Here is a 55,207-nt window from a genome sequence, read left to right as displayed (position 1 = left end):
ACTGCGCCTTTTCCCCGAATCCATTGAGCCCTCCTGAAAATAAATCAGAAGGTGTAAACCTTATTCAGGACGGGACATAGGCAATAAAAAAGGCCGGTCCATGACCGGCCTTTTTTATTGCCCATTGAAATTGGCCCCAAGGGGCCAAATATCAGGCTTCGGAGGTAACCGCTTGTGGCTGTGATACAGCGACTGGCGGCGCGTCCGCAGTTTGGGTGATGGAGCTGATGTTGACAGCATGCAGGCCCTTGGGACCCTGAATGATGTCAAAGCTGACCGGCTGGCCTGCTTTAAGGGTTTTGTAACCGTCCATCTGGATAGCCGAGTAGTGGGCGAACAGGTCCTCATCTCGGCCGTCAGCCAGGATAAACCCATAGCCCTTGGCGTTGTTGAACCACTTGACCTTACCGCTAAGCATGCTGATGTCCCTCTGCAAATACACCCACCACTGGGGTATTATCCGTTACGACTCCGCGCTGGAATCATCCGCTTTGGTAAGCGCGCGGACCCTGATACCCTCGATTGGGTATTCTCTGTTTGTAACACTGATTTACTGATAGTCAAGGCGACGGCACGACCGTCTGCGAAGTCGGTCAAAAACTGTCTGTCGTCCCACTCCTACAATTACGAACCTTTCATCCCACATGCGTGTAAGTAGCCAGATTCGACTAACATTCAATCAGGACCATCCCGAGCCGCATGAGGATGACGCCTCGGGCGTGGCCCTGCAGGAAGCTAAGCCTGCGCTGCAGGCACCACCGATGTACAAGGTGGTCCTATTCAACGACGACTACACCCCCATGGATTTCGTTGTCGAAATTCTTGAAGTGTTCTTCAGTTTGAACAGGGAAGTGGCAACCAAAATCATGCTGACCGTTCATACAGAGGGACGGGCAGTGTGTGGCGTGTACACCCGTGATGTTGCGGAGACCAAGGCAATGCAGGTCAACCAATACGCGAGAGAAAGCCAACACCCGCTACTCTGTGAGATAGAGAAAGACGGTTAATTGCGACTGCTTGGTTATGAGGTGAAGCTATGTTGAATCGAGAGCTCGAAGTCACCCTCAATCTGGCCTTCAAGGAGGCCCGCACCAAGCGTCATGAATTCATGACGGTTGAGCACCTCTTGCTGGCCTTGCTGGACAACGAGGCAGCCGCCTCAGTCCTGCGTGCGTGCGGAGCGAACCTGGACAAGCTGCGCCATGACCTCCAGGAATTCATCGACTCCACCACGCCCCTAATCCCTCAACACGACGAAGAGCGCGAAACCCAACCAACCTTGGGCTTCCAGCGCGTTCTGCAGCGCGCGGTCTTCCACGTGCAAAGTTCGGGCAAGCGTGAGGTGACGGGCGCCAACGTGCTGGTGGCTATTTTCAGCGAACAGGAAAGTCAGGCCGTATTCCTGCTCAAGCAACAAACTGTCGCGCGAATCGATGTGGTCAACTTCATCGCGCACGGCATTTCCAAAGTTCCAGGCAACGCCGATCACACCGACAGCGATCAGGAAATGCAGGACGAAGAGGGCGGCGAAGCGTCTTCGTCGAGCAATCCGCTGGATGCCTATGCCAGTAACCTCAATGAAGCTGCACGTTTGGGCCGTATTGATCCGCTGGTAGGCCGTGAAAGCGAGGTGGAACGTGTGGCACAGATTCTGGCGCGGCGCCGCAAAAACAATCCACTGCTGGTGGGCGAAGCAGGCGTCGGTAAAACCGCCATCGCTGAGGGTCTGGCCAAGCGCATCGTCGACGGCCAAGTACCGGATCTGTTGTCCGATAGCGTGGTTTACTCGCTCGATCTCGGCGCCTTGCTCGCTGGCACCAAATATCGCGGCGATTTTGAGAAGCGCCTGAAGGCGTTGCTCAACGAGTTGCGCAAACGTCCCCACGCCATTCTGTTCATCGACGAAATCCACACCATTATTGGTGCGGGCGCGGCGTCTGGCGGTGTGATGGATGCATCGAATCTGCTCAAGCCCATGCTGTCCTCGGGCGAGATTCGCTGCATCGGTTCGACGACCTTCCAGGAATTCCGCGGAATCTTCGAGAAAGACCGCGCCTTGGCGCGTCGCTTCCAGAAAGTTGACGTTACCGAGCCGTCGGTTGAAGACACCATTGGCATTTTGCGTGGCCTCAAAGGACGCTTCGAGCAACATCACGGTCTTGAGTACAGCGATGAGTCGCTGCGTGCCGCTGCTGAGCTCGCCTCGCGCTATATCAATGACCGTCATATGCCCGACAAGGCCATCGATGTAATCGACGAGGCGGGCGCGTTCCAGCGCTTGCAGCCAGTCGAGAAGCGCGTGGCGCGAATCGAGGTGGAGCACGTCGAGGATATCGTCGCCAAAATCGCGCGCATTCCCCCGAAACATGTCTCCAGCTCCGACAAAGAGCTGTTGCGTAACCTTGAGCGCGATTTGAAGCTGACGGTGTTTGGTCAGGACGCGGCCATCGATTCGCTGGCAACGGCAATCAAGCTTTCCCGCGCGGGCCTCAAGTCGCCGGATAAACCGGTCGGTTCGTTCCTGTTCGCCGGTCCTACCGGTGTCGGTAAAACCGAGGCGGCGCGGCAGTTGGCCAAAGCCATGGGTATCGAACTGGTGCGTTTCGACATGTCGGAATACATGGAGCGCCACACGGTTTCCCGCTTGATTGGTGCGCCTCCAGGCTACGTCGGTTTCGATCAGGGAGGCCTGCTAACCGAAGCCATCACCAAAATGCCGCATTGCGTATTGCTGCTCGATGAAATCGAAAAGGCGCACCCGGAAGTCTTCAACTTGCTGCTGCAAGTGATGGACCACGGCACGCTGACCGATAACAACGGCCGCAAGGCGGACTTCCGCAACGTCATTTTGATCATGACCACCAACGCCGGTGCCGAAACGGCCTCGCGGGCCTCGATTGGGTTCACCCATCAGGACCACTCGACCGACGCCATGGAAGTGATCAAGAAGAGCTTCACGCCGGAGTTCAGAAACCGCCTGGATACCATTATCCAGTTCGGTCGCCTGAGCCACGAAGTGATCAAAAGCGTGGTCGACAAGTTCCTCACCGAGCTGCAAGCACAACTCGAGGACAAACACGTCACGCTGGAGGTCAGCGACGCGGCGCGCAATTGGCTGGCAACGGGTGGCTACGATTCGCAAATGGGCGCACGCCCAATGGCGCGTCTGATCCAAGACAAGATCAAACGTCCGCTGGCAGAAGAGATTCTGTTTGGCGAGCTGGCCGAACACGGCGGTGTGGTGCACATCGATGTGGTCGACGGCGAGATGACGTTCGACTTCGAAACGACAGCCGAAATGGCTTAGCTCGGTAAGGCTTGTCGGGGAAATGGTCTGCCATTTCCTCGGCTCGCTACATAAACCGCACCAACAAAAATGCCCAGCAGTTGCTGGGCATTTTTATTTAACTGGCTTAGCGCGCGCGGTAAGTAATGCGGCCCTTGCTCAGGTCGTACGGCGTCAACTCAACACGTACTTTGTCACCGGTAAGAATACGGATGTAGTTCTTGCGCATCTTTCCGGAGATATGCGCGGTTACGACGTGCCCATTTTCTAACTCCACGCGAAACATGGTGTTAGGTAGGGTGTCGACGACAGTGCCTTCCATTTCGAAGCTGTCTTCTTTCGACATGCAGTAAAGCCCTCGGTTACCAATGAATGGCCCGGTGCAACTGGCGCCAGGCAAAAGCGGCGTGCATTGTGCCCGAAAACAGGGCCCGTCGCCAAGGTATTCAGGTGAGGGTTATCCAGCGTTGATTGACGAACAGCTCAATGGGGCGGTATTGGGTCTTGTAATTCATCTTCCGGCAGCTCTTGATCCAGTAACCCAAATACACCGCATGCAGCCCGATACGGCGGGTTTCGGCGATCTGCCAAAGGATGGCGAAGCGCCCGAGGCTGCGGCGTTCTTCGGTGGGGTCGTAGAAGGTGTAAACCGCTGAAAGGCCGTTCGGCAACACGTCGGTGACCGCGATAGCGACCAGCCGGCCGTCCAGGCGGAACTCATAGAAGCGCGAGAAGGGCAGGTCGCGCACAAGGAAGGTCGTGAATTGGTCGCGGTTCGGCGGATACATGTCGCCGTCCGAATGGCGCTGTTCGATGTATCGGGCGTATAGCGCGTAATACTCTTCATTGAAGTTCGGCCGAACGGCGCGCACCTGCAGATTTTCATTGCGCTTGAGGATGCGCCGTTGCTGGCGGGTGGGCTGGAACAGGGCGGCGGGGATGCGCGCCGGAACGCAGGCGGTGCAGCCTTGGCAGTGCGGGCGATACAGGTGATCGCCGCTGCGGCGAAAGCCCATTTCCGAAAGCTCGGCATACACATCCACATCCATGGGCTGGCTGGGATCGAGGAACAGCGTGGTGGCTTGTTCTTCGGGCAGGTAGCTGCAGGGATGCGGTTGAGTGGCATAGAACTTAAGGCGCGCCAGCTCGGTCATGATCAACACTCTTGAGAGCCTGGGGTTAAGTGTATGCCAGGGTTTCGGACTCGACTAGGCGACCCAGTCGGCTGTGGTCGGCTGATCCAGATGACGCTTCAGAAAATTTGCAAATTCGGCCCGCGCAATGGGTCGCGCACCGAAGCTATGCAGGTGTTGGGTGGGCATCTGGCAGTCGATCAAAACAAAACCCCAGACCTTGAGGTGTTCGACCAGCGTGGCGAAGCCGACTTTCGAGGCGTTGTCCGCGTGGCTAAACATTGATTCGCCAAAAAACAGCTGCCCCATCGCCAGACCATATAGCCCGCCGACCAGTTTGCCGTCGTCCCATACCTCCACCGAATGGGCGAAGCCCTGCTGATGAAGCTTCAGGTAGGCCGCTTGCATGGCATCGGTAATCCAGGTGCCATCGGCATAGCTGCGCGGGCCGGCGCAGGCGCTGATGACGGCAGCAAAGTCTTGATCGAAGCTCACCTGATAGCGGCCCTGACGCATCACCTTGGCCAGGCTGCGGGACACATGTAGTTCGCCAGGAAACAAAACGGTACGCGGATCGGGTGACCACCAGAGAATCGGCTGCCCTTCAGCGAACCAGGGAAAGCAGCCGTGCCGGTAAGCAGCCACCAGGCGTTCGGCGCTCAAGTCGCCGCCAGCCGCGAGCAAACCTTCCGGGTCGCGTAGCGCTTTTTCCAGGGGTGGGAATTCGTAGCGGTTTCGTTGCAGCCAAGTGAGCATGGTCAGGCCCGGCCGGGGGAGAGGAGGGCGGACCCAAGGGCCCGCCGCTTAACGCTTACAAGTCCAGGTATTTCTCGGCATCCAGTGCGGCCATGCAGCCTGCGCCGGCCGACGTGATGGCTTGGCGGTATACGTGGTCTGCCACATCACCAGCGGCGAATACGCCTTCGATGTTCGTCGCGGTGACGTTCCCTTCGCTGCCGCCTTTGATCAGCAGGTAGCCGTCACGCATATCCAACTGGCCGGTGAACAGGTCGGTGTTCGGCTTGTGGCCAATGGCGATAAACACGCCAGCGAGCGCCAGCTCCGAGGTTTCGCCAGTGTGGCTGTCGCGCAGGCGCACGCCCGTCACGCCTTTGTTGTCGCCCAGCACTTCGTCCAAATTCTGGTTCCAGTGCAGGCGCATGTTGCCGTTGGCGGCTTTATCGAAGAGTTTGTCCTGCAGAATTTTTTCGGCGCGCAGCTTGTCGCGACGGTGGATCAAGTGCACTTCTTTGGCGATGTTGGACAGATACAGCGCTTCTTCGACTGCGGTGTTGCCGCCGCCGACAACCGCAACAACTTGGTTGCGGTAGAAGAATCCGTCGCAGGTCGCGCAAGCCGAAACGCCCTGGCCGGCGAACGCTTCTTCAGACGGCAGGCCCAAGTACTGAGCCGAGGCGCCGGTTGCAATAATCAGTGCATCGCAGGTGTAGGTGCCGCTGTCGCCTTTGAGCGTGAATGGCTTGCTCTGCAACTCGGCGGTATGGATGTGGTCGTAGACAATCTCGGTGTCGAAGCGCTCGGCGTGTTTCTGCATGCGCTCCATCAAGGCCGGACCTGTCAGGCCTTCGACGTCGCCGGGCCAGTTGTCCACTTCAACGGTGGTCGTCAGTTGGCCGCCGGGTTGAATACCAGTGATGACCAAAGGTTTGAGGTTGGCGCGCGCAGCGTACACGGCAGCGCTGTAACCGGCAGGGCCGGAGCCCAGGATGATCAGCCGCGAATGCTTGACTTCACTCATAAAAAGACCCCATAAGCCTTTGTCACAAAAGAGAATGCGTGCTCCAATTGGGCCGCACGAAAGATGCTGGCGGCTATGCTACACCGAAGCAGCAGAGCCCCGCAAAACGCGCCACCGGCAAGCCCGCGCGCGTGGCAAGAAACGGGTAAATCCGTACAATGGCCGAGTTTTCGCCGCCAATCGTTTAGTTGGACGCGCCACAAGCGCAGGAAAAGACGCGTTTTGAAGAATTCCACCACCACCGCTCAAGCACCCGTCTGGCGTCAGCAATTGCACTACCGACTCAAGGAAGGTGCGCTGATCGCCCTCGGTGCGCTCTGCCTCTATCTGTGGATGGCACTGCTCACTTACGACCAGAACGATCCGGGCTGGACCCACACCAGCAACGTAGTGCAAGTGCAGAACGCTGCCGGCCGCGCCGGCGCCTGGTTTGCCGACATCCTGTTCATGGCCCTCGGCTATTTCGCTTATCTGTTCCCTGGCTTGCTGGTGATCAAAACCGTGCAGGTATTCCGCAATCGCCACGAGCCGTGGCAGTGGAATGGCTGGTTGTTCTCCTGGCGCCTGATCGGCCTGGTGTTCCTCATTCTTTCTGGCGCGGCCCTGGCCTACATTCACTTCCATTCCGGTTCTTCCATGCCCGCGTCGGCTGGCGGCGCGCTGGGTGAAAGCCTTGGCCGCCTCGCTGTCGTCGCCCTGAACGTGCAGGGCAGCACCTTGCTGTTTATCGCCTTGTTCCTGTTCGGCCTGACCGTGTTCAGCGACCTGTCGTGGTTCAAGGTGATGGACGTCACCGGCAAAATCACCCTTGATCTGTTCGAGCTGATCAACAGCCTGATCACCAATTGGTGGAATTCGCGCGTCGAGCGCAAGCAACTGGTGGCCCAGCTTCGCGAGGTCGATGACCGCGTCAGCGAAGTGGCCGCGCCCGTGGTTCATGACCGCCGCGAGCAAGCCAAGGTCAAGGAACGCATCATTGAGCGCGATGAAGCCCTGAGCAAACACATGACCGAGCGCGAAACCCGTCCCGCGCCGGTCATTACGCCGCCGCCAGCGCCGAAAGTCGCCGAGCCGAGCAAGCGTGTGCAGAAGGAAAAGCAGGTTTCGCTGTTCGTCGACAGCGCCGTGGAAGGCACCTTGCCGCCCATTTCCATTCTCGACCCGGCCGAGAAGAAACAGAAAAAGTTCTCCCCGGAATCGCTGGAAGCCATGTCGCGACTGCTTGAAATCAAGCTCAAAGAGTTTGGTGTCGAAGTGGTTGTCGAGTCGGTGCATCCGGGTCCGGTGATTACCCGTTTCGAAATCCAGCCGGCTGCCGGTATCAAGGTCAGCCGTATTTCCGGCCTGGCCCGTGACCTGGCGCGTTCGCTGGCCGTGATGAGCGTGCGGGTGGTGGAAGTCATTCCCGGCAAAACCACCGTCGGCATCGAGATTCCCAACGAAGACCGCCAGATCGTGCGCTTCTCCGAAGTGCTGTCTTCGCCTGAGTACGACGACGCCAAGTCGCCCGTTACCCTGGCGCTGGGCCACGACATTGGCGGCCGTCCGGTGATTACCGACTTGGCGCGTATGCCGCACTTGCTGGTTGCCGGTACCACCGGTTCGGGTAAGTCGGTGGGCGTAAACGCCATGATCCTGTCGATTCTGTTCAAGTCCGGCCCGGAAGATGCCCGGCTGATCATGATCGACCCAAAAATGCTTGAGCTGTCGATCTACGAAGGCATTCCGCACCTGCTGTGCCCGGTGGTTACCGACATGAAGGAAGCGGCCAACGCCCTGCGTTGGAGCGTTGCCGAGATGGAACGCCGCTACAAGCTGATGTCCAAGCTGGGCGTGCGTAACCTTGCTGGCTTCAACCGCAAAGTGAAAGACGCCGAAGAGGCGGGCGAGCCAATTCCGGATCCGCTGTACAAGCGTGAAAACATCCACGACGAAGCGCCGCTGTTGAAAACCTTGCCGACCATCGTGGTGGTGGTCGACGAATTCGCCGACATGATGATGATCGTCGGCAAAAAGGTTGAAGAGCTGATCGCCCGTATTGCGCAGAAAGCCCGTGCGGCGGGTATTCACCTGATTCTCGCCACCCAGCGTCCGTCGGTAGACGTGATTACGGGTCTGATCAAGGCCAACATTCCAACGCGCATGGCGTTCCAGGTCTCGAGCAAAATCGACTCGCGGACCATCCTCGACCAGGGCGGCGCCGAACAACTGCTGGGCCACGGCGACATGCTTTACCTGCCGCCCGGCACCGGCCTGCCGATTCGCGTGCACGGCGCGTTCGTATCCGATGAAGAAGTTCACCGCGTGGTGGAAGCCTGGAAACTGCGTGGCGCCCCGGATTACATCGACGACATTCTCAACGGCGTGGAAGAGGCCGGCAGCGGCTTCGACGGCGGCAGTGGCGGCGGGGGTGAAGGCGGCGAGGGCAGTGAAGACGATCCGCTCTACGACGAAGCCGTTCGGTTTGTCACCGAAAGCCGCCGCGCCTCGATTTCTGCGGTGCAACGTAAGCTGAAAATCGGCTACAACCGCGCTGCCCGTATGGTCGAAGCCATGGAAATGGCCGGCGTGGTAACCGCCATGAACACCAATGGCTCGCGTGACGTAATTGCCCCGGCGCCGATTCGCGACTGACGCGCCCGTTTCCCTATTTGTGTGACCAATGACGAGGATTTACATGCGCCTGATCCGCTTGCTGTTGCTGGCTGCCCTGACTGTCGCCGCGATTCCCGCGTATGCCGACGACGAAGCCGCCGTGCAAAAGCTGACTCAACTGCTCAACCAGGCCCAAACCATTACTGCCCGGTTCTCCCAGCTGACCCTTGATGGCGGCGGCACCCAGTTGCAGGAAACCGCCGGCGAACTGGCCCTCAAGCGGCCTGGCCTGTTCCGCTGGCACACCGACGAGCCACAGGAACAACTGCTGGTCTCGAACGGTGAAAAAGTCTGGCTCTACGACCCGGACCTGCAACAAGTCACGATTCAAAAGCTCGACCAGCGCCTGACCCACACGCCCGCCTTGTTGCTGTCGGGCGATGTGTCTGAAATTCGCCAGAACTTCGACATCAGCTTCAAAGAAGCCGGCGACGTGGTGGATTTCACCCTCAAGCCCAAGGCCAAGGACACGTTGTTCGATAGCCTGCGCCTGTCGTTCCGCAAGGGCGTGATCAACGATATGCAGCTGATCGACAGCGTCGGCCAGCGCACCAATATTCTGTTCCTGAGCGTGAAAATGAACCCGGTCGTCGATGCCAAGCAGTTCACCTTTGAAGTGCCGGCCGGCGCCGATGTGATTCAGGAATAACTGCGCTTCACCCCTAACGAGACACTGCGCCCCGCCATGGATCTGTTCCGCAATACCCCCGTCGCTCAACCCCTGGCTGCCCGTTTGCGCGCAGCCAGCCTGGACGAGTACGTCGGTCAGGAGCATTTGCTGGCGCGCGGCAAGCCGCTGCGCGAAGCGTTGGAGCAGGGCGCGCTGCATTCGATGATTTTCTGGGGGCCGCCCGGGGTGGGGAAAACCACCTTGGCGCGGCTGTTGGCACAGGTCTCGGATGCGCATTTCGAGACCATTTCCGCCGTGCTTTCGGGCGTTAAGGAAATTCGCCAAGCCGTAGAGGTTGCCCAGCAGCACGCCGCGCAATATGGACGTCGCACCATTCTGTTCGTTGACGAAGTGCATCGCTTCAACAAGTCGCAGCAGGATGCGTTTCTGCCTTACGTGGAAGACGGCACGCTGATTTTCATCGGCGCCACCACGGAAAACCCTTCGTTCGAACTGAATAACGCATTGCTCTCTCGGGCGCGCGTTTACGTACTGAAAAGTCTCGATGAAGAAGCCCTGCGCAAACTGGTGCACCGCGCGCTGACCGACCCGAAAGGCCTTGGCGATCGCCACCTGACGTTGCCGGACGAGAGCTTCAAAATTCTGCTCGCCGCTGCCGACGGCGATGGTCGGCGCCTACTGAATTTCCTCGAAAACGCGGCAGACCTGGCCGAAGACGACGGCGAGTTGAGCGTCGATCTGCTGCAAAACCTGCTCGGCGACAGCCGGCGGCGTTTCGACAAAGGCGGCGAAGCGTTCTACGACCAGATTTCCGCGCTGCACAAATCGGTGCGCGGCTCCAGCCCGGACGGCGCCTTGTACTGGTTCGCCCGTATGCTCGATGGCGGCTGCGATCCGCTGTACATCGCCCGCCGCGTGGTGCGCATGGCCAGTGAAGACATCGGTAACGCCGACCCGCGTGCGCTGACCCTGTGCCTGAACGCCTGGGATGTTCAGGAACGCCTCGGCAGTCCCGAAGGTGAACTGGCCGTGGCGCAGGCCATCGTCTACCTGGCCTGCGCGCCGAAAAGTAACGCGGTGTACAACGCCTTCAAAATGGCCATGCGCGACGCGGCGGAGAAGGGCTCGCAAGAAGTGCCGCTGCACCTGCGCAACGCGCCGACCAAACTGATGAAAGAACTGGGTTACGGCGACGAATACCGCTACGCCCACGACGAGCCCGAGGCCTACGCCGCTGGCGAAGATTACTTCCCCGACGCGCTCGAGCCGCGCCGCTATTACCAGCCGGTGCCGCGTGGCCTCGAACTGAAAATTGGCGAAAAGCTTAAGCACCTGGCGGCGGAAGACCAAGCCAGTCCTCGGCGGCGGAGAAAATCATGATCCGTCTGATTCTGGCGGTGGCCGTAGGCGGCGCCGCAGGCACGCTGTTGCGTTTCGCCACGGGCAGTTGGATTGCGGCGAATTGGCCGCAACACTTCAGCCTCGGTACGTTTCTGGTCAACATCGTCGGCTGCCTGCTGATAGGCCTACTGTATGGTTTCTTTTTGCTCCGTCCGGAACTGCCGATAGAATTGCGCGCAGGTCTGATCGTCGGCTTCCTTGGGGGCCTGACGACGTTTTCTTCCTTTTCCCTCGACACACTGCGCCTGCTTGAAAACGGGCAACTGCCGCTGGCCCTGGGCTACGCGGCGCTCAGTGTGTTCGGCGGCTTGCTTGCCACCTGGGTGGGCTTGTCCCTGACCAAACTCTGATGATGAGAGACAACCATGCTTGATCCGAAACTGATCCGTAGCGAACTGCACGCCATCGCCGAGCGCCTCGCCACCCGTGGCTTCCAGCTGGATGTCTCGCGCATCGAAGCCCTCGAAGCGCAGCGCAAAACCGTGCAGAGCAGCACTGAGCAGTTGCAGGCCGAGCGCAACGCCCGTTCAAAATCCATCGGTCAAGCCAAAGCCCGTGGCGAAGACATCGCGCCGCTGATGGCCGACGTGGACCGTATGGCCGCCGAGCTGAGCGCCGGCAAGCTCGAGCTGGACAAGATTCAGGCTGACCTTGATGCCATCTTGCTGGGCATTCCCAACCTGCCGCACGAGTCGGTGCCGGTCGGTAAAGATGAAGACGACAACGTCGAAGTGCGCAGCTGGGGCACGCCGACCACATTCGATTTCGAGATCAATGACCACGTCGCCCTCGGCGAGCTGCATGGTTGGTTGGACTTCGAGCGTGCGGCGAAATTGTCCGGCGCGCGCTTTGCCTTGCTGCGTGGCCCCATCGCTCGCCTGCACCGCGCCCTGGCGCAGTTCATGATCAACCTGCACACCGGCGAGCACGGCTACGAAGAGGCGTATACGCCTTATCTGGTGCAAGCGCCTGCGTTGCAGGGCACTGGCCAGTTGCCGAAATTCGAAGAAGATTTGTTCAAAATCAGCCGCGAAGGCGAGGCCGATTTGTACCTGATTCCAACGGCCGAGGTGTCGTTGACCAACATCGTCAACGGCGAAATTCTCGACGCCAAGCAGTTACCGTTGAAGTTCGTCGCCCACACGCCGTGCTTCCGTAGCGAAGCCGGCGCTTCTGGCCGTGACACACGCGGCATGATCCGCCAGCACCAGTTCGACAAAGTCGAGATGGTGCAAATCGTCGAGCCAAGCACCTCCAACGCGGCGCTGGAAGAACTCACCGGCAACGCTGAGAAAGTGCTGCAACTGCTGGGCTTGCCGTACCGCGTTCTGGCGCTGTGCACGGGTGATATGGGCTTTGGCGCGGTGAAAACCTATGACCTGGAAGTATGGGTTCCGAGCCAGGACAAATACCGCGAGATTTCCTCGTGCTCCAACTGCGGCGACTTCCAGGCCCGCCGCATGCAAGCCCGCTGGCGCAACCCGGAAACCGGCAAGCCAGAGCTGGTACACACCTTGAACGGCTCGGGCCTGGCGGTCGGCCGTACGTTGGTGGCTGTGCTGGAGAACTACCAGCAGGCCGACGGCTCCATTCGCGTACCGGACGTGCTCAAGCCTTACATGGGCGGCATCGAGGTGATCGGCTAAATGGAATTTCTGCCGCTGTTTCATAACCTGCGCGGGCAACGCGTGCTGGTGGTTGGCGGCGGCGAAATCGCCTTGCGCAAATCCCGTCTGGTGGCCGACACCGGCGCCGTGCTGCGCGTGGTCGCGCCGCATATCGACAGTCATCTGGCAGCGCTGGTGACATCCAGTGGTGGCGAGCAGTTGCTGCGAGGCTACGAAGCGGCTGACATGAACGGCTGCACGCTGGTGATTGCCGCCACGGACGACGAGCCGCTCAACGCCCAAGTGTCGCAAGACGCCCGCGCGCGCGGCATGCCGGTCAACGTGGTGGACTCGCCGGCACTGTGCAGCGTGATCTTTCCGGCCATTGTCGACCGCTCGCCGTTGCTGGTGGCGGTGTCCAGCGGCGGCGATGCGCCGGTGTTGGCACGGCTGATCCGCGCCAAGCTGGAAACCTGGATTCCCGCTGCGTATGGCCAACTGGCCGGCCTGGCGGCACGCTTTCGCGCGCAAGTACGCGAGCGCTTTCCCGATTTGCAGCAGCGCCGCGTGTTCTGGGAAGACGTGTTCCAGGGCCCCGTAGCCGAACGCATGTTGGCCGGGCAGGGCAGTGAAGCCGAAGCGCTGCTGCAAGCGCGACTGGATGGCGAGACTGGCACGGTGAAAGGCGAGGTGTATCTGGTCGGCGCCGGGCCGGGCGATCCCGACCTGCTGACGTTCCGCGCGCTGCGTCTAATGCAGCAAGCCGACGTCGTGCTGTACGACCGCTTGGTAGCGCCCGCCATCGTCGAGCTGTGCCGTCGCGACGCCGAGCGTATCTACGTCGGCAAACAGCGCGCCGAGCATGCCGTGCCGCAGGAACAGCTCAATCAGCAGTTGGTCACGTTGGCCAAACAAGGCAAACGCGTGCTGCGCCTCAAGGGTGGCGACCCGTTTATTTTCGGTCGCGGTGGCGAGGAAATCGAAGAGTTGGCGGCCCATGGCATTCCGTTCCAGGTGGTGCCGGGCATTACTGCGGCGAGCGGCTGCGCTGCCTACGCCGGCATCCCGCTGACCCACCGCGACTATGCGCAGTCTGTGCGTTTCGTGACCGGCCATTTGAAAGACGGGAGCACCGATTTGCCCTGGTCCGACCTCGTCGCGCCTGGGCAAACGCTGGTGTTCTACATGGGGTTAGTGGGCTTGCCGTCCATTTGCGAGCAGCTTGTGCTCCATGGTCGTAGCAGCGACACCCCAGCCGCGCTGATTCAGCAAGGCACCACCCAGAACCAGCGCGTTTTCACCGGCACCCTGGGCAACTTGCCGCAACTGGTGGCCGAGCACGAAGTGCATGCGCCGACGCTGGTGATCGTCGGTGAGGTGGTGACGTTGCGGGACAAGTTGGCGTGGTTTGAAGGCGCGCAGTCCCAAGTCTGAAGCCAGCCCTGCGGACTGAAATCCAAAAGCATCGCGGCTAAAGCCGCTCCCACAGAGGTGCGAACGCCTGGGCTTCTGTGGGAGAGGCTTTAGCCTCGATTTCCTGGAAAAGGTGCTCTCCGGGTAATGGCGCGGTTGCAGCATCGCGGCTAAAGCCGCTCCTACAGGCAGCGGGTGCAAACGGTCTAGAACCGCTCCCGATCATGCGCCCGCATGAAATTCTGTTGCGGCCCTTTGGGCACGATGCCCGTCGGGTTGATGGTCAGGTGACTCGCGTAGTAGTGGTGCTTGATGTGCTCGAAATCCACGGTCTGCGCCACGCCCGGCCACTGGTACAGCTCGCGCAGCCAGTTGGACAGGTTTGGGTAATCCTCAATGCGCTTGAGGTTGCATTTGAAGTGACCGTGGTACACCGCGTCGAAGCGAATCAGCGTGGTGAACAGCCGCCAGTCCGCCTCGGTGATCTGCTCGCCGGTCAGGTAGCGTTTCTCGCTCAGCAGCGTTTCCAATGATTCCAGCGTGGCGAACAAGCCGTCGAAGGCTTCTTCGTAGGCTTGCTGAGTGGTGGCAAAGCCAGCGCGGTATACGCCGTTGTTTACGTTCGGATAGATCCGTTCGTTCAGCGCATTAATCTCGCTGCGCAGGGCTTCGGGGTAGAAATCCAATTCGTTTCCGGTCAGCCCGTTAAAGGCTGAGTTGAACATGCGGATGATTTCCGACGATTCATTGCTGACGATGCGCTTGAGCTTTTTGTCCCAAAGCACCGGCACCGTTACGCGGCCGGTGTAGCGGGGGTCATCAGCCAGGTAGCGTTGATACATGAGGCTCAGGTCGTCCAGCGCATCGCCGCTGGAGCCGTGGGTGGTGTCGAAGGTCCAACCGTTTTCACGCATTAGCCAGCTGACGACAGAGACGTCGATCAGATCTTCCAGGCCTTTGAGCGCGCGAAAAATCAGGGTGCGGTGGGCCCAAGGGCAGGCCAGGGAAACGTACAAATGGTAGCGACCGGCTTCGGCTTTAAAGCCGCCTTCGCCGCTGGGGCCGGCTTCACCGGTGGCGGTCACCCAATGACGGCGCTGGGCGTTTTCACGCTTGAAGCGGCCGCCGTCCTCGGTGTTGTACCACTGGTCTTGCCATTGGCCGTCGACTAACAATCCCATCATCAAATCCTCAGCTATTTTGCGTTGGAGCTGAGTCTATTCCGATCAGTTCGAACGAATGGCGCAAAAAGCGTCTCAGAATGATCGGCTAAATCGATTTATTGCGGCTCTGCCAGAAGCGTTCCGCCTTGGCGAACGCGTCGTCCCGTGGCGTGTCCAGTCCACGTAGCGCCAATGCCATGGTGGCCATAACGGCGAGACGGCCATAGCTGTCGTCGACCTCACCGCGCCAGAACGCGGCCAAGTGCTGCGGATCCAAGCGGTCGGGCTTAACGTGGCGCTGGGGCGATAACGGCGGCCATTCTTCATCCCAACTGGCGCCGCCTTCGGTGCCGTAAAGGTGCGACGTCGCGTCCGGGTTCATCTCGATTTCGCCGCCGTCGCCCTTGATCACGATGGCTTTGTCGCCCAGCAACTGGCTGGCGTCGCGGTGCGCCGCCTGGTAGCCCGGGTGGAAGATACTTTGCAGTGCGCAGCGGGCGTTGAGCGGGTTGAGCACGCGGGCCAGGGAGTGAATGGGCGAGCGCAAGCCGAGGGTGTTGCGCAGGTCGATCATGCGTTGCAGTTGGGGCATCCAGTCCTGCAGCGGGAAAAAGGCGAGATTGTGCTGAGCCAGGGCCTGTTCGGTCGCTGCCCAGTCGCGGCATAGGCTGATGCCGAGTGCGTCGAGCACTTGTTCGCTGTACATGCGGCCGGCCGTGTGAGCACCGCCGCCATGCATCAGGATGCGGACGCCGTTGTTGGCCAGGCATTTGGCCGCGAGCAAGTACCACGGCAAGTGGCGCTTTTTACCGGCGTAAGAAGGCCAGTCGAGGTCGACCTGAATGGCCGGCGCGTTCAATCTCGCGCGTACGGCTTGGGTGAAGCCGGCCAGTTCCTCTGGGCCTTCTTCCTTGTGGCGCATCAGCATCAGAAACGCACCGAGCTGGGTGTCTTCGACCTTGCCGTCGAGCAGCATGCCCATGGCCTCGCAGGCTTCTTCCTGGGTCATGTTGCGCGCCCCGCGCTTGCCCTTGCCGAGAATGCGTACGTAGTGGGCGAACGGATGTTCGGCGGGCGTCACGAGGGTTAGCAGTTGGGCGGTCATAGGCAATTCGTCGGCTTCGGCAGGCCCGCCAGTTTGGCGGCGAGTTTGGCTGGAGTGCCTTTGAACAGGCGATTGAGGTGCAGGCTGTTGCCCTTGTCGGCGCCCAGCTTCAAGGCAGCATATTTAATCAACGGCCGCGTTGCCGGCGACAGCTGAAATTCGGCATAGAAGTCACGTAGCAGATTCAACACTTCCCAGTGCTCGGGGCTCAGGGCGATGTCTTCCTGTGCGGCCAGCGCTTCGGCGGCGGCAGGTGACCAATCATGGTGGTTCGCCAGGTAGCCGTCTTTGTCGAGGGCGATGGCGCAGTCTTCAACGATCAGTTCGTTCATAGCCAGGTGTTGACCTTGGCGAAGGCGGTGCAGCATTCGACGAAGCCGGGGTAGTCGAGCGCTTTTACGCGCGGCGGCAGGGCGAGGTGGCGGGCGTGCAGATCTTCCTCCAGCGCGAAAAGCGAAATGCTCTCGGGCATCAGGCTGAGCGCCTGCCATTGCGCCGTGTCGGGCTGCAACCCGTAGGTGGCATCGCCAGTGAGTAGAACGCCGTCGCCAGGAGCGAGCAGACGCAGGCAACTGACCAGGCGGGAGTCGCTGAAGGGCGAGTGGGAGAGCATATGCAGGGTGGCCATTAGAGCGTGATCACCTGGTCGTGTTGGGCGATGAGGACGGTGAGGGCGCTGTCGTCTAGCGCTGCAACGGCTGGGCTCACCGGCTGGCCGGCCAGCCCGCGTTCTTCGAGGCTGCGAGCGGACGCGTACAGAGCCTCGACGCCAAACAAGGGCAGCGCTTGCAGGTTGGCGGTGAGGTCTTTTTGTTGCACCGCAACGGCGTGCTGCGCGGTTTGCAGTTGGAACACGCCGTCGTCAAGAAATAGCAGGCTGATGGGTAAATCGAATGCGCCGCCAGCCAGGGCAATGTCCAACGCTTCACGCGCACCGGGGCCGGACCACGGGGCCTGGCGGCAAATAATCAGCAAAGACTTGGACACTTCACGGCCCTCCGAAGCAGACAAGGCGGTCGGCCATTTGCGCCGCTTCATGCAACTGGCCGAGGCCGGAAAGCTCCCACGGCTTGGCCAGGCTGGCGGCGCTGCGTTCGTAGCGCTGGGCTTCTTCTTCATTCAAAACGCCGCGACGAAGCGCCGCGGCGATGCACACCACGCCATCGAGGCTGTGGTTGGCGATGAAGTTAGACCAGGCGGCGGCAGTGTCGAGTTCGTCCTGCGGGGCGACCGGTGTGGCAGCGGCGCTGTAGACACCGTCCTGATAAAAGAACACCCGCACAATCTCGTGACCGCCGGCCAGCGCTGCTTCGGCGAAACGCAGGGCACGTCGCGATGAAGGTGCATGGGGGGCAGAGAACAGGGCGATGGCGAATTTCATGGCGCTGACCGATCAGAAAAAACAGGCGGAATAATACGGCGCTTTGCCAATTTCAGACATAAAAAAGCCCGCCGAAGCGGGCTTTTTCTACGACGCCTGAATCAGTCGTCGCTGCTCATGATGCCGAAAATTTGCAGCAGGCTGATGAACAGGTTGTAGATCGAAATGTACAAGCTGACGGTCGCCATAATGTAGTTGCGCTCGCCGCCATGAATGATCTGGCTGGTCTGGAACAGGATGCAAGCCGACGAGAACAGCACGAACGCCGCGCTGATTGCCAACTGCAGACCGCTGATCTGGAAGAACATGCTGACCAGCACCGCGCCGAGCAACACGAAGAAACCGGCGGTGATAAAACCGGCCAGGAAACTCATGTCTTTACGGGTGGTGAGCACATAAGCCGACAAGCCGCAGAACACCAGCGCGGTCATGGCGAAGGCCGAGCTGATCAGCTCCGGACCATTGGCCATACCCAGATAGCGGTTAAGGATCGGACCGAGCGTGTAACCCATGAAGCCGGTAAGGGCGAAGGTGGAAACCAGACCCCATGCGGAATCACGCAGTTTTACGGTGAGAAAAAACAGACCGTAGAACCCGATCAGAACGACGAAAATATTGGGATAGGGAACGCGCATCTGCTGGGCAAAAAACGCAACCACGCCACTGAAGGCGAGGGTGAGGGCCAGCAGCCCGTAGGTGTTGCGCAGTACGCGGCTGACTTCTTGCTGCTCGACCTGCGCGTGGCCGAGTGCGTAATCTTGTTCGTGCATGGCGACACTCCTGAATAGACGGCTTGTTGGGTTCCGTGACCGTAGTCTTGGCGATCATAACAGAGCACTTGTAGCTGCCAACCCGCAGAGTTTGACAGTGTGTTTCCTTCCGGTATGATTCGCCCGCACTTCGGAGGTGTGGCCGAGCGGTTTAAGGCAGCAGTCTTGAAAACTGCCGACTGTAACAGGTCCGTGAGTTCGAATCTCACCGCCTCCGCCATCTGAAAAACGAAAAGCCCCGCTTAATGCGGGGCTTTTTTATGCCAGCGTTTTCTCTTAGCGAGAGGCGCTGGTTGGGGCGCAGCCGGTGCTTGGGCCGCCTGTCAGCGACTCCACGTTGTCGAGCACCTTGTTGCCCTGATCAACCTTCTGCGCATGCTCGGCGGCCTGGACGCGTTGTGCGTAACCGGCAGAATTGCCGCTCAGGTTTTGCTGGGTTTCCAGCACCGAGTTGGTGATGGCCAGCAAGCTGCGGCCGGTTGAAATCAAGTCGGCGGTGGTACTCGGCGCGCACGGGCCGTTCGCCGTTTGTACGTTATTCAGGCCTTGGGTTTGGGTGTTTTGCGGCAAGCAGCCGGCGAGCGTGGCCAGCACGGGCAAAACGAACAATGCGCTCAGTGTTCCCTTGATCTTCATCTGCAGTTCCCTCTGGTTTGCCGGGTTATAGGAGACCGGGCCTCGACCGAAATGCCGAAGCGAAGGCGGGAAGTCTATGAGCGCCGTGTAGGCACGAGGAATAGTACGGGTGTACTACGGCGCTCAGCCGCTCAAGCCTGCTAGCGTCTTGTCCTCTGGGGTGCGACCGCTTAGGGTGAGCGCATCTGTTAAGTCGGTTTGCAAGGATTGCTTATGCCTACGCGCGCGCGTCGCCCGTACGACACCGAACGCGCCCAGGCGGCGGTGCGTTTGATCATTACGCCGATCACTGTCAGCTACATGTTTTGGGTGTATTTCCAATCCATCATCGACCGTGAGCTTGCCTGGCAGGTCGCCTGCTTCGGTTTGTTGTTCTTTGCGGTATCGTTGCTGCTGTGGTGGGACATCTGCCGACGTCCCGGCGAGCACCCGATGCGGCGCGCTTTTACGCTGCTCACCGACTTCAGCTGCATTACGCTGACCATGGCGGTGGGCGCCGCCGCCATGCTGCCGGTGTACGGCATTCTGTTATGGGTGACGGTTGGCTACGGCTTGCGCTACGGGCCAGGCTATTTATTGGTGGCGACGGCCATGGCGATAGCGTCGCTGGCCATTACCGCCAGCAGCTCGGCGTACTGGCAGGCGCAACCGTTCATGACCATCACGCTGATCATCACCACGCTGATGGTGCCCGGTTATATGTACGCGCTGCTCAAGCGCACGCATGACTCCGCGGAGGCTGAGCGCGCGGCGAACCAGGCCAAGTCGCAATTTCTGGCGCAGGCCAGCCACGATTTACGTCAGCCCATTCACTCGATAAGCCTGTTTACCGCTTGCCTGCGCGATGGTCGGCTAGACGCTGAGCAACAGCGCCTGGTGGACAACGTCGACAAGTCATTGCACAGCGTGTCGCGCCTGTTTCGCACGATTCTTGACATGTACTCGTTGGACAGCGGCCGCGTCACGCCGCATGTGGAAACCCTGGCGCTGCACACCTTGCTGCAGCAACTGGTGCAGCAGAACGCCGAGGCCGCGCGCTGGGCGGGCGTGGCGATCCGCGTTCATTGTCCGCCGACCTACGTTGGCGCCGACCCCGGTTTGCTCACCACCATGCTGCAAAACCTGCTCACCAATGCGCTGAAATATGCGCCGGGCCGGCCGTTGCTGATCGGCTGTCGCCGGCGCGGTGACCAGCTTTCCATCGAAATGTATGACAAAGGCGTCGGCATTGCCGAAGCCCATCTGGGCAGCGTTTTCGAGGAGTTCTACCGCGTGCGTCAGGCCCGTGGCAAAGACGTGGAGGGCATGGGGCTGGGGCTTGCCATCGTCAAACGCCTGGGGCAATTGATGGACCTGTCCATCCGCATTCGCTCGACCGTGGGCACCGGCACCGTCGTGGCGATTGATGGTCTGCGGGTGGTTTCGCCGCCCGCCGTCCAGGGCTCGCCGGCAGCGCCTCGGCCGCTGGCATCGCCGATGCTCGGCGGGTTGCGTGTGTGTCTGATTGAGGATGACGACAACGTTCTGTTGGCGACCGCCACCTTGCTGCAGAAGTGGGGCTGCAACGTGGACACTTACACCTCGATTCCGCGTAGCCATAACCCCTACGACCTGGTGATCACCGATTTCGATCTGGATACCGAAGCGTCCGGCGCGGATTGCATCACCTATGTGCGCCAACTCAGCGGCCGCAATATTCCGGCGATCATCGTTACCGGCCACGACGTGCGGCGCGTGCAGGAAGCGGTGAATGACCCCGCCATTCCGGTGCTGCCAAAACCGGTTCATCCGGCCGAGCTGCGGTCCTTGCTGGTGGCGCTGAAGCTGGAGGAGCAGGCGTCGTAGCCTTCAGTTAAGCCCGGCTTTTGCCGCGAGTGCAGCGGCGGCGGTGCGCGTCGTCACGTCGAGAATGTGCAGCAGGGAAGACACATGAATGCGCACCGTGAACGGCGATATAGCCAGCTCCCGCGCAATTTCTTTGTTGGACAGACCGCGAGCCACCAGCACCAACACTTCGCGTTGTCGCGGTGTCAGTTGATCCAGCGCGCTGCCATGTTTGATAAATCCTGGCAGCCCGGCAGGCCCAGTGGCCAAAACGAATTCCCCGGCACGTACCGCCAGCAGCGCTTGGACGATCTCATCAGGTGGCGTGGCTTTGCCGATAAAACCGTCGGCGCCAGCGGCCATCACCTCATCAATCAGCCCTCGGTCGTCGACCATCGAGACGATGACGATGGAACTGCGCTTGAAGGCCGTGCGCAATGCGCTGATCGCTTGCGGCGACTGCCCGGGAAACAGCAGGTCGAGCAAGAAAATGCTGGGTGCTGGGCCGTCGTGGGCCAGCCGCAACACATCGGCCATATCGCCGGCTTCTTGCACGCTTGCCTGCGGGAAGATGCGCTGCACGATACGGCTCAGGCCATCGCGAAACACCGGGTGATCGTCGGCGACAATGATGCGTTCAGGTGGCGACAGGGGCGCGGTATTGGCGTTGTCAGTCATACCCGAAGCCTAAAGTCATATTTCGAGCAGCGCCACCTCCGGGCTTCAAGGATGCGCGACGGCGCTAGTTTTGCGTGGCAAACGCGCGCACGCGTCCAAGATTCTGGCGTTGGCTATTTGACTGATATGCGCCAAGCTAGGCCATGTAAGGAGATTTTGTTAAGGTGTCCGCCTTCCCATAAGACCGCTTCGCCAAGCGGCTTTGACGCGCAAGAGGTGTCGCTTGATTAGGGTGCTAGTGGTCGATGACCACGATCTGGTTCGAACCGGTATTACGCGCATGCTCGACGATATCGACGGCCTTCAGGTTGTCGGTCAGGCCGACTCGGGGGAGGAGTCGCTGAAGAAGGCGCGCGAGGTCAAACCGGACGTCGTGCTGATGGACATCAAAATGCCCGGCATCGGCGGCCTTGAAGCCACCCGCAAGCTGCTGCGCAGTCACCCCGATATGAAAGTCATCGCCGTCACAGTCTGTGAAGACGACCCGTTCCCCACGCGTTTGCTGCAAGCCGGCGCGGCGGGTTATCTGACCAAGGGCGCGGCGCTCGAAGAGATGGTTCAAGCCATTCGTATGGTGTTCGGCGGGCAGCGTTACATCAGCCCGCAAATTGCCCAGCAGCTGGCGCTGAAATCGTTCCAACCGCAAACCAGTGGTTCGCCGTTCGACCTGTTGTCTGAGCGGGAAATCCAGATCGCGTTAATGATCGCCGGTTGCCAAAAAGTACAAACCATCTCCGACAAGCTCTGCCTCTCACCGAAAACCGTGAACACCTACCGCTATCGCATTTTCGAAAAGCTGGAAATCACCAGTGACGTAGAGCTGGCCTTGTTGGCGGTGCGTCACGGGATGGTCGATGCCACCAGTTGAAATGAGCGAACCGTTTGACGCCAGCGCGTTTCTGGCGACCAGCAGTGGCCGCCCCGGCGTTTATCGAATGTTCGATGCCGAGGCGAAGCTGCTGTATGTGGGCAAAGCCAAGAATCTGAAAAAACGCCTGGCCAGTTATTTTCGCAAAACCGGTCTGGCGCCGAAGACGGCCGCCCTGGTGGCCAAGATCGCGCAGATCGAAACCACCATCACCGCCAACGAAACCGAAGCGCTGCTGCTTGAGCAAACGCTGATCAAGCAATGGCGGCCGCCGTACAACATTCTGTTGCGCGACGACAAATCCTATCCCTACGTGTTCTTGTCCGATGGTCCGTTCCCGCGTCTGAGCATTCACCGTGGGGCCAAGAAGCTGAAGGGTCGCTACTTCGGTCCATACCCCAGCGCCGGTGCGATCCGCGAAAGTCTGAGCCTGCTCCAAAAGACTTTTCTGGTCCGCCAGTGCGAAGACAGTTACTTCAAAAACCGCACCCGTCCGTGCTTGCAGTACCAGATCAAACGCTGCAAGGGGCCGTGTGTGGCAGGTCTGGTGACGGCTGAGGAATACGCCGAAGACGTTCGTCACTCGGTAATGTTCCTGGAAGGGCGCAGCAATGCGCTTACCGATGAGTTGTCTGCCGGCATGGAGCAGGCAGCGATGAGTTTGCAATTCGAGCGGGCGGCCGAATTGCGCGATCAAATCGGCTTGCTGCGCCGGGTTCAGGACCAGCAAAGCATGGAAGGCGGCAATGGCGATGTCGATGTGATTGCCGCGATGGTCAATCCCGGCGGTGCCTGCGTGCATCTGATCAGCGTGCGGGGTGGCCGCGTGTTGGGCAGTAAGAATTTCTACCCGCAGGTCGCGATCGAGGAGGGCGTGGGTGAGGTGCTCGCCGCATTTCTTGCGCAGTATTACCTCGGCAGCCATGAGCGCGATCTGCCGGCCGAGTTGATCGTCAACACCGACCACGAAGACTTCCCCGTGCTTATCGAAGCGATTCAATCGCTGCGCGGCCGTGAGTTGGCGATCAGCTACAAAGTGCGCGGCACCCGAGCGAAGTGGCAACAGTTGGCGGTGACCAACGCCGAGCTGGCGCTGGCTTCGCGCCTCGCTGACCGTCAGCACATCGCCGCCCGCTTCGAAGCCTTGGCGCAGGCGCTGAACATGGATGAAATTCCCCAGCGCATGGAGTGCTTCGACATCAGCCACTCCAGCGGCGAAGCGACCGTGGCCTCATGCGTGGTGTTTGGGCCGGAGGGGCCGCTGAAGTCCGACTATCGGCGCTACAACATCGAAGGCGTTACCGGCGGCGACGACTACGCGGCGATGCATCAAGCGTTGACGCGGCGTTTCAGCAAGATCAAAGACGGCGAGGGCAAGTTGCCCGATATCCTTTTGGTCGATGGCGGTAAGGGTCAGCTGTCGATGGCGCGCGAGGTTTTGCAGGAACTGGCCGTGCCGGACCTTATTCTGCTCGGCGTGGCCAAGGGCGTAACGCGCAAGCCCGGCTTGGAAACCCTATACCTGAACGACGCGGCCCACGAATTCACCTTGCCCGGCAACTCGCCGGCGCTGCATTTAATTCAGCAGATCCGCGATGAATCGCACCGCTTCGCCATCACCGGCCACCGCGCCCGTCGCGGCAAGACACGGCGCACGTCGAATCTGGAAGAAGTGCCAGGCGTTGGGCCGAAACGCCGCCGCGAGTTACTCAACCACTTCGGTGGGCTGCAGGAATTGAAGCGCGCCAGCAGCGATGAGATCGCCAAAGCGCCTGGAATTAGTAAAAAGCTCGCGGAGTCGATTTATGCGGCCTTGCACAGCGAGTAGAATGCCCGCTCACCTCGCAGCCTAGTTGTGCCGATGAATATCCCCAACCTGCTTACCGTTCTGCGCGTTCTGCTGATTCCGATCTTCCTGTTGCTGTTTTATCTACCGTTTTCCTGGAGCTACCTGGCGGCCAGCGCGGTATTTGCAGTGGCAGCGGCGACTGATTGGCTGGACGGTTATCTGGCCCGCAGATGGGAGCAGAGCACCCCGTTTGGCGCTTTTCTCGATCCGGTTGCCGACAAATTGATGGTCGCCGTGGCCTTGGTGGTGCTGGTGGAAGAGCACCACACCATTTGGCTGACGCTGCCGGCGGCCATCATCATCGGGCGCGAAATCGTTATTTCGGCCTTGCGCGAATGGATGGCCGAGCTCGGTGCCCGCGCGCATGTTGCGGTGTCGAACCTGGGCAAATGGAAGACCGCGGCGCAGATGCTGGCCCTGGTTATTCTGCTGGCGAGTCCGCCGTCGGAAACCGTGCGCGTGGTGATTGGCTTTGCTTTGCTGATCGTCGCGGCGGGGCTGACGTTGTGGTCGATGGTGCATTACCTGATCGCCGCCTGGCCGCACCTGAACCCCAATCGCGATAAATAAAGTTTTTTGAATCAAGGGGTTGACGGGATGTTTGGTTTCTATAGAATGGCGCCCGTCACCAAGACGCGGGAATAGCTCAGTTGGTAGAGCACGACCTTGCCAAGGTCGGGGTCGCGAGTTCGAGTCTCGTTTCCCGCTCCAGTTTGTTGACGTTGACGCCGCAGTTTGCGGCGTCTTCGTTTTGAGGCCGAGTAGCAAAATGGTTATGCCGCGGATTGCAAATCCGCTTACGCCGGTTCGATTCCGACCTCGGCCTCCATTATAGAAAGACCCCGTAGCTCGTTGATCTACGGGGTTTTTTCTTTTCTGGGCTAACCAATTCCTACATCTCTTGAAGCTTGCCTCATGCACGATGGCTGTATATATTCCGCCCTCGTTCTGTGCCGCAGCACCGCCATTGGCCGCTGCCACACACCATCGCCCGGATGGCGAAATTGGTAGACGCAAGGGACTTAAAATCCCTCGTTCTTTGAACGTGCCGGTTCGACCCCGGCTCCGGGCACCACTTCCAACACAAAGGCTTATCCGCAGCGATGCGGGTAGGCCTTTGTCGTTTCTGGCGATTGCTGTCTTTATGGCACGCTCGTACGCTTAAATTCGCCTCTTCCTACACAAATCCGACATTGCGACTACGATCAGATGGCATGGCCAGGTGGGCCATGGACAGTGCCATCTACGGATCGAGGTGCAGCGTGGCGAAAGTTTTGATTGCTGACGACCATGAGGTTATCCGCATGGCTACACGGATGATGTTGGAAACTGCAGGTCATGAGGTGATTGGTGAGGCCAGCAACGGCGTAGAGGTGGTAAGCCTTTTACGCAGTCTCTCGCCGGATCTGGTGATTCTGGACATGGACATGCCTCAGCTCGATGGCTTTGCCGTGCTTCAGCGGGTTCATGCGCAGCCCAATCCGCCCAAAATCATCGTGTTCTCAGGCCTGGATGCCAGCCGCTACGCGGTTCGTTGTGCGCGGGCCGGCGCGTCGGGATTTGTCGCCAAAGACAGCGACTTGAAGCAGCTCACCAACGCCGTGCAAACGGTGATGTCGGGCTACAAGTTGTTTCCCGTCACAGAGTATTCCTCGGTCGATGGCAGCGGTCAGTTGGCCTCGGAGAAGGAGTTGTTGGAAACCCTGTCCGACCGCGAAATGACCGTGCTGCGTAGCCTGGCGACGGGCCATCGGATCAAGGACATCGCCGATGAGCTGCTGCTGAGCGAGAAAACCGTGAGCACGTACAAAAGCCGACTCATCAGCAAGCTTCAGGTCGGCAACATTCTCGAACTGGTCGAACTGGCCAAGCGCAACAATCTGATCTGAAACCCACCCTGCACGGCGCGGTTCTTAGTCGAACGCGCCGTTGAGAACCTCATAAATAATGCCGGTGGCGATGGCGACCAAAATCAGGTCGGTGCCGACCTGCTGCCATTCGTAACCCTCGTAGCGTGGCAGTTGGCCGAGCAGGCGGCCGTCGAGTTTTTTCGCGATGCCCGGTGGCAGCGGTTTGCCTCGAGCGAGGTTCTTCTGAATGCCGGGGGGCAGCGCGGGGCCTGGGCTCCAATAGTCGCGGTGGCCGCCCAGCAGGCTATAAATAGAGTTGCGGTCCACGCTGGGGCTGCCGCCATGCCCTTCGTTAACGCCGCCGCCCTTATTCTTCCCGCCCTGCGCATGTTCGCCACCATGGCCGTTGCCGTTGTTTTTGCCCTTGCCGTTAACAGGGTCGGCGAGTGCCAAAACAGAACCCATCGCCAGGGTCAGGCAGGCGAATAACGCGATCGATTTTTGTGCTTTGAACATGGCAGCGTTCTCAAGAGGGAAGGGCAAGGGTGGACAATTCGAGCTTAGCTCAGCCGCAACGGCAACGTCTTCGGCAACTCAAGCAACTGCCGTTAACTGCCCGCGAGCCGCCTCTAAGAAAAGCTCAAATGCTTCGGTCACGCCGCGCTGCAGTTCGCGCTCATCACAGTGCTGCGCGTGGCTTTCCAGCCGCTGCAAAAAGCTTGGCCACAGACCAGGCGTGGCGGCGTGAGCCAGATAACGCATAGGCGCGCCCGGCTGCGCGGCTTGCACGCGCCGAGCGAGCACTTGCCCACCCAGGCGTGAGCCTTCCAGCACATACGCCGCGCCCCAGCACCACGCTAGGCTAACGCTGCTGCGCCCCGGTAGAGGCGCAACTGGGCGGCAGTTTAGTGCTGCGAGGTCCGCACGCAGGGCATCGCTGCGCCGACGATGTGGCCAGTCGTCGAGCAACTGTTCGATGCCGTTCTGTTCCAGGCAGTGTTCCAGGTTGAACAGCGCCGCAGCGTGGGCCTGCAGAAAGTGGCGATAGCCGTCGGCAGTTTCCACAGACAGCGCCGAAAAGGCGTCATCAACCTCTTGATGCAAGCCGGCGCCTGCCTGGCGCAGGCGTGCGCGCACGTTATCCATGCTTGGGCACCACGGCGCGCAAGGCTTGCAGAATCTTGCGCACCAGTTGCTCTTCGGTAAACGGCTTCTGAATCACCGGGCTGTCGCCGAGGCCGACGGAGTCGAGTTCGGCATAACCGCTGATAAACACGATCGGCAGCTGAGGTTGCTGCACCGCCACCACGCGCGCCAGCTCACCGCCGTTCATGCCGGGCATGGCGAAGTCGGCGAGCAGCAAATCCACCTCTATGCTGGTCAACAAGTGCAGCGCGTGAGCGCCCGACTCCGCTTCGGTGACTTCGAATCCCAGGCGCCGGAGCATCTGCGCCGTGACATCGCGCACCGAAGGGTCATCGTCGACCAGCAAAATGTGGTGCTCGCCGCACAGCAGCTCGGGGCTGACGCCGGCCGGGCCAGCCGCTACCGGGTTCGCCTCGGGCTCAGTGCGCGGCAGATACACCTGGACCGTGGTGCCGACGCCGATTTCGGTGAATATCCGCGCGCCGCCGCCCGATTGCTTGGCAAAGCCGAACACCTGCGCCAAGCCCAAGCCGGAGCCTTTGCCCACTTCCTTGGTGGTGAAGAAGGGTTCGAAGGCTTTTTGCAGCACGTCCTGGCTCATGCCAGTTCCGGTGTCCGATACCGACAGCATCACGTAGTCGCCAGGCCCCGGTTCTTCGGCGCTCTGTGCCGGCTGACTGATGGTGACGTTGGCGGTGGCCAGCACCAGCTGTCCGCCGTCTTTCATGGCGTCGCGGGCGTTGATCGCCAAATTGAGGATGATCATGTCGATCTGCGTCGGATCCACCAAGGCGTGCCAGAGGTCTGACTGCGCCTGAATGGCCACGCTAATGCGCCCGCCCAACGTGCTTTTGAGCAAGGTGTGCAGGTTGTTCAAGGTTTCGTTGAGGTTCAGCGGCGCGGGCGCCAATTGCTGACGACGGGCGAACGCCAGGAGTTGGCCGGTCAGTGTGGCACCGCGCTCGCCAGCGGTACGGATGTGGTTAACCCGCCGCAGGCTGGTTTCAGGCGCCACGCCGCGCTCCAGGTCGCGCTGCAAGAAGGTGGCGCTGGTGAGAATCACGGTCAACAGGTTGTTGAAGTCGTGGGCGACGCCTGCGGTCAGTTGGCCAACGGCCTCCAGGCGTTGCATTTGCCGGAGCGTGGCTTCGACTTTCTCGCGCTCCTGAATCTGCTTGCGCAACGCGGCGTTGGCGTCGGCCAGCTTGTCGATGCTGGCAATTTCGCTGGTGATATCCCGGCCTGCCACGTAGGCACGGCCGCCGTCTGGCACCGCGCTCCAGGAAATCCAACGATAACCGCCGTCACGGTGACGCAAGCGGTTGACGAAGCGGTCCGCCACCTTGCCACGCCGCACGGTAGCCATCGCCACACGGCTGCTGCGCACGTCGTCGGGGTGGGTCAGGGCCACAAGGGGCAGCCCGAGCAATTCGTCCTGACGCCAACCGAGGATGCTCTGCCAAGCGGGGTTGAGTGCCAGCGTGGTGGAATCGAACCCCGTCACAGCGAGCAGATCGCGGGACAGCTCCCACGTGCGGTCGCGCTCGCGGGTCCGCTCTTGCACGCGCTCGCCGAGGGTTTCGTTCATTTGCTTCAGCGCTTCGGTGGCGGCGCGCTGCTCGGTAATGTCCATCACCACGCCGACGAAGCGGGTGCACTGCGCGCCTTCAAAGAACGCCTGGCCACGCATTTCCAGCCAGCGTTCGCGGCCGTCCGGCAAATGAATGCGGTAGGGCGTGGCAAAGTCGGGGTGATGCGGGTCGCTGGTAACGGCCTGAATGCGCGCCCGCAAGGCGGGCAAATCGTCCGGGTGGCAGAGGCGTTCGAACAGGCTCATGTCCAGCGTTTCGTCGCTGTCCAGCCCGCACATGGCGCGGTAGCGTTGGTCGCAGCGCAGCTCGCCACTGCTGGGTTCGTAGTCCCACATCCCCAAACCGGCCGCTTCCACGGCCAGACGGGCGCGCACGCCGACCTCCTGCAAAGCCTGCTCCGCCTGTTGCCGACGGCGCCGCTCATTCACTTCAGCCAGGGCGCGGTTCACCGCCTTAGGCAGTAGCGAAAGGTTCTGTTTGAGTACGTAATCCACGGCGCCGGCGCGCATCATGTTTACGGCGTTTTCTTCGCCGTACACACCGGAAAGGAAGATGAAAGGCGTTTGCGGGGCCAGGCGCCGGGCTTCCTGTAGCGCCTGGCTTCCAGAGAAACCCGGCAGAATGAAGTCCGCCAGAATCAGGTCAAACTCGCGCCGTTCCAGGGCTTCAACGACACCGATCTGGTTGTAGACCAATTCGACATCGAGGGTGTAACCACTGCGCTCCAGTGCTAACTGAGCCAGTTCCGCATCGTGCGGGCTGTCCTCAATTAACAAAATACGGATGTGTGTTGACGCGGGCATCAATGTTCCTAGGTCAGTCGTGCTGGTCGTCGTGCTTGCGGGTGCGCTTCAGACGCAACGAACCGGGCGGCGGTTCATTGAGAACGGCCCAGAAAATGCCCAGATCGGAAATCGCCGCCACGAAGTCTTTGAACTCCACCGGCTTGACCACATATGCGTTCACGCCCATTTCATAGGCGCGCATCAGATCGGGTTCCTCGCGAGACGAGGTCAGCATGACCACCGGGATACTGCGCAGGGCCGGGGTTTCGCGCACGGTTTTGAGCACTTCCAGGCCGTCGACCTTGGGCAGCTTCAAATCGAGCAACAGCACGGCCGGGTTGCCGTCTGCGCGGGTCTCGTAATCACCACGTCGCAGCAGGTAATCCAGCGCTTCGGCGCCGTCGCGTTTAATCACAACATCGTTGGCCAACTGGCTGCGCTCCAGCGCGACCAGGGTCAGTTCCAGATCGTTGGGGTTGTCTTCAACGAGAAGGATGGGTTTGAGCATCAGTCTTTCCGGTCATCAAGTGGAGTGGTGTAAGTCAGTCGGGGTAGCGCGAAATAGAACGTGGCGCCATGGTCGATGCGCCCTTCAGCCCACACGCGGCCGCCATGGCGTTCGATGATGCGGCGCACACTGGCCAGGCCAATGCCGGTGCCTTCAAATTCTTCCATGCGGTGCAAACGCTGGAATACGCCGAACAGCTTGTTGGCGTACTGCATGTCAAAGCCCACGCCGTTATCGCGGATAAACACCACGGTTTCATCAGCGCGTTGTTCAGCGCCCATCTCGATCACAGCCTTGTCGCGGCGGCTGCAATACTTGAGGGCGTTGCTGACCAGATTGCGCAGCACCATGTGTATAAAGGCGGCGTCGGCCACCACAACGGGCAATGGCTGGATGCGCCACTCGACGTCGCGTTGATCATAGTCGGGGCGCATTTCCTCGCGGATGGAGCTGACCAGCGCGCCCAGATCGACGTCCGTCATGTGCAGCGCGGCGCGGCCCATTTGCGAGAAGCTCAGTAGGTTGTCCACCAGCACGCCGGCGAAACGCGCGGCATCGCTGATGTTCACCAGAAAACGTTTACCGCGCTCGCTCAATTGCTGGCCTTCAAGCTCACCGAGCAGCTCGGTGTAGCCGGCGATATGGCGCAGCGGCGCGCGTAAATCGTGGGACACGCTGTACGAAAACGACTCCAGCTCTTTATTGCTCTCGCGCAGTTCGCCAGCCAGCATCGCCATCTCTTCGGCCTTGCGCAGAACGATGCCCAACACGGCGTTGCGCAGCTCCATCGCACCTTCGCATTCAGCCGCATCCCACGGCGCGCAATAACCGCGTAGTTCTTCACGCCACGTGTCAAAACTGTTGCGCGGAGAAAGGGCGCCGCTGGTTTCATCCAAGGTTTTTTTCGGCTGCCCGGCCCACTTCACCGTCTGAATGCGCTCGGGCCGGAACCACATCAGGTAATGGGCGTGCAGCTTGGAAATCGACACCGCCAGCACGCCGGCACTGTGTGCTGCCAGTTGTGGCAAGTGGGGAACGTCGCGCGCTAGGTTGTCGCTGCTGAACAAGGGGCCGCCGTTCTGGCTGCCCAGCCAGCCCGCCAGTTCCATGATCTGCGCGTCTGCTGGCGCATTGCCGACCGTTACGCACGTATCGGCCGTCACCACTGCCGCGCCATGCGCCTGGGCGAATGCCAGCACCACGTCAGGCAAACGCTGAAAGCCTTCAGTCACGCTGTCGTAATCGGCCATGCCCGCCAACAACCGCACGACCAGATGGCGCAGTTCCAGCTTGCGATGTGCCAGGTCGGCCGCCTCGCTGGCGTCGATCTGCAGCGCCAGAATGCGCGCCAGCAACTCACAGGTGGTGCGGGTTTTGTGGCTAAGCAGGCGCGGCTCGCTGTCATGGCACGAGATCAAGCCCCACAGGCGGTCACGCACCACAATCGACACCGACATCGAGGCCAGGGTGCCCATGTTGCGCATGTACTGCAGATGCACCGGGGACACGCTGCGCAGCGAGGCGAAGCCCAGGTCCAGCGGCTGCTGAGTGACCGGATTAAGCGTCGGAATCAGCCGCGAGGGCGTGTAGTTGGCGTCGGGAATCAGCCGAATCAGGTTTTTGCAATACAGGGCGCGCGCCTGCGCAGGAATATCCGAGGCGGGGAACTGATGGCCCAGGTAGCTGGCGTATCCCGGCGCGGCGCGTTCGGCCAGCACGTCACCATTTCCGGCTTCATCGAACCGGTAGGCTTTGACGCGACCGAAGCCGGTAATCCGGCTCAACTCATTGACCGCCAACTGGCAAATCGCCTCAATGCTGTCAGCCGCGTGCAGCTCGGCAACAAAGGTGCGCATCAAGGGATACAGAACACCGTAAGCCTCGCCAGCATTACTGGCCTGCTCGAATTCGAGAATCAACTGATCGTCGTTGCGATGGCCCATCAGCGCGAAGGAGCAGGCCTGTGCCGTGCCCTTAACAAAACGCACATCGCCAAGGTGGAAGGGGTTGCGGTCTTCATCCGAGAGGCCGGCGAGCCGCGCCGGTAACTCCGGCTCATCGATCAGCTCGCTCAGCGATAAACCCAGCAGGCTCTGCGCCTCTAACCCGAGCCATTGGCGGACGTTTTCACTGACCTGCTGCACGGCCAAATCCGCCGCCGCAACCACGATCAAAAACCCATGGGGCTGAATGCCGCCGGGAATATGGATCGGTTCGTCGGCACAGCGCGCTACGGCGTCGGTCAGCGAATCAGGGACGGGGGTGTTCATGGTGCATCCTTTCAGACCAGAGCCACGATGAATGGGCCGGCAATACGGCTTGGCCCAATTCAGAGCGGCGGCTGCGGAAAATGGTTCGAGAATTTTTAGACGGCGCGATTAGCGGCTATTTTGCCTTGGCCAACCCGTTCACTGCCAGCAGCCACTGCGGGTTCAGACGCGGTTGGTCGGTTTCCAGCCCGAGCGTCTGCATGGCTTCTTTATGGGCGTTGATTTCAGCGGTTACCTGGCTGAGCGAACTGGTGTCGGCCTCCAGCAGGTACATCTGCGTCAGGCCTTGGTGATAAAACCGCAGCAATTTCATGGCCTCCGGGAGCTGGGCTTTAACGCCGGCCTCCACGTCGTGCATCACATTGGTCACGCTCATCAGAGCGCGCTTCAAACGCCAGCCATACACCGCTGCGCTCATCCACGGCTGCGACCACAACTTCACCCTGAACAACGCCGCGCTCAGCATCACCGCCAGCGCCACGCCGCCGGCATTCCAACGGAAATTGTCGCCGCCCGGCGTGCCAAACAGCATCACCGCCAGGCTGGACAACAACATGGCCATGGCCACGAATATCACCGCCACGATCACCGTGCTGCGGCGGGTTTGCTGGCGATAGGTGGCGGGGTCGAAGGGTTGAATTTCAAACATGAGGGGAGCGGGCTCTGAGGCGAATGCGGTGGGCATTATCGCCTTAGCGCGGCTAAGCGGGGAGTGGATGGCGAAGCGAGTTGCTGAAAAAAAGCACACGGCAGTGAGCGTTAACGCCCCGCATTCGTCCCCAACACCAACTGACTGATCGCCTGCCGCTCACTGATCTGCGTCGGCATCTTCAGGGTTACGAGGTGGCCATCCATAAGCTGAATGGCCAGTTCGGTTTCAAAGTGCAAGCCGCTTTCGTCGAGGGTGGCGTAGGTCACGCCATAGGCGTTTTTACCGGTTTCGCTGAACATGCTGCCCATGGCGTTCTCCTTGTTAAGCCGCGTTGCATTAATGACGTGCCGGTTTCTGTTCGGTTTTTGCCGGGGCAGGGGTTTTGTCGCTGTGGCGATACAGTTCGGCATTCAAGTGGCTGGCAAAGGCCGAGGCGGCTACAAGGCTGGCGATGGCTCCGAATTTGTTCATGGCGGTATTCCTCATGCTAGGGGGCGGTGTTGCCCGATGGGTTGCATGATTGCCGAGCGTCGCGGCGGCCAGAAGTGAATGGGCACGATGGTAACTATCAAGCCCAGTGATAGAGCGCAGCGGCGCTATCGAGCCAGCGATATGAATGCGTGGCTTTGCTCAGGAAAATGGGTCAGTTCGTAAAATTTTATTGACGAGTCCGGTGGCTGCGTTTCCCGCTAGGCCTTGCCAATTAAAACCGCGAAAGCGAGAGAAGCCGTGGTTTATGGGTTTCTTTGCGCGCGCCGCTATGTTAAATAAAACAAACAGCTGGCCATAACCTACATCGCTTCAGGAAATCCCTTATGTCGTTACGTATCTGCATTCTGGAAACAGACATTCTGCGTCCGGAACTGGTTGACCAATATCAGAGCTATGGCCGGATGTTCGAGCAGCTCTTCGCCCGCCAGCCGATTGCCGCCGAGTTCGTCACCTATAACGTGGTGGAGGGCAACTACCCGGCAGATGACGAGCGCTTCGACGCCTATCTGGTTACCGGCAGCAAAGCCGATTCGTTTGGCACTGACCCTTGGATCGAAACCCTCAGAACTTACCTGCTCGACCGCTATCAGCGCGGCGACAAGCTGCTGGGCATCTGCTTTGGCCATCAGCTGTTGGCGCTGTTGCTGGGCGGTAAAAGCGAGCGGGCGCATCAGGGCTGGGGCGTGGGTACCCACCGCTATCAGGTGGCCGAGCAGCCGAGCTGGATGACGCCTGCGATGGATGAGTTGACCTTGCTCATCAGCCATCAGGACCAAGTCACCGCGCTGCCCAAAGACGCCACGGTAATTGCCTCCAGCGCGTTCTGCCCCATCGCCGCGTACCGCATCAATGACCAGGTGCTGTGCTTCCAGGGGCACCCGGAATTTATTCACGATTATTCCCGCGCCTTGCTGGAAATTCGCCAGCAGCACCTGGGCGAAGAAATCTATAAGTCCGGTATCGACAGCTTGCAGCACGACCATCAAGGCGCGGCTGTTGCCGAGTGGATGATGCGTTTCGTGGCGCAAGACAAGGCGGCGTCGCCGGCCTGATCCATCGAGGCTAAAGCCTCTCCCACAGTTTGTTCGTTGCTGTGGGAGTAGCGTTAGCCCCGAGCTGTTTGCGCTTGTTCAGCCCGCCCGCCGTACCAATCATCAAAATCCCCGCTCATTTTTTCCTCCCTACGGTCACAAAATTAAGCGCGGCGTTTCGTTGCCGTCGCCCGTTTAAAGACCGGAGGAAAAAGCAGCACGATGGACTATCTCGATCTTTTGCAGTGGCCGGCCATGGCCGTCACGGTAATGGCCGCCTGGCTGATTGGCGCACGAAGTGCGCGCCGCCGAATGATGGGGTTTTGGGTTTTTATTCTGAGCAATGTGTTGTGGGTGATCTGGGGGCTGCACACCCACGCGTATGCGCTGATCCTGCTGCAGTTCTGCCTATGCGCCATGAACTGCCGGGGCCTGAAGAAAAATGCCGACACAGTCACACAGCCGTAACGCCGGGTTGGCAGTTTTTTTCAGCAGCTATAGTCAAGGCTTACTGCCGAAATACATGAGGCCCGTTTTATGGACTGGCTCGTCACTTATAAATACAACAACGTGGAGCGCCACCTGCAGTTGCAGGCCCGCAGTGTGCCCAACATTCAGGTGGTCGCGTTTCGCGCGGTAACGGAGGTATTCGGCGAGAAGCCGCCGGTGGCGAAGGTCGCCGGGCAGCCGGTACTGGAGTGGGTGAGGGCGTGCGGCGTGGATATCACTGACGTGATTTTGCTGCGTCGCAGCAGCCGCGAGCGCAAGCCTGATGCAGAAGAGCAGGGCGCGAGTGCCCAGTCGCAAAAAGGCTGAAGCGCCTTCCGGTCATGCAACTGTTGCCAGCCATGCGGAAGAGGCTTCAGCCTCGATGTTGCGAACTTACCTGATGGTGCGAACTAAATTCCGTGTCCGCTAAACCTGCTTAGCAGGCAACCGCTTTCTGCACGCGGCGTTGACGCAATTCCTGATTCGAACGGCGAGCCAGGGTTTTCGCTTTGGTCACGTGAATCGGACCTTCAACGTAGGTCGGCAATTCGCGCTCAACCCAAGCCGCCTCATCGCCGCGCCAGCGCAGCAGGCCAGCCTCTATTTTAATTTCGCGGTGCAATTCACGAATCAGGGTGTGCATGCGCGCTTGGCTCAGCAGCTCTTCGCTTTTGATCGCCTTGCACAGCGGCTTGCCGTTCTGCCCAACCAGGGACAGCAGCAAAGAACCGTCTGGACGAGGTTTGATGGCAACGGTGTGTTGAGGAAACGCGTCGAAGAATTCTTTGATGGCCAGTTGCATTCCATGTACTCCATTGATTCTTTTGCAGATGGAGTGAATAGAGCAGATGCCGTGCCAGAAAATTCTTACGCAAAAAACAGAATAAAATCAGACACTTAGATATTTTTCCGGGCGCAACGGTCGTGCACTTTGCATGATCGGGCAAAACCCGACCTTGCAAAGTGCAATTGCCGCTTGCCGCCGTTTAGCTAAAGGGTTGCTGAAACGGGGTTTTCACCGGTACGTCCGGCCCAGCTTCATCCGGTACGAACGTCTGCGGTTGATAGCCGCGTGGCGCTGGTTTGCGTGGCACGCGCTGCGCAACTTCCGGCAGGTGTTTGAGCTGATAGCTTGGCGGTGCCGGATGGCGCGCACGGCCCAGGCCACGGTAGATGGCGACGGCGCCCAAGACGATGTCAGCCGCGCCGAGCACGCCCTTCACGGCCATGCCTTTGCGAATCAGCAGTGCGCCGCCGGCGACGGCAAGCAGACGTTCGAGATAACCCGGATTAGCCATTGGTGAACTCCTCAGGACGCTTTCTTCAGGGCCGACACCAGCTCGGCTTTGCGCATGCTTGAGCGGCCCGGAATGTTCATGTCCCGTGCGCGCATCATCAGGTCCGCCTTGCTTTGCTCTTCCAGCTTTTGCCCTGGGCGGGGCGCGCCGTGTTTAGTCGCCACCGCCTGGCGCGCCGACGATTTGCGCGCTGCGCTCTTGGCACCGGGCGATTTGCGCTGACCCGATCCGCCGGCCTTTTCGCCGCCGCCCGATTGCTTGTTCACCGTGGCCCAAGCACGGCCCTCGGCTTCGCCTTTGGAAACGCCCTTGGCTTCGTAGCTTTCTTCGATGTGCTCGGCCTTGCGCTTTTGCTCGGCCGTGTACTTGTCTTTACTTCCACGCGGCATGATTGCTCTCCTCATGAAGCGGGGCTGTAGCAAGCCCGTTACAGGTTCTGAGCCAGGGCCGTTGCCGGGAGTTCAGCTTTTTCCGCGAACGGTTCGCTGAGGGCAAAATTGGTTGAACTCTCACGCGCAATCACACACCTATTCTGTAGGGGACCGGTCTGCCCATCGCTCAAACGCCAGTGTTGCGCGCAACGGGATGGTCGATTGGCTTCGATCATTGGTAACGGTCTCCTGCACATTTCACCCCTTTGCAACCGGCTATTTACTGCAACCGGTTGGAGCGGGTCTGGAAATCAGGAAACGGGGACGAGGAGCGAAGGACATGAAAAGAGATTGGGAGCTGTTGCGCGAAATGCTGCTGGAAATCGAGAGCCTGCAAAAGGGCCATCATTTCTTCCCCCACCGTATCGACGGGCACTCCAGCGACAGCGTCAGTTATCACCTGCACCTGCTTGAGCAGGCTGGCCTGGTGGAATGCGCAGACCACCGTCCGCTGAGCGGCGAGTTGGTGCGCATCGGTAAATCGCTGACCCTCACCGGCCACGATCTGCTCGACCTGATCCGTGACGACAACCTGTGGATGGTCAAGAAAGCCTTCCTCACCGAGCACCTGGGCGGCATCACCATCGACGCCCTCAAATCGACCATGGCGCTTTATCCAAGCGACAGCGGCAGCTCATTCAATGTCTCCCGCCACGCACAGAACGACGCCGTCTTTAATTAACACGGCAACCCGTTTTCATTCGGCAGCAGTGGCGGCTTTGAGCCGGCCGCTGGCTGCCGCTTTCACTCGCGCTCAACTCAGCTGACCGAGGCACGCCCATGTCCGCCGATCGCACGTCGCAAGACGAGGCCACGTTCAATTCCACTGGCACTCAGTCTGACAACCCAAGCTCCAGCACCTCATCCAGCGCCGACGTTCAGGCCTTCAAGCAAAGCATTCTGGCCAAACTCAAATACGCCGTCGGTAAAGACCCTGCCAACGCCTACATCCACGACTGGTTTGAAGCCATCGCCTTGGCCGCCCGGGATCACCTGGTCGACCACTGGGAAGAAGCCGAAGCGCGAGTCGATCGCAAGCCGCAGAAGCGCGTGTACTACCTCTCGCTGGAGTTTCTGATCGGCCGATTGCTTGTTGATTGTCTGAGCAACCTGGGCCTGCTGGAAACGGCACGCGAGGCGCTGGCCGAGCTGGACGTCGACATCGAACGCATCCGCGAAGTCGAGCCCGATGCCGCGCTCGGCAACGGCGGCCTCGGGCGACTGGCCGCGTGCTTTATCGAAAGCATGGCCACGCTCAACATCGCCGGCCATGGCTACGGCATTCGCTACGAGCACGGTCTGTTCAAGCAGGTGATCAGCGACGGCTGGCAACACGAACACACCGAGACCTGGCTCGACTTCGGCAACCCGTGGGAATTCGAGCGACCGGAAGTGAGCTACAACGTCGGCTTCGGCGGCAGCGTTAATACCGTTACCGAGCGCAACGACGTGCCGCGCCAACACTGGCAGCCCACCGAGATTATCCGCGCCATCGCCTACGACACCCCGGTGGTTGGCTGGCGCCGCGCCGGCGTTAGCACCTTGCGGCTATGGCGGGCGAGGGCGCTGGAAGACCTGCAACTGGAACGCTTCAACGCCGGCGACCACCTGGGCGCCGTGGCTGACGTGGTGCGCGCCGAAAGTATTTCCCGCGTGCTGTATCCGGCCGACAGTACCGAGGCTGGCCAGGAACTGCGCCTGCGCCAGGAATTCTTCTTCGTTTCCGCCTCGCTGCAAGACTTGCTGCACCGCCACATGCGCCTGCATGGCGACATTCACTCGCTGCCGGAAAAAGTCGCCATTCAGCTCAACGACACCCACCCGGCCATCGCCGTGGCCGAGTTGATGCGCCAATTGGTCGACGTGTACCGCATCGAATGGTTTGCCGCCTGGGAACTGTCCGTCGCGACCCTGTCGTACACCAACCACACCTTGCTGCCCGAGGCGCTTGAGTCGTGGCCGGTGTCGTTGATGGAACGGCTGTTGCCGCGCCATATGCAGATCATTTATTTGATCAACGCGCACCACATCGACTCGCTGCGGGCCAAAGACATCCACGACTTCGACCTGCTGCGCTCGGTGTCGCTCATCGAAGAAGAACACGGGCGCCGCGTGCGCATGGGTAACCTCGCGTTCCTCGGCTCGCACAGCATCAACGGCGTGTCGGCGCTGCATACCGACCTGATGCGCGAAACCGTTTTCCGCGATTTGCACAACCTGTACCCCGACCGCATCCGCAATAAAACCAACGGCGTGACCTTCCGCCGCTGGCTCTACCAGGTGAACCCGCAACTTACCCAGCTGCTCACCGAAAGCATCGGCGATGGCGTGCTCGACAGCCCGGAAACCTCGCTGATCAAGCTCGAACCGTTCGCCGACAAACCGGCGTTCCGCAAACAATTCGTCGCCCAGCGCCAACACAGCAAAGCGGCGCTGGCGCGGTTGGTAAAAGAGCGGCTGAACATCGACCTCAACCCCGAGGCGATTTTCGACGTGCAGGTCAAACGCATTCACGAATACAAACGCCAACTGCTGAACCTGCTGCACACCGTGGCGTTGTACCAGGCGATTCGTAACGAGCCGACTACCGACTGGGTGCCGCGCGTGAAAATCTTCGCCGGCAAGGCGGCCGCCAGTTATCACCAGGCCAAACTGATCATCAAATTGGCCAACGACATCAGCCGCACCATCAACGACGACCCAACCGTGCGCGGCTTGCTCAAGGTGGTGTTCATTCCGAACTACAACGTCAGCCTGGCGGAAACCATCATTCCGGCGGCCGACTTGTCGGAACAGATCTCCACCGCCGGCATGGAAGCCTCTGGCACCAGCAACATGAAATTCGCCCTGAACGGCGCGCTGACCATCGGCACCCTGGACGGCGCCAATGTGGAAATGAGCCAACTGATCGGCCAGGAACACATGTTCATCTTCGGCATGACCGCGCAGGAAGTGAAAGCGCGCATGAGCAATGGCGACTTCGACACCATCCACGTGATCCAGCAATCACCGCGATTGAACGCGGCGTTGGAAGCCATCAGCAAAGGCGTGTTCTCCCCAGATGACCCAGAGCGCTATGTGGGCCTCATCGACGGCCTGGTGCATCACGACCGCTACATGCTCTGCGCGGACTTCGACTCGTATTGGGATGCGCAGCGCAAAGTCGATGAGTTGTGGCAGCAGCCCAACCAATGGTGGCGGTCGGCGGTGCTCAATACCGCGCGGACAGGGTGGTTCTCCTCGGACCGGACCATTCGCGAATATGCCGAGGATATTTGGAAGGCGATGCCTCCCAAAAAGTGAGAGTTAAAAGCATCGCGGCTAAAGCCGCTCCCACAGACTACGCAGACCTGCGATGAGCCAGACGTGACACTCTGGATTCCCACGTTCGCGAGGATGACAGAGGTGTTTGGAAAATCCCCGTCATCCTCGCGAACGCGGGGATCCAGAATTTCAAGCCGTACACGGTAGATCCACTCCGGGGGCATCGACTAGGCGTCCCCGCGCAACGAACCGTCCCTGGCCCGATGCGCCGCTCGCGGCTCGCGGCCGCTCAACCCCCTCCACGTCGACTCCACTCGGCCTGCGATAAACGGTGCGGGGCAGATCAAAAGCGGAAGATCACAAGCAAGGTCAAAAGCGATAGACCAAAAGCGCCAGATCGGATGCTGGCCCGCCCCAGAGCGCCGCCGCTCAAAAAAATCGCGGCTTCAGCCGCGATTTTTCTCACCTGGAGAGCAACCCCCCGCTCACCAAAACCCAGCAGGATGTTGCTTAGCAATGTAATCCGGCTGCAACCCAAACGCCGTCTGAAAAAACGTCGCCAACCGCGTATGCAACACCATCTGGTTAATCGACGCCAACTTCCCCCGCTGCACCCGGCGCTGATTGCTATCAGCATAAAAATCCTCATGCAGCACCCGTTGCTGCTCAGGCTCAGCCGTGATGCAACAACTGTTGAAACCCGGCTCGCCCTGACCCTCCGGATACGCCACCAACAGACACAACCCCGGGCTGGCTTTTTCCGGCCCGTGCAGCTCAACGCGTACCTCCAACCCCGCGCCTTGCGCGTAGGTTTTCGCTTCCTCGAACAAAGGCACGGCGCATTCGTGCATCAGCGTCATAAACGCATCCAGAAAGGTTTGGCTATCGACTGCCTGGCTATCCATCCTGCACGCGCTCCTCGATCAATGCCCGACTCGGGCCGGTTTGTGCCGCATCGGTGCGGGCCGGGGCCGGTTGGGTTGGGGCGACCGGCTCGGTTGCCGGGTGTGGTGACGACGGGCGATGCGCAGCATCCCCCACAAAGCGGCCGCTGCCACCAGCAGCCAGGTTCCGATCAACAACAGCACAACGCTTTCAGGTGGCATACGGTCCTCCTGCAGCCCCTTATGGCTGCGGCATAACGTCGACATCAACGGGATTGGGTGCAGTGGTGGGCTGCGCATGAATGCGGATGCGCTGGTGCATGTGCTCGGCGTGGCATACCTCATCAATTACTTGGCTGACAAAGCTGGTCAGCGCTTCGCCTTGCACTTCGGCGGTTGGCGCGTCGAACAGCGTCCACACCACAGGGCTGGCCGTTAGGCGCTCTTTCAAGTGGCCGAGCGGCTCGGTCAGGCCATCGTCACCGCCATCCAGCCAGGTGAAGTCGCCGAGCAGCAGCAGGCGTTTTACCCCGGCGACTGGCAAGCCATCGAGCAGGGCGGTGACGGCTTTGAAGGTGCTTTCGAATTGGTGGTCGTGGTCAGCGGCGGGCAGCACGACGATGACCGCGTCGCGTCCGGCGATGCTGTGGCTGACGCTGATGGCGTCGTACAAGTCGCCCTGAATGGTGCTCAGGCCCGGGCGGGCGTTTACGGCGTTCAGGTCATCCAGAATCAGTGTGGTCTCGAACTGGCGCGCCAAGGCTTCAACCATCAACGCGTTTCCAATGCTGCTTTGAGCGCCGTATACAGCGAGTTTTACGGCAGGCGTTTCGAGATTTTTCATCTAGGCGATTCTCGTGATGGTGGTGGGTGTCGCGAATTGGAAAGCAGGTGCGGATGTCAGCCGTTGGACGCGCGCTGGCGCCCTGGTTCGTTGGGGCCGCCAGGTTGCCCGGCGGAAACCGTCACCTCAGTGATATCGCTGCTCTGGGCTGAACTGTGCAGCGACTCAACATGCCGACGCGCCTGGGTTTCGGTGAACGCCTCGGTGTCGCTTTGCACCTCCACGCTCTTGGCTTGGCCCTGAAGCTGGTAATGCACCACAAACGAATAGTTGCCGCTCATTTTGAAAGTGTCTCCAACGGTGGCAGGTATTAACTTTGGCCGCTTCGCAGGGCAAAGGGTTCAGCTTTATTTGCCAAGCGGTAAACGCGGTCAACGGGTCGCTTACGCGCGCGTAACGGCGGCGTAAATGTCGTCATCTGCGAAAAATGGTTAAACCAATGGGCGCTGGCGAAAGTCGATTAAAGGGAGACATGCACACACACGCTCGGCCGTGACGTACGGCGTAATTGCTGGGGTAATCCGCAGGAGATGCTGATATGACCTTTGTCTGCTTTCTAAAGGGCTGTAACTGGCTGGAAGCCACCCATGAACTGTTCGGCAGCGAATTGCTGCTGTGCCAATGCTGTTCGCGCTGCGGCGCGCACCGGTACTTGCCCGAAGGCCTACCGAGCGCCACGGGTGAGGGCGGCCACGGCGGCGCCGCTTGAACACCTGGGAGGTGATCGTCGCCACCTTGGTCGGCGAGTTCTCCGATCTCAACGATGTCGCCCATACCACCCGCGTCACCCTGCGCATGGCGCTCGCCACGTTGCTCGGCGGCGTGCTTGGTTGGGAACGCGAGCAGCAAGGCAAGTCGGCCGGCGTGCGCACGCACATGCTCGTCGCCCTGGGCAGTGCGCTATTTGTGATGGCGGCTGAGCAAATGGGCGCCGAGGACGACGCCATGAGCCGCGTCATGCAAGGCGTGGTCGCCGGTATCGGCTTTCTGTGCGCCGGCACCATTCTCAAAGGGCGCTCACCCAACGAGGTCAAAGGCCTGACCACGGCCGCCGGAATCTGGCTGACCTGCGCCATTGGCATCACCGTCGGCTTGGGCCGCGAAGCGACCGCGTTGCTTGGCACGGTGTTCGGTTTGATTGTGCTGAACCTGGTGCCGCACCTGATGAGCCGGCTAGAGAAGGACAGCCCGGAACAGGGCCAACTCACGCAAGAGGACGAAGAAGCGCCCAAGTAAGCGCGCCTACAGCGGCGTCGCCGCCTTGCGCCGCAACACCAGCAAAAACTGGCGCTTGCCGGTGGTCCAGACCAAGGTTTGAAAATCCCCCTCGCGCAGCCCGGCCTTGTTATAGGCATTGGCCTGATGCACCGCATTGCCGTCGGCGAGGGTTTGCGCCACCACCACCTCGCTCATCACCACACCTTCGGGCGTGCCGGGTTTCAAACTGGGCGTGACCGCAATCGAATAGCCCACCCGCAACGGTTGCGGCTGATTCACCAGCGTGCCGTTCTTGCGCACTGCCTGGTCGCGCTGGGTATCAACGAACGTCGACACGGTTGCCGAACTGCCAAGTGTTGCTACAAACGGCTGTAACGGCTGCAAGGCGTAGTTGTTGGCGCCGGCAATGCGATCCACCAAACCCTCGGCGGCCACCTCGGCTGGCCCGTGCAACAAGCCCGCTTCCCGGTTCGCGCGCGCCTCCAGGTTGGCCACCGGGGATTTCACCTCCGCCAATACCGCGCGCCATTCAACCTGATTGATCGGCGTGGCAATGGCGGCGGGCGCGTTGGGGTCGAGGGCGGCGGCGGATGCCATCGAAGTGAGCAGCAGGCCGAACAGGGGAATCACAACATTCATCAAGCAGAGCGCCGAGATAGGAGGAGGGGAGACTATAGCGGGCATCCCCTTTTCCAGGAATCGCGGCTAATCGGAATGCCGCCCAGCCGCTCCCACAGAATTGAGTTTCCTGTGCACCCTGCGCTTGCGCGACGCTGCCAACCACCGCCTATCCATCTGAATTACAAGCTCTTTTACCCTAGCCGCCGCCTGTGTAAAATCCCGCGCCCCGACCAGAGGAGACACACCGTTGGCCACCCATTACTCGCCGTCCCCGGACACCATTGCCTGCGGCCGCACCGGCGCCAGTCTCGAAAGTGTTGCCGATCTCAGCCAGGTCACCTGCAAGCTGTGCCTTCGCGCCGCCGAAAAGGCCGCCGCCGAACCGGTGCGTAAAACCCCAACCCTGGCCGAACTGCGCGCTGCTGCCAAAGCGAAAAAAGCCGCTACCAGCGAAGACGGCCAAGCAGTCGCCACCCTGGCCAGCGAACCCAAGCCGGTCGCCGCCGCAGCCGCTGCAAAACCCGCCGAAGCCAAGCCTGCTGCGAGCAAACCGCAGCCAGCGCCGCACGCTCAAACCGCGCCCAAAGCCGCCGCCGCGCTCAGCCCGCGTGCCGCTTGGCAGCAACGCCTGCAACAACTGCCCGGCCGCAACCGCCTGCCGCGCGGCGTCGCTAAGCAACGGTTTATCTAACCGACACAGGCCGGTGCGCTATCGGCCAGATGGGACAACTGCCCGAGCGCGGCCACTTCGCCGATCACCAGCACCGCCGGTGCTTTCAACTCAAACGCCAACGCTGCCTCGTGCATGCCCGCCAACTGGCTGCGGCATTCACGCTGTTGCGGCAGCGAGGCGTTTTCAATCATCGCCACTGGGGTGCGCGCCGGCAGGCCGCCAGCCAGCAACTCGCGCTGCACCTCGGCCAGTTTCGCGACCCCCATGTAAATCACCAGGGTGGTGCCGGTTTGCGCCAGGGCGTGCCAGTTCAGGCTGCTGTCGTCTTGCGTGTGAGCGGTCACCAACGTCACGCCGCGTGCCACGCCGCGCAAGGTCAGCGGAATGCCGCATTGGGTAGCGCCAGCCAGGCCGGCGGTGATGCCGTTGACCAACTCCACTTCAATGCCATGGGCGCTGAGCCAGTCGGCTTCCTCACTGCCACGGCCGAAAATGCACGGGTCGCCGCCTTTCAGGCGCACCACGCAATAGCCTTGGCGGGCGTAACGCAGCATCAGCCGGTGAATGAATTCCTGCGGCGTCGAACGGCAGCCGCCGCGCTTACCGACCGCAATCACCTTGGCGTTAGGGCAATGCTCGAGCACGGCCGGATTGACCAAGTCGTCGATCATCACCACCTGCGCCGCGTTCAGGGCGCGTACGGCTTTAAGGGTCAACAATTCCGGATCACCGGGGCCGGCGCCCACTAACCAGACTTTTGCGCTCATAGGGATTTCCTCCAACGGGTCAGGCGAAACGCGCTGCGCGTTTTTGTAGGAGCGAGCTTGCTCGCGAATGCGTTCCTGAATCGTGTCGTCATGTGTGTAACACCCACACCAGCAGCCCGACATTGATCACCAGCGAAACCAGCGCCAGCCCGCGCCACACTTTCAGCGGTTCGCGCTCTAGCAACGGACGCGGGCGGGCAGGGGGTTGGTGTTCGCCTTGTTGCAAGGCCAGCAGCCATTCTTCAGCGGTTTCAAAGCGCTGCGCCGGGTCGTTGGCCAGGGCTTTTTCCAGGTTGTGCACCAGCCATTCCGGCAGGTCTGGCCGGTAGCGACTGGCCGCAACCGGTACACCAAAACGCGGGCGTTGAAAGGCTTCGATCTCACCGTGCGGGTAATGCCCGGTGAGCAGGAAGTACAAGGTCACGCCCGCGCTGTAGAGATCTTGCGCCACGCTCGGGGCGGCGCCGGCATAGGCTTCCGGGGCGATGAAACTGGGGGTGCCGGGCAGCTCGCCGTTGTCCTGCGGCGACAGCCCAGGGCAATAGGCGAGGCCGAAATCCAGCACCCGCAGTTCACCGTCGCTGCTGAGCAGCAGATTTTCCGGCTTGATGTCCCGGTGCAGGATATTGCGCCGGTGCAGCATGCCCAGCGCCCGTAACAGGCGCGAGGCGATTTCCAGCCATTGGTTAAGGCCGAAGTTGCCGTGCAGGTTGAAGTGCTCGGCCAACGTGATGCCTTCGTGTTCGCGCATCAGGTAGTACAGGTGCTGACGCTGATTGGCGTGGTGCACCTCGGGAAAGTAACGACCGGCCACCCGGCGCAGAAACCATTCTTCCTGCAACAGGGCTTGCCCGGCGTTGCTGTCACTGTCCCGGCTGGCTGGCAGGGTTTTCAGCAGCCAGGGATATTGGGGCGCGTTGTTGCCAGTGGCATGTACGCGGTAAACCAGCGACTGGCGGCTTTGGCCCACCAGGGCCTCGACCTTCCAGCCTTCAAACAATTGCCCAGGCTTGAGCGCCGGTGGCACTGGCCATTGCTCAACTTGCCCGAGCACATCGCCCAGACTCGCTTCGCCCAGGGCTTCGACCCGCACCAGTAAGGCGCTGGCGTTGTCCTGGCTGCCGGCCTTGTGCGCGGCAGTCACCAGCGCCTGGCTGGCGGCCTGCAATTCGGTTTCGTCACGCAAGATGCCGGCAATCGACGCTTCGCTGAGGGTCGCCCAGATGCCGTCGCTGACCAATAGAAAGCTCTCGCCCTGGCGCAATTCACCGTCCAGGTAATCGACCACAACATGCTGTTCCAGACCCATGGCGCGCTTGAGCACATGCTGCATGCCCGGCTGGCCCCACACATGGTCTTCGCTGATGCGCTGCAACTGCCCGGCGAACCAGCGATACACGCGGCAATCGCCGATATGCGCGAGCGTGAATTGCTTGCCGCGCACCACCAGCGCACTCAGGGTTGTGAGCAACGGCTGCCCGCCACCGTTGGCGTGCAGCCAGCGATTCTGTGCCAGCAGCAAACGGTCGAGCGCCTGCGCCACGCCCCAGGTTTCCGGGGTGGCGTAGTAATCGAGCGCCAACGCTTGCAGGGTCGAACGGGCGGCCAGGCCGCCGTCCGCGCATTGGCTGACGCCGTCGGCCAGGGCAAACAGATAACCCTTGCTGGCAGCCAGGGCCGGGGCGGGCGTAACCAGGCGCACCGCGTCCTGGTTCTCGGCCCGTGGTCCGCTGGCGCTGGCTTCGGCGTAGCTCAATTGCAGGCTCATGGCGTGCGCTTACACCCGTGCTGCGGTAAAGGCGGCCGAACCCCAGGTGGTTCTCCAGCGGCGTTTCACCCCGTGCAGACCAAACCAGGCCACTACGCCGAGGCTGGCGAACAGCCACAGACCCAACTGGTAGTCGCCGGTGTTTTGCTTGATCGCGCCCAGACCGGCCGCCAGCAAGAAACCGCCAATGCCGCCGGCCATGCCGATCAGGCCGGTCATCACGCCAATTTCCTTACGAAAGCGCTGCGGCACCAGTTGGAACACCGCGCCGTTGCCGGCACCCAGGCCGAGCATCGCCGCCACGAACAACGCCAATGCCGCCACAGAGCTCGACAAGTGGAAACCCACCGCCGCGATGCAGATGGCCGCTACCGCGTACATGCCCAGCAGCGTGCGAATGCCGCCGAAACGGTCCGCCAGCGCGCCGCCCAGAGGCCGCATCAGGCTGCCCCCGAACACGCAGGCTGCGGTGTAGTAACCGGCAGTCACCGGGTTGAGGCCGTACTGATCGTGGAAATAGCCGGGCAGGGCGCTGGCCAGGCCGATAAAGCCGCCAAAGGTGACGCTGTAGAAAAACATAAACCACCAGCTGTCACGGTCGCCGAGGGCCTTGAAGTAATCGCCCATGGATTTTGGCTTGGCGCGGTTGGGTGCATTGCGCGCCATCAGGCTGAAGGCGACGAGGGTGAGCACCAGCGGAATCAGCGCCAGGCCGAACACGTTGGTCCAGCCAAACGCCGCCGCCAATACCGGCGCAGCCAGGGCGGCGAGCACCGTGCCCGAGTTGCCGGCGCCGGCAATGCCCATGGCCTTGCCCTGGTGTTCGGCCGGGTACCACTGCGACGCCAGCGGCAATGCCACAGCGAACGAAGCGCCGGCCATGCCCAGGAAAACACCCAGCAGCAGCGCTTGCTCATAACTGTGAATGCCCAACTGCCAAGCGACCGCCAAGGCGCCGATGACAATGATCTGGCCAAAAATGCCCGCCGTTTTCGGCGACAGCTGATCGGCCAACATGCCCATCACAAAGCGCAACAGCGCACCGGCCAGAATCGGCGTGGCGACCATAAAACCGCGCTGCTGGGTGGTGAGCTGCAAGTCGGTGGCAATCTGCACCGCCATTGGGCCGAGCAGGTACCAAACCATAAAGCTCAAATCGAAATACAGGAACGCCGCAAACAGCGTGGGGGTGTGCCCGGCTTTCCAGAAACTGTTGTTGTTCATTCAACACCTCATCTGCAAAAGGAAATGTGTTTGCAGGTGGGCTGCCGCTGCCGGCTGCACCACCTCCCCGAAACCGGGGCCAAAAACGCAAAAAACGCCGCATTCCTCCGGGCACTTGAGCCTGGGAAATAGCGACGTCTTTGTCGTGGTGGGGCAACCGCCGTTGGCTACCTGTGAGGATGTATGAGCAGGTTGTGTGCCAGGTTGGGTGGGGGGCTCTGGGATGGGGGTTTTGTGGAGTTTTGGATGGGGTTTCTCGGAGCGGGTGCTGCGTTTTGGCGCGCCGGGGGCAGGGTGCGCACCATCGTGTACGGCTTTAGATTCTGGATCCCGAATCGTCGGACCGCCGCGTTCGCGAGGATGACGGTGCCTCTCCAACACCTCCGTCATCCTCGCGCACGCGGGGATCCAGAGTTTCGGAGGAGACGCTGGTGTTGCGGCGAAAGGGTCGTCAATTGAATATTGCAAATCTGCTCTGAGGGCGCGTTTACGTGGGGTTCGCACCATCGCGATCGACTTGAGATTCTGGATTCCGAATCGTCGGACCGCCGCCTGCGCGGGAATGACGGTGCCTCTCCAACACCTCCGTCATCCTCGCGAACGCGGCGGTCCGACGATTCGGGATCCAGATTTTCGGAGGAGACAACGGTGTTGCGGCAAAAGGTTCGTCAGCACTGATCTACTCCCGGGCGCGTCTGGTGCGGCGTGCGCACCATCGTGTACGACTTGAGATTCTGGATCCCCGCGTGCGCGAGGATGACGGAGGTGCTAGGGAAAGCACCGTCATCCTCGCGCAGGCGGCGGTCCGACGATTCGGGATCAAGAGTTTCGGAAGAGACGCCGCCGCCACGCCAAAACACCTATCAATTCAACATCTCACTCATCGCAATAATCTGCTCCGCCACCTGAATCAGCTTCTGCTGCCGACTCATCGCCTGCCTGCGCATCAGGGTATAAGCCTCATCCTCATTGCAATCTTTCATCTTCATCAGCAGCCCTTTGGCCAGTTCCACCCGTTTGCGCTCGGCCAGTTGCTGGTCGCGGGCGTGCAGTTGGGCGCGCAGGGTCTGGTCGCTTTCGAAGCGGGCCATGGCCACGTCCATGATCGGCTGCAAGCGCTGGGCATGAATGCCTTCGACGATGTACGCGCTAACGCCCGACCTGATCGCCTGGCGCATTACGTCCGGGTCGTGCTCGTCGGTGAACATCACAATCGGCCGGGGCTGGTCGCGGCTGACCAGTACCACTTGCTCCATCACGTCGCGGCTTGGCGATTCGGTGTCGATCAGCACCACGTCGGGGCGCACGGCTTCCACGCGGGCGGGCAGGTCGATGGTCAGGCCGGACTCGTCGATCACCTCGAAACCGGCTTCGCTCAGGGCCGCCCGCAGGCGCCCGACTTTTTTGGAGGTGTCGTTGATCAGCAGAATTCGCAACATGGCTGGCGGCTCCGCTTACTGATCGCTAAGGGCGTGCAAGGCAAAGCTGCGGGCGTAGGCGGCGGGGTCGCTGCCGTCCCATACGCTGCCGTCGAGCAACTGGCTGCTGCGCATTGGCGAGGCCGGTACGCCAATTTCCAGACTGCCGGCCGCTCGGCTGTACAGCTCAAGCCGCTGCACCTGTTGCGCCACGGCTAGGTAATCGGGCTCTTCACGCAGCAGGCCCCAGCGGCGGAATTGGGTCATAAACCACATGCCGTCCGACACGTACGGAAAATTCGCCGCGCCGTGGGCGTGGAAGCGCAAGGCGTGGTCGTCGTGCCAGTTGCTGCCCAGGCCGTCGCTGTAACGGCCGAGCAAGCGCGGTTCGATGCTGCTGACCGGCGCATCCAGAAACTCGCTGGCGCTGAGCAGTTGCGCGGTGCTGCGGCGATTCTCGGGGCTTTCTTCAATAAAGCGGCTGGCTTCCAGCACGGCCATTACCAACGCGCGCGCGGTGTTGGGGTATTGCTCGACAAACGCGCGGGTGCTGGCCAGCACTTTTTCCGGGTGGTCCGGCCAGATCGCCTGGCTGGTGGTCACGGTAAAGCCTTGCTCATGGGCGATGGCGTGAGCGCCCCAGGGTTCGCCCACGCAGAATCCGTCGATACGCCCGGCTTGCAGGTGCGCGAGCATTTGCGGCGGCGGCACCACCACGCTGTTCACGTCCTGCAGCGGATGAATGCCCTGGCTCGCCAGCCAGTAGTACAACCACATGGCGTGGGTGCCGGTGGGGAAGGTCTGCGCGAAGGTCAGTTTTGAGCCGCTTTGGTGCGCGCGCTGATTGAGTGCACTGGCAGTGGTCACGCCGGCGTCTTTCAACGGCTGCGACAGGTTGATGCTCTGGCCGTTCTGGTTCAGGCCCATGAGCACCGCCATGTCGGTGGCCGGCGCACCGCTGATGCCCAATTGCAGGGCGTAGACCATCCCGTACAGGCTGTGCGCCGCGTCGAGTTCGCCGCACAGCAGCTTGTCGCTGAGGCCGGCCCACGAGCTTTGGCGCTTGAGGTTGAGGGTCAGGCCGTAGGGCTGGGCAAAGCCCTGCGTGGCGGCAACCACCACCGAGGCGCAATCGCTGAGGGGCATAAAGCCCAGGTTCAGCACGTTCTTTTCCGGCGCGTCGCTGCCGGCCACCCAGGCAAGGGCGTGAAGGGCATCGAGGGGCGTGCTTGAGTCGCTCATGGCGCTGTTCCCGTATTGCAAAAAAAAAGCGCCGTAGCGTCCGGCCTGAAGGCCAGTTGCGCACGACGCCGTTGTCATGACTGGGGTTGGCCTGATGGTAGCCTTTGAGAATGGGAGAGCAAAGGGTGTGCCGGATATCGTGGTTAGCCTTGAGATTCTGGATCCCGGATCGCCGGCCCGCCGCCTTCGCGGGGATGACGGTGATCGTTACAAAAACATCCGTGATTCCCGCGCACGCGGGAATCCAGAATTGATGCCCTGACAAACATCCAACAGGCAATGCGCGCGGCTAATAAACATCCCGCAAATACCGCCGGTCCTTACTCATCCCACTCACATACAACGTAGCCGCCCCGGCGGTCATTTTGCCGTGCACCTGCACAATCTTTTTCAGCGCCGCGTCCACGTCTTTGGCCATGCGGCTGGCGTCGCCGCACACGCACACGTAGGCGCCTTGTTGCAGCCATTGCCAGATCGCGGCGCCTTCTTCGAGCATGCGTTGTTGCACGTAAATTTTCTCCGCCTGGTCGCGCGAAAACGCGGTGTCCAGGCGCGTGAGCAAGCCGCTGCGTTGCCAGGCGCGCAGTTCGTCGTGGTAGTAGAAGTCGCTGACGGCGCGCTGTTCGCCGAAGAACAGCCAGTTTTTTCCGTTGCCGCCTTGTGCCTGGCGCTCCTGCAGAAAGGCGCGGAACGGGGCGATGCCGGTGCCTGGGCCGATCATGATCAGTGGCGTGGCCGGGTCTTGTGGCGGGCGGAAGTGGGTAGAGCGTTGCAGGAAGATACGCACGCCCGTGTTGGCGGCGCGGTCGGCGAGAAAGGTGGAGCACACGCCACCACGGGCCTGGCCTTGATGCTGGTAACGCACCACGGCCACGGTCAGGTGCACTTCGTTTGGCGTCACCGTTGGGCTGGAGCTGATGGAATACAGCCGTGGTTGCAAGGGCTTGAGCAGGCGCGCCAGTTGCTGGGCGTCGAGGGCGATGGGGTATTCGCGCAGCAGCGTCGGCACCTGGCGGCCCCACAGCCAGTCTTGCAGCGCCGCCTGATTGCCTTCGTGCAGCAGTTCTTCCAGGAACGGACTGCCGTTGTGCCCGGCCACCCGACGCAGCAGGTCCGGGCTGATGCGGGCGATTTCCAGGTGTTCGGTCAACGCCTCGCGAAGCGGCATGGGCGCCTGATTGTCGGGTTCGACCGGGCTGTCGCCGTCGAGCCTGAGCGTGGCGAGCAATTCCTCGACCAGCGCCGCGTCGTTGCTGGGCCACACGCCCAAGGCGTCGCCGGCCTGGTAGGGGAAGTCGTGGCCGCTGAGGTCGAAGGCCAGATGGCGGGTTTCTTTGACTGAGCCGGCACCGTTGAGCACTTGGTTATGTACCAGGCGGGTCCGCAGCGGATTGGCGCGGTTGAAGGTGCTGCTCTCGTTCGGTGTCGGGCGCAGCAGTGTGGGCGCGGCGGGGTTGCTGGCGAAGCGACTGCACAGTTGGGTCAGCCATTGTTCGGCGGGGGCGTGGAAGTCCGGCTCGCATTCCAGGCGCGGCTGCAAACGCTCGGCACCGAGGGCGGCCAGGCGTTCGTCGAGCTTGCGGCCGAAGCCGCAAAATTGCTGATAGCTCGAATCGCCCAGGGCCAACACGCTGAAACGGCTGTTGACCAGGGCGTCGGCCTCGGCGCTTTGCAGGCTGTGCCAGAAGTCGCTGGCGTTGTCGGGCGGGTCGCCGTCGCCAAAGGTGCTGGTCACTAACAGCACGCCGGCGGCGTTGCGCAGGTCGTCTAGCTTGGCCTCGTCCATGGCTTGCAACTTCGCCCGCTGGCCTGCGCTGCCCAGGCGTTCGGCGCAAGTGGCGGCGAGGGTTTCGCTGTTGCCGGTTTGCGAAGCCCAGAGCACCAGCCACGGCGCCTCGCCGCTGTCGATTTCGGCGCTGGGCGCTTCAGCGGCGCGGGAGAACAAACCGGCCAGCAGGCCATTCACCAACAGCCGATTATTCGGCGCAAAGGGGGCGCTGGCGGGCAGCGTGGGCACGCCAGCCTGACGCGCTTCCACGTTGCGCAGGCCAAGCAGAAAACCTTGCATGTACAGCTGCTCTTCGCTGGCCAGCGCCAGTGGGGCCGGGCCGTCGAGGTTGAGCTGGCGGGCGAATGCATCGAGGGTCATCGGAGCAAATTCCTTGGCGGAGGGCGAGGGCAGCGCTTCGTCTGGTGGGCTGACGGGGTGCAAGGCGACCGCGCAGAACTTGAACGCCGGCTGCAGGGAAATGGGGTCGATGGCGTCGCTGGTTACGGCGTTGATGGCCAACTGCTCGCCAAACACATCGTTCCAGTGGAATGGCGCAAAGCAGTTGCCCAATTGCACGCGGTCGCTGACCACGGCTGGCAACACCGCGCGGCCACGCCGTGAGCGAATTTCCACCTTGCTGCCAGCGCGAATGCCCAACCGCGCGGCGTCGCTGGGGTGAATTTCCACGAACGGGCCGGGGTTGAGTTTGTTCAGGCTCGGCACCTTGCCGGTCTTGGTCAGCGTGTGCCATTGGTGTTGCACGCGGCCGGTGTTGAGCACCAGTGGGTAGTCGTCGTCGGGCAGTTCGGCGGGCGGCAGATAGGGGCGGGCGAAGAACTGCGCTTTGCCGCTCGCGGTGGGAAACTGCAGGGCCTGTTCGCGGCGATAGCGGATAGGGTTGCGCTCGCTTGCCGCCTCGCTCGCGCACGGCCATTGCACGGGCGCCTGCTGCAAGCGGGCGTAGCTGGCACCGCGAATGTCGTAGCCGGTGCCGGGATTGGCGGCTTGTTTGATTTCCTCGAACACCTGCTCGGCGCTGGTGTAGCTGAACGCCTCGCTATAGCCCATTGCGCAGGCCACGCGGGCAATCAGTTGCCAGTCGGGCAGGGTGTCGCCCGGTGGCTGCACGGCCGCTTGCATCAGGGTGAGGTTGCGCTCGGAGTTGATCATCACGCCCTCGGCTTCGGCCCACAGTGCGCCGGGCAGCAGAATGTCGGCGTAGCGGTTGGTTTCGGTGTCGAGGTAGGCGTCCTGGGTGATCACCAGTTCGGCGGCTTGCAGCGCTTCGATCACCGTCTGCCGGTTGGGCGCGCTGGCCACCGGGTTGGTGCAGATGATCCAGCAGGCTTTGATCGCCCCGGCCTTCATCTGCTCGAACATCGCCACCGTGCCGTCGCCGGCTTCAGCGCGAATGGCGCCGGGCGCCAGTGCCCACAGCTGTTCGATAAATTGGCGGTCGTCAGCCACCAGCGCCGAGCGCTGCCCAGGCAGACCGGGGCCCATATAGCCCATCTCGCGGCCGCCCATGGCGTTGGGCTGGCCAGTGAGGGAAAACGGCCCGCTGCCTGGCCGGCAGATGGCGCCGGTGGCCAGGTGCAGGTTGCACAGCGCGTTGGTGTGCCAGGTGCCGTGGATGCTCTGGTTCAGGCCCATGGTCCAGCAGCTCATCCAATTGGCGGCTTCGCCAATCCATTGCGCGGTCTGGCGAATATCAGCTTCGGCGAGGCCGGTGATTTCGGCGACGTAGGCGGGCGTATAGAGGGCGAGAAAATCCTCCATCACCTCCCAGCCTTCGGTGAAGGATTCGATAAAGGCTTTGTCGCTGTGGCCGTTGGCGACCAGCAGGTGCAGCAGGCCATTGAGCAGGGCCAGGTCGGTGCCCGGGCGAATTTGCAAAAACAGATCGGCCTTGTCGGCCGTGGCGCTGCGGCGTGGGTCGATGACCACCAGTTTGGCGCCGGCCTTCAAACGATCAAGCAGGCGCAGAAACAGAATCGGGTGACAGTCGGCCATGTTCGAGCCGATGATCACAAACACATCGCTGTGCTCGAAATCATCGTAGGAACCGGGCGGACCGTCGGCGCCCAGCGACAGTTTGTAGCCGCTGCCAGCACTGGCCATGCACAGCCGCGAGTTGGATTCGATATGCCGGCTGCGGATGAAACCTTTGGCCAGTTTGTTCGCCAGGTACTGCGCTTCCAGCGACATTTGCCCGGACACATACAAGGCCACGGCGTCTGGCCCGTGGCTGTCGATGATGCTGCGCAAGCGGTTGGCGGTGGCGTCGATGGCTTGCTCGATGCCCACACGCACCGGGTCGCGGTTGCGTTCCTGGCGCATAAAGGCGTGCTCCATGCGCCCGCTGTTGGCCACCGCTTGGCCGCAGGTGCTGCCCTTGGTGCACAGCCGGCCGGCGTTGGTGGGGTGCTGTTTGTCGCCGGACACTTTGACGATCAGGTTGTTTTCCACCTGCATGACAATGCCGCAGCCCACGCCGCAATAAGGGCACACGCTGCGTACGCTTTTGCTGGTGATGATGTCGCCCATGCCATTCCCCGCTGAAACGAAAAAGGCGCCATGCAGCACACCGTTTTTCAACGGGGCTGCATGGCGCCTTTGCCTGAAAGTGCGGCCACCGACGTTGATGGCCTTTGCCTGTGTGTAGCAATGGCTGGGCCAACAGGGGGTGGCGTTGTTGCGCACCCCTGTGGGAGCGGCTTTAGCCGCGATGCTTTGGCTGTTAAGCTGTCTCTTATACACATCTGACGCTGCCGACGAAGTAGAGCCGGTGTAGATCTCGGTGGTCGCCG

Annotated in this window: 56 protein-coding genes and 4 tRNA genes; 25 read left to right on the top strand and 35 right to left on the bottom strand. The window is 61.0% G+C overall.

Translation table 11 applies throughout. From position 1 onward, the window contains the following. Window positions 1–151: 151 nt before the first annotated feature. On the bottom strand, window positions 152–418 hold the full coding sequence (cspD, locus tag AC0IW7_RS22525) for a cold shock domain-containing protein CspD (protein ID WP_122498065.1): 267 nt from the start codon (window positions 416–418) through the stop codon (window positions 152–154). 226 nt (window positions 419–644) lie between these two features. On the opposite strand from cspD, the gene clpS reads away from it, so the two are divergent. Further along, the gene (clpS, locus tag AC0IW7_RS22520; RefSeq protein ID WP_122498067.1) at window positions 645–1,007 is read left to right on the top strand and encodes an ATP-dependent Clp protease adapter ClpS; all 363 of its coding nucleotides are present in this window, start codon (window positions 645–647) and stop codon (window positions 1,005–1,007) included. A gap of 29 nt (window positions 1,008–1,036) precedes the next feature. Continuing rightward, window positions 1,037–3,307: an ATP-dependent Clp protease ATP-binding subunit ClpA gene (gene clpA / locus AC0IW7_RS22515; protein WP_471820968.1), complete on the top strand. Its 2,271-nt coding sequence runs from the start codon at window positions 1,037–1,039 to the stop codon at window positions 3,305–3,307. 106 nt (window positions 3,308–3,413) lie between these two features. Here clpA and infA read toward each other — a convergent pair whose 3' ends face one another. The 4 genes from infA to trxB form a co-directional block, all read right to left on the bottom strand. Continuing rightward, window positions 3,414–3,632 carry a translation initiation factor IF-1 gene (gene infA / locus AC0IW7_RS22510; RefSeq protein ID WP_002553999.1) on the bottom strand — a complete coding sequence of 73 codons (219 nt, stop codon included), beginning with the start codon at window positions 3,630–3,632 and terminating at the stop codon, window positions 3,414–3,416. 100 nt (window positions 3,633–3,732) lie between these two features. Next, a complete protein-coding gene (locus tag AC0IW7_RS22505) occupies window positions 3,733–4,440 on the bottom strand; it encodes an arginyltransferase (protein ID WP_122498071.1) in 708 nt (235 codons plus the stop codon). A 54-nt stretch (window positions 4,441–4,494) separates the two neighbouring features. Continuing rightward, complete coding sequence (gene aat / locus AC0IW7_RS22500) at window positions 4,495–5,175, bottom strand: leucyl/phenylalanyl-tRNA--protein transferase (RefSeq protein ID WP_471820967.1); 681 nt, start codon at window positions 5,173–5,175, stop codon at window positions 4,495–4,497. A 55-nt stretch (window positions 5,176–5,230) separates the two neighbouring features. Further along, on the bottom strand, window positions 5,231–6,178 hold the full coding sequence (gene trxB, locus AC0IW7_RS22495) for a thioredoxin-disulfide reductase (RefSeq protein WP_122453209.1): 948 nt from the start codon (window positions 6,176–6,178) through the stop codon (window positions 5,231–5,233). 222 nt (window positions 6,179–6,400) lie between these two features. Here trxB and ftsK point away from each other — a divergent pair, with 222 nt between their 5' ends. Genes ftsK through cysG form a run of 6 tightly spaced genes read left to right on the top strand, consistent with a single transcriptional unit; the run spans window position 6,401 to window position 13,906 of the window. Continuing rightward, the gene (gene ftsK / locus AC0IW7_RS22490) at window positions 6,401–8,812 is read left to right on the top strand and encodes a DNA translocase FtsK (protein ID WP_471820965.1); all 2,412 of its coding nucleotides are present in this window, start codon (window positions 6,401–6,403) and stop codon (window positions 8,810–8,812) included. 43 nt (window positions 8,813–8,855) lie between these two features. Beyond that, a complete protein-coding gene (gene lolA / locus AC0IW7_RS22485; protein WP_463549913.1) occupies window positions 8,856–9,482 on the top strand; it encodes an outer membrane lipoprotein periplasmic chaperone LolA in 627 nt (208 codons plus the stop codon). Window positions 9,483–9,518: 36 nt separating this feature from the next. Further along, window positions 9,519–10,844, top strand: a complete 1,326-nt coding sequence (locus AC0IW7_RS22480) for a replication-associated recombination protein A (protein ID WP_471820963.1) — start codon at window positions 9,519–9,521, stop codon at window positions 10,842–10,844. Next, window positions 10,841–11,215, top strand: a complete 375-nt coding sequence (crcB, locus tag AC0IW7_RS22475) for a fluoride efflux transporter CrcB (RefSeq protein ID WP_463382497.1) — start codon at window positions 10,841–10,843, stop codon at window positions 11,213–11,215. The genes AC0IW7_RS22480 and crcB overlap by 4 nt, the downstream gene beginning before the upstream one ends. Before the next feature lie 15 nt (window positions 11,216–11,230). Then, entirely contained in the window at window positions 11,231–12,511 is a 1,281-nt protein-coding gene (gene serS, locus AC0IW7_RS22470; protein WP_471820961.1) for a serine--tRNA ligase, read from the top strand. Then, window positions 12,512–13,906 carry a siroheme synthase CysG gene (gene cysG / locus AC0IW7_RS22465; RefSeq protein ID WP_471820959.1) on the top strand — a complete coding sequence of 465 codons (1,395 nt, stop codon included), beginning with the start codon at window positions 12,512–12,514 and terminating at the stop codon, window positions 13,904–13,906. Between the two features lie 185 nt (window positions 13,907–14,091). Here cysG and AC0IW7_RS22460 read toward each other — a convergent pair whose 3' ends face one another. The 7 genes from AC0IW7_RS22460 to AC0IW7_RS22430 form a co-directional block, all read right to left on the bottom strand. Further along, on the bottom strand, window positions 14,092–15,066 hold the full coding sequence (locus AC0IW7_RS22460; protein WP_471820957.1) for a glutathione S-transferase family protein: 975 nt from the start codon (window positions 15,064–15,066) through the stop codon (window positions 14,092–14,094). Between the two features lie 88 nt (window positions 15,067–15,154). Next, the gene (locus AC0IW7_RS22455) at window positions 15,155–16,153 is read right to left on the bottom strand and encodes a glycosyl transferase family protein (RefSeq protein WP_471820956.1); all 999 of its coding nucleotides are present in this window, start codon (window positions 16,151–16,153) and stop codon (window positions 15,155–15,157) included. After that, window positions 16,150–16,485, bottom strand: a complete 336-nt coding sequence (locus AC0IW7_RS22450; RefSeq protein ID WP_471820954.1) for a TusE/DsrC/DsvC family sulfur relay protein — start codon at window positions 16,483–16,485, stop codon at window positions 16,150–16,152. Before AC0IW7_RS22450 ends, AC0IW7_RS22455 begins: the two co-directional genes overlap by 4 nt. Further along, complete coding sequence (tusB, locus tag AC0IW7_RS22445; RefSeq protein WP_471820952.1) at window positions 16,482–16,781, bottom strand: sulfurtransferase complex subunit TusB; 300 nt, start codon at window positions 16,779–16,781, stop codon at window positions 16,482–16,484. The genes AC0IW7_RS22450 and tusB overlap by 4 nt, the downstream gene beginning before the upstream one ends. Continuing rightward, window positions 16,781–17,140 (bottom strand): sulfurtransferase complex subunit TusC, encoded by a 360-nt coding sequence (tusC, locus tag AC0IW7_RS22440; protein WP_471820950.1) that lies wholly within the window; start codon window positions 17,138–17,140, stop codon window positions 16,781–16,783. Before tusC ends, tusB begins: the two co-directional genes overlap by 1 nt. 1 nt (window position 17,141) lies before the next feature. Beyond that, the gene (tusD, locus tag AC0IW7_RS22435) at window positions 17,142–17,534 is read right to left on the bottom strand and encodes a sulfurtransferase complex subunit TusD (RefSeq protein WP_471820949.1); all 393 of its coding nucleotides are present in this window, start codon (window positions 17,532–17,534) and stop codon (window positions 17,142–17,144) included. A gap of 101 nt (window positions 17,535–17,635) precedes the next feature. Next, on the bottom strand, window positions 17,636–18,304 hold the full coding sequence (locus AC0IW7_RS22430; RefSeq protein ID WP_122498097.1) for a Bax inhibitor-1/YccA family protein: 669 nt from the start codon (window positions 18,302–18,304) through the stop codon (window positions 17,636–17,638). Between the two features lie 132 nt (window positions 18,305–18,436). On the opposite strand from AC0IW7_RS22430, the gene AC0IW7_RS22425 reads away from it, so the two are divergent. Then, window positions 18,437–18,524 (top strand) — tRNA-Ser (locus AC0IW7_RS22425). A 56-nt stretch (window positions 18,525–18,580) separates the two neighbouring features. Here AC0IW7_RS22425 and AC0IW7_RS22420 read toward each other — a convergent pair. Continuing rightward, window positions 18,581–18,940, bottom strand: a complete 360-nt coding sequence (locus tag AC0IW7_RS22420) for a hypothetical protein (RefSeq protein ID WP_122498099.1) — start codon at window positions 18,938–18,940, stop codon at window positions 18,581–18,583. Window positions 18,941–19,153: 213 nt separating this feature from the next. Between AC0IW7_RS22420 and AC0IW7_RS22415 the strand changes: the two genes are divergently transcribed. Next, entirely contained in the window at window positions 19,154–20,785 is a 1,632-nt protein-coding gene (locus tag AC0IW7_RS22415; protein ID WP_471820947.1) for a hybrid sensor histidine kinase/response regulator, read from the top strand. Between the two features lie 3 nt (window positions 20,786–20,788). Here AC0IW7_RS22415 and AC0IW7_RS22410 read toward each other — a convergent pair whose 3' ends face one another. After that, window positions 20,789–21,442, bottom strand: coding sequence for a LuxR C-terminal-related transcriptional regulator (locus AC0IW7_RS22410; RefSeq protein WP_471820945.1), 654 nt, complete (start codon window positions 21,440–21,442; stop codon window positions 20,789–20,791). A gap of 223 nt (window positions 21,443–21,665) precedes the next feature. Here AC0IW7_RS22410 and gacA point away from each other — a divergent pair, with 223 nt between their 5' ends. From gacA to AC0IW7_RS22375, 7 genes are all read left to right on the top strand, one after another. Further along, window positions 21,666–22,310 (top strand): response regulator transcription factor GacA, encoded by a 645-nt coding sequence (gene gacA, locus AC0IW7_RS22405; protein WP_122498105.1) that lies wholly within the window; start codon window positions 21,666–21,668, stop codon window positions 22,308–22,310. 1 nt (window position 22,311) lies between these two features. Then, window positions 22,312–24,138, top strand: coding sequence for an excinuclease ABC subunit UvrC (uvrC, locus tag AC0IW7_RS22400; protein ID WP_471820972.1), 1,827 nt, complete (start codon window positions 22,312–22,314; stop codon window positions 24,136–24,138). Window positions 24,139–24,171: 33 nt separating this feature from the next. Beyond that, window positions 24,172–24,729, top strand: a complete 558-nt coding sequence (gene pgsA, locus AC0IW7_RS22395) for a CDP-diacylglycerol--glycerol-3-phosphate 3-phosphatidyltransferase (RefSeq protein WP_471820944.1) — start codon at window positions 24,172–24,174, stop codon at window positions 24,727–24,729. A gap of 65 nt (window positions 24,730–24,794) precedes the next feature. After that, window positions 24,795–24,870, top strand: a tRNA-Gly gene (locus AC0IW7_RS22390). A gap of 44 nt (window positions 24,871–24,914) precedes the next feature. Beyond that, window positions 24,915–24,988 (top strand) — tRNA-Cys (locus tag AC0IW7_RS22385). A 160-nt stretch (window positions 24,989–25,148) separates the two neighbouring features. After that, a tRNA-Leu gene (locus AC0IW7_RS22380) sits at window positions 25,149–25,234 on the top strand. Window positions 25,235–25,421: 187 nt separating this feature from the next. After that, window positions 25,422–26,048 carry a response regulator gene (locus tag AC0IW7_RS22375; RefSeq protein ID WP_471820943.1) on the top strand — a complete coding sequence of 209 codons (627 nt, stop codon included), beginning with the start codon at window positions 25,422–25,424 and terminating at the stop codon, window positions 26,046–26,048. 24 nt (window positions 26,049–26,072) lie between these two features. Here the strand turns inward: AC0IW7_RS22375 and AC0IW7_RS22370 are convergent, their stop codons facing one another. The 8 genes from AC0IW7_RS22370 to AC0IW7_RS22335 all read right to left on the bottom strand — a co-directional run bounded on the left by AC0IW7_RS22370 (window position 26,073) and on the right by AC0IW7_RS22335 (window position 33,433). Continuing rightward, window positions 26,073–26,525 (bottom strand): anti-virulence regulator CigR family protein, encoded by a 453-nt coding sequence (locus tag AC0IW7_RS22370; RefSeq protein WP_471820941.1) that lies wholly within the window; start codon window positions 26,523–26,525, stop codon window positions 26,073–26,075. A 78-nt stretch (window positions 26,526–26,603) separates the two neighbouring features. Beyond that, window positions 26,604–27,155, bottom strand: a complete 552-nt coding sequence (locus AC0IW7_RS22365) for a biliverdin-producing heme oxygenase (protein WP_471820939.1) — start codon at window positions 27,153–27,155, stop codon at window positions 26,604–26,606. Next, window positions 27,148–29,550, bottom strand: a complete 2,403-nt coding sequence (locus AC0IW7_RS22360) for a hybrid sensor histidine kinase/response regulator (protein ID WP_471820937.1) — start codon at window positions 29,548–29,550, stop codon at window positions 27,148–27,150. Before AC0IW7_RS22360 ends, AC0IW7_RS22365 begins: the two co-directional genes overlap by 8 nt. 13 nt (window positions 29,551–29,563) lie before the next feature. Next, window positions 29,564–30,040, bottom strand: a complete 477-nt coding sequence (locus tag AC0IW7_RS22355) for a response regulator (RefSeq protein WP_471820935.1) — start codon at window positions 30,038–30,040, stop codon at window positions 29,564–29,566. Beyond that, window positions 30,040–32,310, bottom strand: coding sequence for an ATP-binding protein (locus AC0IW7_RS22350; RefSeq protein WP_471820934.1), 2,271 nt, complete (start codon window positions 32,308–32,310; stop codon window positions 30,040–30,042). Before AC0IW7_RS22350 ends, AC0IW7_RS22355 begins: the two co-directional genes overlap by 1 nt. A 115-nt stretch (window positions 32,311–32,425) precedes the next feature. Continuing rightward, window positions 32,426–32,959: a DUF3087 domain-containing protein gene (locus tag AC0IW7_RS22345; RefSeq protein WP_471820932.1), complete on the bottom strand. Its 534-nt coding sequence runs from the start codon at window positions 32,957–32,959 to the stop codon at window positions 32,426–32,428. Window positions 32,960–33,069: 110 nt separating this feature from the next. Then, a complete protein-coding gene (gene ptrC, locus AC0IW7_RS22340) occupies window positions 33,070–33,270 on the bottom strand; it encodes a type III secretion system co-regulatory protein PtrC (RefSeq protein ID WP_471820930.1) in 201 nt (66 codons plus the stop codon). Window positions 33,271–33,298: 28 nt separating this feature from the next. Next, complete coding sequence (locus AC0IW7_RS22335; RefSeq protein WP_277342771.1) at window positions 33,299–33,433, bottom strand: hypothetical protein; 135 nt, start codon at window positions 33,431–33,433, stop codon at window positions 33,299–33,301. 344 nt (window positions 33,434–33,777) lie between these two features. On the opposite strand from AC0IW7_RS22335, the gene AC0IW7_RS22330 reads away from it, so the two are divergent. The 3 genes from AC0IW7_RS22330 (at window position 33,778) to AC0IW7_RS22320 (ending at window position 35,301) form a co-directional block, all read left to right on the top strand. Next, window positions 33,778–34,506, top strand: a complete 729-nt coding sequence (locus tag AC0IW7_RS22330; protein WP_471820928.1) for an amidotransferase — start codon at window positions 33,778–33,780, stop codon at window positions 34,504–34,506. Window positions 34,507–34,707: 201 nt separating this feature from the next. After that, the gene (locus tag AC0IW7_RS22325; RefSeq protein WP_463542029.1) at window positions 34,708–34,953 is read left to right on the top strand and encodes a hypothetical protein; all 246 of its coding nucleotides are present in this window, start codon (window positions 34,708–34,710) and stop codon (window positions 34,951–34,953) included. A 69-nt stretch (window positions 34,954–35,022) separates the two neighbouring features. Further along, complete coding sequence (locus tag AC0IW7_RS22320; RefSeq protein ID WP_471820926.1) at window positions 35,023–35,301, top strand: hypothetical protein; 279 nt, start codon at window positions 35,023–35,025, stop codon at window positions 35,299–35,301. Window positions 35,302–35,410: 109 nt separating this feature from the next. Here AC0IW7_RS22320 and AC0IW7_RS22315 read toward each other — a convergent pair whose 3' ends face one another. From AC0IW7_RS22315 to AC0IW7_RS22305, 3 genes are all read right to left on the bottom strand, one after another. Further along, window positions 35,411–35,776, bottom strand: a complete 366-nt coding sequence (locus AC0IW7_RS22315) for a DUF3509 domain-containing protein (RefSeq protein ID WP_122498252.1) — start codon at window positions 35,774–35,776, stop codon at window positions 35,411–35,413. 184 nt (window positions 35,777–35,960) lie between these two features. Then, window positions 35,961–36,272, bottom strand: a complete 312-nt coding sequence (locus tag AC0IW7_RS22310) for a hypothetical protein (protein ID WP_122498254.1) — start codon at window positions 36,270–36,272, stop codon at window positions 35,961–35,963. A gap of 11 nt (window positions 36,273–36,283) precedes the next feature. Further along, the gene (locus AC0IW7_RS22305; protein WP_471820924.1) at window positions 36,284–36,661 is read right to left on the bottom strand and encodes a Rho termination factor N-terminal domain-containing protein; all 378 of its coding nucleotides are present in this window, start codon (window positions 36,659–36,661) and stop codon (window positions 36,284–36,286) included. A 322-nt stretch (window positions 36,662–36,983) separates the two neighbouring features. Between AC0IW7_RS22305 and AC0IW7_RS22300 the strand changes: the two genes are divergently transcribed. Beyond that, window positions 36,984–37,385: a DUF2513 domain-containing protein gene (locus AC0IW7_RS22300; protein WP_163016749.1), complete on the top strand. Its 402-nt coding sequence runs from the start codon at window positions 36,984–36,986 to the stop codon at window positions 37,383–37,385. A 98-nt stretch (window positions 37,386–37,483) separates the two neighbouring features. Next, window positions 37,484–40,006, top strand: a complete 2,523-nt coding sequence (locus AC0IW7_RS22295; RefSeq protein WP_471820923.1) for a glycogen/starch/alpha-glucan phosphorylase — start codon at window positions 37,484–37,486, stop codon at window positions 40,004–40,006. Window positions 40,007–40,452: 446 nt separating this feature from the next. Here AC0IW7_RS22295 and AC0IW7_RS22290 read toward each other — a convergent pair whose 3' ends face one another. The 3 genes from AC0IW7_RS22290 to AC0IW7_RS22280 all read right to left on the bottom strand — a co-directional run bounded on the left by AC0IW7_RS22290 (window position 40,453) and on the right by AC0IW7_RS22280 (window position 41,976). Further along, complete coding sequence (locus tag AC0IW7_RS22290) at window positions 40,453–40,872, bottom strand: hypothetical protein (protein ID WP_463542034.1); 420 nt, start codon at window positions 40,870–40,872, stop codon at window positions 40,453–40,455. A 220-nt stretch (window positions 40,873–41,092) separates the two neighbouring features. Next, window positions 41,093–41,695 (bottom strand): NAD(P)H-binding protein, encoded by a 603-nt coding sequence (locus AC0IW7_RS22285; RefSeq protein ID WP_471820922.1) that lies wholly within the window; start codon window positions 41,693–41,695, stop codon window positions 41,093–41,095. Window positions 41,696–41,751: 56 nt separating this feature from the next. After that, on the bottom strand, window positions 41,752–41,976 hold the full coding sequence (locus tag AC0IW7_RS22280) for a hypothetical protein (RefSeq protein ID WP_471820920.1): 225 nt from the start codon (window positions 41,974–41,976) through the stop codon (window positions 41,752–41,754). Between the two features lie 257 nt (window positions 41,977–42,233). Here AC0IW7_RS22280 and AC0IW7_RS22275 point away from each other — a divergent pair, with 257 nt between their 5' ends. Together AC0IW7_RS22275 and AC0IW7_RS22270 are read left to right on the top strand one after the other, a co-directional pair. Next, window positions 42,234–42,404, top strand: coding sequence for a PSPA7_2676 family Cys-rich small protein (locus tag AC0IW7_RS22275; RefSeq protein ID WP_471820919.1), 171 nt, complete (start codon window positions 42,234–42,236; stop codon window positions 42,402–42,404). Then, window positions 42,401–42,931 carry an MgtC/SapB family protein gene (locus AC0IW7_RS22270; RefSeq protein ID WP_471820917.1) on the top strand — a complete coding sequence of 177 codons (531 nt, stop codon included), beginning with the start codon at window positions 42,401–42,403 and terminating at the stop codon, window positions 42,929–42,931. Before AC0IW7_RS22275 ends, AC0IW7_RS22270 begins: the two co-directional genes overlap by 4 nt. A gap of 6 nt (window positions 42,932–42,937) precedes the next feature. Here the strand turns inward: AC0IW7_RS22270 and AC0IW7_RS22265 are convergent, their stop codons facing one another. After that, window positions 42,938–43,552, bottom strand: a complete 615-nt coding sequence (locus AC0IW7_RS22265) for a hypothetical protein (protein ID WP_471820915.1) — start codon at window positions 43,550–43,552, stop codon at window positions 42,938–42,940. Window positions 43,553–43,781: 229 nt separating this feature from the next. Between AC0IW7_RS22265 and AC0IW7_RS22260 the strand changes: the two genes are divergently transcribed. After that, a complete protein-coding gene (locus tag AC0IW7_RS22260; RefSeq protein ID WP_471820913.1) occupies window positions 43,782–44,225 on the top strand; it encodes a hypothetical protein in 444 nt (147 codons plus the stop codon). On the opposite strand, the gene cobA is transcribed toward AC0IW7_RS22260, so the two are convergent. From cobA to AC0IW7_RS22230, 6 genes are all read right to left on the bottom strand, one after another. Then, entirely contained in the window at window positions 44,222–44,974 is a 753-nt protein-coding gene (gene cobA, locus AC0IW7_RS22255; RefSeq protein ID WP_471820911.1) for a uroporphyrinogen-III C-methyltransferase, read from the bottom strand. The two genes, AC0IW7_RS22260 and cobA, sit on opposite strands and share 4 nt — an antisense overlap. Window positions 44,975–45,062: 88 nt before the next feature. Then, entirely contained in the window at window positions 45,063–46,742 is a 1,680-nt protein-coding gene (locus AC0IW7_RS22250; RefSeq protein ID WP_471820909.1) for a protein kinase domain-containing protein, read from the bottom strand. Window positions 46,743–46,751: 9 nt separating this feature from the next. Beyond that, the gene (locus AC0IW7_RS22245) at window positions 46,752–47,966 is read right to left on the bottom strand and encodes an MFS transporter (protein WP_122498280.1); all 1,215 of its coding nucleotides are present in this window, start codon (window positions 47,964–47,966) and stop codon (window positions 46,752–46,754) included. A gap of 863 nt (window positions 47,967–48,829) precedes the next feature. Next, window positions 48,830–49,405 (bottom strand): ANTAR domain-containing response regulator, encoded by a 576-nt coding sequence (locus AC0IW7_RS22240; protein WP_471820907.1) that lies wholly within the window; start codon window positions 49,403–49,405, stop codon window positions 48,830–48,832. A 15-nt stretch (window positions 49,406–49,420) separates the two neighbouring features. After that, window positions 49,421–50,626, bottom strand: a complete 1,206-nt coding sequence (locus AC0IW7_RS22235; protein WP_471820905.1) for a CmpA/NrtA family ABC transporter substrate-binding protein — start codon at window positions 50,624–50,626, stop codon at window positions 49,421–49,423. Between the two features lie 289 nt (window positions 50,627–50,915). After that, on the bottom strand, window positions 50,916–54,932 hold the full coding sequence (locus AC0IW7_RS22230; protein ID WP_471820970.1) for a molybdopterin-dependent oxidoreductase: 4,017 nt from the start codon (window positions 54,930–54,932) through the stop codon (window positions 50,916–50,918). Window positions 54,933–55,207 lie beyond the last annotated feature (275 nt).

The organism is Pseudomonas sp. AC229, assembly GCF_979254655.1.
The sequence above is the reverse complement of the archived record's forward strand: the minus strand, read 5'-3'. Positions and strand labels throughout refer to the sequence as shown.

Bases quoted from the DNA above. Each gene is read 5' to 3' on its own strand.
- cobA (WP_471820911.1), bottom strand. From the start codon at position 44,974: ATGAGCGCAAAAGTCTGGTTAGTGGGCGCCGGCCCCGGTGATCCGGAA.
- AC0IW7_RS22265 (WP_471820915.1), bottom strand. From the start codon at position 43,552: ATGAATGTTGTGATTCCCCTGTTCGGCCTGCTGCTCACTTCGATGGCA.
- aat (WP_471820967.1), bottom strand. From the start codon at position 5,175: ATGCTCACTTGGCTGCAACGAAACCGCTACGAATTCCCACCCCTGGAA.
- pgsA (WP_471820944.1), top strand. From the start codon at position 24,172: ATGAATATCCCCAACCTGCTTACCGTTCTGCGCGTTCTGCTGATTCCG.
- tusD (WP_471820949.1), bottom strand. From the start codon at position 17,534: ATGAAATTCGCCATCGCCCTGTTCTCTGCCCCCCATGCACCTTCATCG.
- AC0IW7_RS22410 (WP_471820945.1), bottom strand. From the start codon at position 21,442: ATGACTGACAACGCCAATACCGCGCCCCTGTCGCCACCTGAACGCATC.
- AC0IW7_RS22275 (WP_471820919.1), top strand. From the start codon at position 42,234: ATGACCTTTGTCTGCTTTCTAAAGGGCTGTAACTGGCTGGAAGCCACC.
- infA (WP_002553999.1), bottom strand. From the start codon at position 3,632: ATGTCGAAAGAAGACAGCTTCGAAATGGAAGGCACTGTCGTCGACACC.
- AC0IW7_RS22325 (WP_463542029.1), top strand. From the start codon at position 34,708: ATGGACTATCTCGATCTTTTGCAGTGGCCGGCCATGGCCGTCACGGTA.
- trxB (WP_122453209.1), bottom strand. From the start codon at position 6,178: ATGAGTGAAGTCAAGCATTCGCGGCTGATCATCCTGGGCTCCGGCCCT.
- AC0IW7_RS22365 (WP_471820939.1), bottom strand. From the start codon at position 27,155: ATGGATAACGTGCGCGCACGCCTGCGCCAGGCAGGCGCCGGCTTGCAT.
- AC0IW7_RS22290 (WP_463542034.1), bottom strand. From the start codon at position 40,872: ATGGATAGCCAGGCAGTCGATAGCCAAACCTTTCTGGATGCGTTTATG.
- AC0IW7_RS22250 (WP_471820909.1), bottom strand. From the start codon at position 46,742: ATGAGCCTGCAATTGAGCTACGCCGAAGCCAGCGCCAGCGGACCACGG.
- AC0IW7_RS22310 (WP_122498254.1), bottom strand. From the start codon at position 36,272: ATGGCTAATCCGGGTTATCTCGAACGTCTGCTTGCCGTCGCCGGCGGC.
- cspD (WP_122498065.1), bottom strand. From the start codon at position 418: ATGCTTAGCGGTAAGGTCAAGTGGTTCAACAACGCCAAGGGCTATGGG.
- AC0IW7_RS22285 (WP_471820922.1), bottom strand. From the start codon at position 41,695: ATGAAAAATCTCGAAACGCCTGCCGTAAAACTCGCTGTATACGGCGCT.
- AC0IW7_RS22480 (WP_471820963.1), top strand. From the start codon at position 9,519: ATGGATCTGTTCCGCAATACCCCCGTCGCTCAACCCCTGGCTGCCCGT.
- crcB (WP_463382497.1), top strand. From the start codon at position 10,841: ATGATCCGTCTGATTCTGGCGGTGGCCGTAGGCGGCGCCGCAGGCACG.
- AC0IW7_RS22300 (WP_163016749.1), top strand. From the start codon at position 36,984: ATGAAAAGAGATTGGGAGCTGTTGCGCGAAATGCTGCTGGAAATCGAG.
- AC0IW7_RS22455 (WP_471820956.1), bottom strand. From the start codon at position 16,153: ATGACCGCCCAACTGCTAACCCTCGTGACGCCCGCCGAACATCCGTTC.
- serS (WP_471820961.1), top strand. From the start codon at position 11,231: ATGCTTGATCCGAAACTGATCCGTAGCGAACTGCACGCCATCGCCGAG.
- clpS (WP_122498067.1), top strand. From the start codon at position 645: ATGCGTGTAAGTAGCCAGATTCGACTAACATTCAATCAGGACCATCCC.
- uvrC (WP_471820972.1), top strand. From the start codon at position 22,312: ATGAGCGAACCGTTTGACGCCAGCGCGTTTCTGGCGACCAGCAGTGGC.
- AC0IW7_RS22320 (WP_471820926.1), top strand. From the start codon at position 35,023: ATGGACTGGCTCGTCACTTATAAATACAACAACGTGGAGCGCCACCTG.
- AC0IW7_RS22430 (WP_122498097.1), bottom strand. From the start codon at position 18,304: ATGCACGAACAAGATTACGCACTCGGCCACGCGCAGGTCGAGCAGCAA.
- AC0IW7_RS22295 (WP_471820923.1), top strand. From the start codon at position 37,484: ATGTCCGCCGATCGCACGTCGCAAGACGAGGCCACGTTCAATTCCACT.
- AC0IW7_RS22450 (WP_471820954.1), bottom strand. From the start codon at position 16,485: ATGAACGAACTGATCGTTGAAGACTGCGCCATCGCCCTCGACAAAGAC.
- AC0IW7_RS22355 (WP_471820935.1), bottom strand. From the start codon at position 30,040: ATGCTCAAACCCATCCTTCTCGTTGAAGACAACCCCAACGATCTGGAA.
- clpA (WP_471820968.1), top strand. From the start codon at position 1,037: ATGTTGAATCGAGAGCTCGAAGTCACCCTCAATCTGGCCTTCAAGGAG.
- AC0IW7_RS22360 (WP_471820937.1), bottom strand. From the start codon at position 29,550: ATGCCCGCGTCAACACACATCCGTATTTTGTTAATTGAGGACAGCCCG.
- AC0IW7_RS22415 (WP_471820947.1), top strand. From the start codon at position 19,154: ATGCCTACGCGCGCGCGTCGCCCGTACGACACCGAACGCGCCCAGGCG.
- AC0IW7_RS22245 (WP_122498280.1), bottom strand. From the start codon at position 47,966: ATGAACAACAACAGTTTCTGGAAAGCCGGGCACACCCCCACGCTGTTT.
- AC0IW7_RS22370 (WP_471820941.1), bottom strand. From the start codon at position 26,525: ATGTTCAAAGCACAAAAATCGATCGCGTTATTCGCCTGCCTGACCCTG.
- AC0IW7_RS22460 (WP_471820957.1), bottom strand. From the start codon at position 15,066: ATGGGATTGTTAGTCGACGGCCAATGGCAAGACCAGTGGTACAACACC.
- AC0IW7_RS22420 (WP_122498099.1), bottom strand. From the start codon at position 18,940: ATGAAGATCAAGGGAACACTGAGCGCATTGTTCGTTTTGCCCGTGCTG.
- AC0IW7_RS22235 (WP_471820905.1), bottom strand. From the start codon at position 50,626: ATGAGCGACTCAAGCACGCCCCTCGATGCCCTTCACGCCCTTGCCTGG.
- AC0IW7_RS22330 (WP_471820928.1), top strand. From the start codon at position 33,778: ATGTCGTTACGTATCTGCATTCTGGAAACAGACATTCTGCGTCCGGAA.
- AC0IW7_RS22305 (WP_471820924.1), bottom strand. From the start codon at position 36,661: ATGCCGCGTGGAAGTAAAGACAAGTACACGGCCGAGCAAAAGCGCAAG.
- ptrC (WP_471820930.1), bottom strand. From the start codon at position 33,270: ATGGGCAGCATGTTCAGCGAAACCGGTAAAAACGCCTATGGCGTGACC.
- cysG (WP_471820959.1), top strand. From the start codon at position 12,512: ATGGAATTTCTGCCGCTGTTTCATAACCTGCGCGGGCAACGCGTGCTG.
- AC0IW7_RS22315 (WP_122498252.1), bottom strand. From the start codon at position 35,776: ATGCAACTGGCCATCAAAGAATTCTTCGACGCGTTTCCTCAACACACC.
- AC0IW7_RS22505 (WP_122498071.1), bottom strand. From the start codon at position 4,440: ATGACCGAGCTGGCGCGCCTTAAGTTCTATGCCACTCAACCGCATCCC.
- AC0IW7_RS22280 (WP_471820920.1), bottom strand. From the start codon at position 41,976: ATGAGCGGCAACTATTCGTTTGTGGTGCATTACCAGCTTCAGGGCCAA.
- AC0IW7_RS22350 (WP_471820934.1), bottom strand. From the start codon at position 32,310: ATGAACACCCCCGTCCCTGATTCGCTGACCGACGCCGTAGCGCGCTGT.
- AC0IW7_RS22240 (WP_471820907.1), bottom strand. From the start codon at position 49,405: ATGTTGCGAATTCTGCTGATCAACGACACCTCCAAAAAAGTCGGGCGC.
- AC0IW7_RS22335 (WP_277342771.1), bottom strand. From the start codon at position 33,433: ATGAACAAATTCGGAGCCATCGCCAGCCTTGTAGCCGCCTCGGCCTTT.
- lolA (WP_463549913.1), top strand. From the start codon at position 8,856: ATGCGCCTGATCCGCTTGCTGTTGCTGGCTGCCCTGACTGTCGCCGCG.
- AC0IW7_RS22345 (WP_471820932.1), bottom strand. From the start codon at position 32,959: ATGTTTGAAATTCAACCCTTCGACCCCGCCACCTATCGCCAGCAAACC.
- tusB (WP_471820952.1), bottom strand. From the start codon at position 16,781: ATGGCCACCCTGCATATGCTCTCCCACTCGCCCTTCAGCGACTCCCGC.